General features: G+C 64.6%; 50 protein-coding genes, 1 tRNA gene and 1 rRNA gene (1 of these 52 running past the window's edge). 21 read left to right on the top strand and 31 right to left on the bottom strand.

The window, feature by feature from the left end; translation table 11 throughout:
* The 3 genes in view from HMPREF3097_RS01095 to mgtE are tightly spaced (at most 54 nt apart) and all read left to right on the top strand, a layout consistent with a single transcriptional unit that may run on beyond the window.
* On the top strand, positions 1-126 hold the end of the coding sequence (locus tag HMPREF3097_RS01095; protein WP_070760234.1) for a YceI family protein. It extends 570 nt beyond the left edge of the window; the window shows 126 of its 696 coding nt (coding positions 571-696); the start codon falls outside the window, past its left edge; its stop codon occupies positions 124-126.
* A gap of 54 nt (positions 127-180) precedes the next feature.
* On the top strand, positions 181-360 hold the full coding sequence (locus HMPREF3097_RS01090; protein WP_070760232.1) for a hypothetical protein: 180 nt from the start codon (positions 181-183) through the stop codon (positions 358-360).
* Between the two features lies 1 nt (position 361).
* Entirely contained in the window at positions 362-1,744 is a 1,383-nt protein-coding gene (gene mgtE, locus HMPREF3097_RS01085) for a magnesium transporter (protein WP_070760230.1), read from the top strand.
* Here mgtE and HMPREF3097_RS01080 read toward each other — a convergent pair.
* The 6 genes from HMPREF3097_RS01080 to HMPREF3097_RS01060 all read right to left on the bottom strand — a co-directional run bounded on the left by HMPREF3097_RS01080 (position 1,741) and on the right by HMPREF3097_RS01060 (position 10,405).
* Complete coding sequence (locus HMPREF3097_RS01080; RefSeq protein WP_246821159.1) at positions 1,741-2,430, bottom strand: potassium channel family protein; 690 nt, start codon at positions 2,428-2,430, stop codon at positions 1,741-1,743. The genes mgtE and HMPREF3097_RS01080 overlap by 4 nt on opposite strands.
* A complete protein-coding gene (locus tag HMPREF3097_RS09830) occupies positions 2,423-3,784 on the bottom strand; it encodes a TrkH family potassium uptake protein (RefSeq protein WP_083317913.1) in 1,362 nt (453 codons plus the stop codon). The genes HMPREF3097_RS01080 and HMPREF3097_RS09830 overlap by 8 nt, the downstream gene beginning before the upstream one ends.
* Before the next feature lie 225 nt (positions 3,785-4,009).
* On the bottom strand, positions 4,010-5,428 hold the full coding sequence (locus HMPREF3097_RS01075) for a YkvI family membrane protein (RefSeq protein WP_070760226.1): 1,419 nt from the start codon (positions 5,426-5,428) through the stop codon (positions 4,010-4,012).
* A 122-nt stretch (positions 5,429-5,550) separates the two neighbouring features.
* Entirely contained in the window at positions 5,551-6,933 is a 1,383-nt protein-coding gene (locus HMPREF3097_RS01070) for an amidase family protein (RefSeq protein WP_246821157.1), read from the bottom strand.
* A gap of 113 nt (positions 6,934-7,046) precedes the next feature.
* Positions 7,047-8,753, bottom strand: a complete 1,707-nt coding sequence (locus HMPREF3097_RS01065; RefSeq protein ID WP_070760224.1) for an FAD-binding dehydrogenase — start codon at positions 8,751-8,753, stop codon at positions 7,047-7,049.
* Positions 8,754-8,902: 149 nt separating this feature from the next.
* On the bottom strand, positions 8,903-10,405 hold the full coding sequence (locus HMPREF3097_RS01060) for a class I SAM-dependent methyltransferase (RefSeq protein ID WP_070760222.1): 1,503 nt from the start codon (positions 10,403-10,405) through the stop codon (positions 8,903-8,905).
* A gap of 146 nt (positions 10,406-10,551) precedes the next feature.
* Between HMPREF3097_RS01060 and HMPREF3097_RS01055 the strand changes: the two genes are divergently transcribed.
* Positions 10,552-11,982 (top strand): NAD(P)/FAD-dependent oxidoreductase, encoded by a 1,431-nt coding sequence (locus HMPREF3097_RS01055; RefSeq protein ID WP_012360311.1) that lies wholly within the window; start codon positions 10,552-10,554, stop codon positions 11,980-11,982.
* A gap of 129 nt (positions 11,983-12,111) precedes the next feature.
* On the opposite strand, the gene HMPREF3097_RS01050 is transcribed toward HMPREF3097_RS01055, so the two are convergent.
* Positions 12,112-12,591, bottom strand: a complete 480-nt coding sequence (locus HMPREF3097_RS01050; protein WP_070760220.1) for a PaaI family thioesterase — start codon at positions 12,589-12,591, stop codon at positions 12,112-12,114.
* Positions 12,592-12,634: 43 nt separating this feature from the next.
* On the opposite strand from HMPREF3097_RS01050, the gene gndA reads away from it, so the two are divergent.
* From gndA to HMPREF3097_RS01020, 6 genes are all read left to right on the top strand, one after another.
* Entirely contained in the window at positions 12,635-14,134 is a 1,500-nt protein-coding gene (gene gndA / locus HMPREF3097_RS01045) for an NADP-dependent phosphogluconate dehydrogenase (RefSeq protein ID WP_070760218.1), read from the top strand.
* 126 nt (positions 14,135-14,260) lie between these two features.
* Positions 14,261-15,436, top strand: coding sequence for a DEAD/DEAH box helicase (locus tag HMPREF3097_RS01040; RefSeq protein WP_371260055.1), 1,176 nt, complete (start codon positions 14,261-14,263; stop codon positions 15,434-15,436).
* 78 nt (positions 15,437-15,514) lie between these two features.
* Positions 15,515-16,912 (top strand): hemolysin family protein, encoded by a 1,398-nt coding sequence (locus tag HMPREF3097_RS01035; protein ID WP_070760214.1) that lies wholly within the window; start codon positions 15,515-15,517, stop codon positions 16,910-16,912.
* Positions 16,912-17,946, top strand: a complete 1,035-nt coding sequence (locus HMPREF3097_RS01030) for a hemolysin family protein (RefSeq protein WP_012360316.1) — start codon at positions 16,912-16,914, stop codon at positions 17,944-17,946. The genes HMPREF3097_RS01035 and HMPREF3097_RS01030 overlap by 1 nt, the downstream gene beginning before the upstream one ends.
* Before the next feature lie 46 nt (positions 17,947-17,992).
* The gene (locus HMPREF3097_RS01025) at positions 17,993-18,940 is read left to right on the top strand and encodes a 3-methyladenine DNA glycosylase (protein WP_070760212.1); all 948 of its coding nucleotides are present in this window, start codon (positions 17,993-17,995) and stop codon (positions 18,938-18,940) included.
* 64 nt (positions 18,941-19,004) lie between these two features.
* Positions 19,005-20,240, top strand: coding sequence for a vWA domain-containing protein (locus HMPREF3097_RS01020; RefSeq protein ID WP_070760210.1), 1,236 nt, complete (start codon positions 19,005-19,007; stop codon positions 20,238-20,240).
* A 54-nt stretch (positions 20,241-20,294) separates the two neighbouring features.
* Here HMPREF3097_RS01020 and HMPREF3097_RS01015 read toward each other — a convergent pair whose 3' ends face one another.
* The 4 genes from HMPREF3097_RS01015 to secA2 form a co-directional block, all read right to left on the bottom strand.
* Positions 20,295-20,828, bottom strand: coding sequence for a MerR family transcriptional regulator (locus HMPREF3097_RS01015; protein ID WP_070759129.1), 534 nt, complete (start codon positions 20,826-20,828; stop codon positions 20,295-20,297).
* Between the two features lie 262 nt (positions 20,829-21,090).
* A complete protein-coding gene (locus HMPREF3097_RS01010) occupies positions 21,091-21,834 on the bottom strand; it encodes a transcriptional regulator FtsR (RefSeq protein WP_070760208.1) in 744 nt (247 codons plus the stop codon).
* 5 nt (positions 21,835-21,839) lie between these two features.
* Positions 21,840-22,274, bottom strand: a complete 435-nt coding sequence (gene odhI / locus HMPREF3097_RS01005) for an oxoglutarate dehydrogenase inhibitor Odhl (protein WP_070759131.1) — start codon at positions 22,272-22,274, stop codon at positions 21,840-21,842.
* Positions 22,275-22,370: 96 nt separating this feature from the next.
* Positions 22,371-24,692 carry an accessory Sec system translocase SecA2 gene (gene secA2 / locus HMPREF3097_RS01000; RefSeq protein ID WP_070760206.1) on the bottom strand — a complete coding sequence of 774 codons (2,322 nt, stop codon included), beginning with the start codon at positions 24,690-24,692 and terminating at the stop codon, positions 22,371-22,373.
* Between the two features lie 134 nt (positions 24,693-24,826).
* On the opposite strand from secA2, the gene rraA reads away from it, so the two are divergent.
* Both rraA and HMPREF3097_RS00990 read left to right on the top strand, forming a co-directional pair.
* The gene (gene rraA, locus HMPREF3097_RS00995; RefSeq protein ID WP_070760204.1) at positions 24,827-25,324 is read left to right on the top strand and encodes a ribonuclease E activity regulator RraA; all 498 of its coding nucleotides are present in this window, start codon (positions 24,827-24,829) and stop codon (positions 25,322-25,324) included.
* Positions 25,325-25,386: 62 nt separating this feature from the next.
* Positions 25,387-25,463 (top strand) — tRNA-Pro (locus HMPREF3097_RS00990).
* Positions 25,464-25,635: 172 nt separating this feature from the next.
* Here HMPREF3097_RS00990 and HMPREF3097_RS00985 read toward each other — a convergent pair.
* Genes HMPREF3097_RS00985 through HMPREF3097_RS00975 form a run of 3 tightly spaced genes read right to left on the bottom strand, consistent with a single transcriptional unit; the run spans position 25,636 to position 31,881 of the window.
* Positions 25,636-28,725, bottom strand: a complete 3,090-nt coding sequence (locus HMPREF3097_RS00985; RefSeq protein WP_070760202.1) for a type I restriction endonuclease subunit R — start codon at positions 28,723-28,725, stop codon at positions 25,636-25,638.
* Positions 28,718-29,887, bottom strand: coding sequence for a restriction endonuclease subunit S (locus HMPREF3097_RS00980; protein ID WP_070759135.1), 1,170 nt, complete (start codon positions 29,885-29,887; stop codon positions 28,718-28,720). The genes HMPREF3097_RS00985 and HMPREF3097_RS00980 overlap by 8 nt, the downstream gene beginning before the upstream one ends.
* Positions 29,888-29,946: 59 nt before the next feature.
* On the bottom strand, positions 29,947-31,881 hold the full coding sequence (locus tag HMPREF3097_RS00975) for a type I restriction-modification system subunit M (protein WP_070760200.1): 1,935 nt from the start codon (positions 31,879-31,881) through the stop codon (positions 29,947-29,949).
* A gap of 767 nt (positions 31,882-32,648) precedes the next feature.
* On the opposite strand from HMPREF3097_RS00975, the gene HMPREF3097_RS09630 reads away from it, so the two are divergent.
* The 6 genes from HMPREF3097_RS09630 to HMPREF3097_RS00950 all read left to right on the top strand — a co-directional run bounded on the left by HMPREF3097_RS09630 (position 32,649) and on the right by HMPREF3097_RS00950 (position 37,091).
* Entirely contained in the window at positions 32,649-33,233 is a 585-nt protein-coding gene (locus tag HMPREF3097_RS09630; RefSeq protein ID WP_141759475.1) for a hypothetical protein, read from the top strand.
* 199 nt (positions 33,234-33,432) lie between these two features.
* The gene (locus HMPREF3097_RS09730) at positions 33,433-33,588 is read left to right on the top strand and encodes a hypothetical protein (RefSeq protein ID WP_168167004.1); all 156 of its coding nucleotides are present in this window, start codon (positions 33,433-33,435) and stop codon (positions 33,586-33,588) included.
* A gap of 87 nt (positions 33,589-33,675) precedes the next feature.
* Positions 33,676-34,593 (top strand): ABC transporter ATP-binding protein, encoded by a 918-nt coding sequence (locus HMPREF3097_RS00965; RefSeq protein WP_070760196.1) that lies wholly within the window; start codon positions 33,676-33,678, stop codon positions 34,591-34,593.
* 4 nt (positions 34,594-34,597) lie between these two features.
* The gene (locus HMPREF3097_RS00960) at positions 34,598-35,359 is read left to right on the top strand and encodes an ABC transporter permease (RefSeq protein ID WP_070760194.1); all 762 of its coding nucleotides are present in this window, start codon (positions 34,598-34,600) and stop codon (positions 35,357-35,359) included.
* Positions 35,296-36,489: a sensor histidine kinase gene (locus HMPREF3097_RS00955; RefSeq protein WP_246821156.1), complete on the top strand. Its 1,194-nt coding sequence runs from the start codon at positions 35,296-35,298 to the stop codon at positions 36,487-36,489. Before HMPREF3097_RS00960 ends, HMPREF3097_RS00955 begins: the two co-directional genes overlap by 64 nt.
* On the top strand, positions 36,486-37,091 hold the full coding sequence (locus tag HMPREF3097_RS00950) for a response regulator transcription factor (RefSeq protein WP_070760189.1): 606 nt from the start codon (positions 36,486-36,488) through the stop codon (positions 37,089-37,091). Before HMPREF3097_RS00955 ends, HMPREF3097_RS00950 begins: the two co-directional genes overlap by 4 nt.
* 67 nt (positions 37,092-37,158) lie before the next feature.
* Here the strand turns inward: HMPREF3097_RS00950 and HMPREF3097_RS00945 are convergent, their stop codons facing one another.
* Positions 37,159-37,767: a helix-turn-helix domain-containing protein gene (locus tag HMPREF3097_RS00945; protein ID WP_070760187.1), complete on the bottom strand. Its 609-nt coding sequence runs from the start codon at positions 37,765-37,767 to the stop codon at positions 37,159-37,161.
* A gap of 105 nt (positions 37,768-37,872) precedes the next feature.
* On the opposite strand from HMPREF3097_RS00945, the gene HMPREF3097_RS00940 reads away from it, so the two are divergent.
* Complete coding sequence (locus HMPREF3097_RS00940) at positions 37,873-39,471, top strand: cation:proton antiporter family protein (protein ID WP_070760185.1); 1,599 nt, start codon at positions 37,873-37,875, stop codon at positions 39,469-39,471.
* A 7-nt stretch (positions 39,472-39,478) separates the two neighbouring features.
* Here HMPREF3097_RS00940 and HMPREF3097_RS09625 read toward each other — a convergent pair whose 3' ends face one another.
* Positions 39,479-39,613: a DUF4300 family protein gene (locus tag HMPREF3097_RS09625; RefSeq protein ID WP_246821155.1), complete on the bottom strand. Its 135-nt coding sequence runs from the start codon at positions 39,611-39,613 to the stop codon at positions 39,479-39,481.
* Positions 39,614-39,642: 29 nt separating this feature from the next.
* On the opposite strand from HMPREF3097_RS09625, the gene HMPREF3097_RS00935 reads away from it, so the two are divergent.
* Positions 39,643-41,358, top strand: coding sequence for a formate--tetrahydrofolate ligase (locus HMPREF3097_RS00935; protein WP_070760183.1), 1,716 nt, complete (start codon positions 39,643-39,645; stop codon positions 41,356-41,358).
* 27 nt (positions 41,359-41,385) lie between these two features.
* Complete coding sequence (locus HMPREF3097_RS00930) at positions 41,386-42,111, top strand: PAQR family membrane homeostasis protein TrhA (protein WP_246821154.1); 726 nt, start codon at positions 41,386-41,388, stop codon at positions 42,109-42,111.
* Positions 42,112-42,129: 18 nt separating this feature from the next.
* Here the strand turns inward: HMPREF3097_RS00930 and der are convergent, their stop codons facing one another.
* The 15 genes from der to rrf form a co-directional block, all read right to left on the bottom strand.
* A complete protein-coding gene (gene der / locus HMPREF3097_RS00925) occupies positions 42,130-44,484 on the bottom strand; it encodes a bifunctional cytidylate kinase/GTPase Der (RefSeq protein ID WP_070760181.1) in 2,355 nt (784 codons plus the stop codon).
* An 18-nt stretch (positions 44,485-44,502) separates the two neighbouring features.
* Entirely contained in the window at positions 44,503-45,351 is an 849-nt protein-coding gene (locus HMPREF3097_RS00920; protein WP_231837786.1) for a pseudouridine synthase, read from the bottom strand.
* A 77-nt stretch (positions 45,352-45,428) separates the two neighbouring features.
* Positions 45,429-46,025 (bottom strand): SMC-Scp complex subunit ScpB, encoded by a 597-nt coding sequence (gene scpB / locus HMPREF3097_RS00915; RefSeq protein WP_070760179.1) that lies wholly within the window; start codon positions 46,023-46,025, stop codon positions 45,429-45,431.
* Positions 46,026-46,075: 50 nt separating this feature from the next.
* Complete coding sequence (locus HMPREF3097_RS00910; RefSeq protein WP_070760177.1) at positions 46,076-46,882, bottom strand: segregation and condensation protein A; 807 nt, start codon at positions 46,880-46,882, stop codon at positions 46,076-46,078.
* Positions 46,883-46,928: 46 nt separating this feature from the next.
* Complete coding sequence (locus HMPREF3097_RS00905; RefSeq protein WP_173362353.1) at positions 46,929-47,747, bottom strand: ParA family protein; 819 nt, start codon at positions 47,745-47,747, stop codon at positions 46,929-46,931.
* A gap of 248 nt (positions 47,748-47,995) precedes the next feature.
* Complete coding sequence (gene xerD / locus HMPREF3097_RS00900; RefSeq protein ID WP_070760173.1) at positions 47,996-48,907, bottom strand: site-specific tyrosine recombinase XerD; 912 nt, start codon at positions 48,905-48,907, stop codon at positions 47,996-47,998.
* A 15-nt stretch (positions 48,908-48,922) separates the two neighbouring features.
* Complete coding sequence (locus tag HMPREF3097_RS00895; protein WP_070760171.1) at positions 48,923-49,924, bottom strand: copper transporter; 1,002 nt, start codon at positions 49,922-49,924, stop codon at positions 48,923-48,925.
* Between the two features lie 10 nt (positions 49,925-49,934).
* On the bottom strand, positions 49,935-51,125 hold the full coding sequence (steA, locus tag HMPREF3097_RS00890) for a putative cytokinetic ring protein SteA (RefSeq protein WP_070760169.1): 1,191 nt from the start codon (positions 51,123-51,125) through the stop codon (positions 49,935-49,937).
* Between the two features lie 44 nt (positions 51,126-51,169).
* Positions 51,170-52,846: a DNA repair protein RecN gene (gene recN / locus HMPREF3097_RS00885; protein ID WP_070760167.1), complete on the bottom strand. Its 1,677-nt coding sequence runs from the start codon at positions 52,844-52,846 to the stop codon at positions 51,170-51,172.
* Positions 52,847-52,905: 59 nt separating this feature from the next.
* The gene (locus HMPREF3097_RS00880; protein ID WP_070760165.1) at positions 52,906-53,871 is read right to left on the bottom strand and encodes an NAD kinase; all 966 of its coding nucleotides are present in this window, start codon (positions 53,869-53,871) and stop codon (positions 52,906-52,908) included.
* Entirely contained in the window at positions 53,868-54,701 is an 834-nt protein-coding gene (locus HMPREF3097_RS00875) for a TlyA family RNA methyltransferase (protein WP_083317911.1), read from the bottom strand. The genes HMPREF3097_RS00880 and HMPREF3097_RS00875 overlap by 4 nt, the downstream gene beginning before the upstream one ends.
* Before the next feature lie 85 nt (positions 54,702-54,786).
* A complete protein-coding gene (locus tag HMPREF3097_RS00870) occupies positions 54,787-55,005 on the bottom strand; it encodes a hypothetical protein (protein WP_246821153.1) in 219 nt (72 codons plus the stop codon).
* Positions 55,006-55,016: 11 nt separating this feature from the next.
* The gene (locus tag HMPREF3097_RS00865; RefSeq protein ID WP_070760163.1) at positions 55,017-56,042 is read right to left on the bottom strand and encodes an HAD-IIA family hydrolase; all 1,026 of its coding nucleotides are present in this window, start codon (positions 56,040-56,042) and stop codon (positions 55,017-55,019) included.
* Positions 56,043-56,044: 2 nt separating this feature from the next.
* Positions 56,045-57,193, bottom strand: a complete 1,149-nt coding sequence (locus tag HMPREF3097_RS00860; RefSeq protein ID WP_070760162.1) for a tetratricopeptide repeat protein — start codon at positions 57,191-57,193, stop codon at positions 56,045-56,047.
* A gap of 164 nt (positions 57,194-57,357) precedes the next feature.
* Positions 57,358-57,474 (bottom strand): 5S ribosomal RNA (gene rrf / locus HMPREF3097_RS00855).
* Between the last annotated feature and the right edge of the window lie 197 nt (positions 57,475-57,671).

The following is a 57,671-nucleotide window of genomic DNA, read 5'->3' as shown; positions in this document are numbered from 1 at the left end:
GTCGTCGTCCAGGGGAAGGTGCCGTTCAAGCGTTCGGACTTCAACATCAAGACCCCAGAGTTCGTCGCGGCCAAGATCGCTGACGAAGGAACGATCGACCTGCTTCTCGTGTTCGAGAAGCCTTAAGGCCCACGCGCCCGACGTACGCGAGAATGATCGCGGTCAAATTTAGGAGCACCATTGAATACCCAATTTCTCCTGTGGTCCCGGGTTATCCGGCTTGTGGTGCTGCTCGCGCTCGGCGGGTGGCTCGTGAGTAATGGCACCGGCCTTGACTACTTCTTTGCCGCGGTCTGCGCCGCGCTGATCGCACTGACCTGTTATCAACTGTGGGCGGGCAGCCAGAGGGGTGGCCACTGATATGGCATCGAATGCACGTTTTCTCGAAGATCTGCTGGACGACAAGGACCTCGACGCGGTGAGCCGGTGGCTCGCCGATCGTTCGTCCGTCGTGGTGGCCGAAGAGCTCGGCCGAATCTCCGGGGCGGAGCAGGCGGTGGCCTTCCGGTTGCTGCCCAAGGACCGCGCCCTGGATGTCTTCGAATACCTGGATCCGGTGCACCAGGCTGAGCTGCTGGACGCGCTGCGAGACGACCACGTCACGGAGATCTTCGCGAGTCTAGCCCCGGATGACCAGGCGTCCCTGCTGGATGAGATGCCAGCGAAGGTCGCCTCGCGCCTGCTGCAGGGACTGCCGTATTCCCAGCGGCGTGTGACCAGCGGGCTGCTGGGTTATCCATCGGAGTCCGCGGGCCGTCTGATGGTGCCCACGCCAACCGTGCTGACCCCGGACGCGACCCGGGAGGAGTCCCTCGAGAAGCTGCAGTCGCGCGCTCAGCGCTACGCCTCGGGCCCGCATCACTCGATCGCGCTGGCCACGGTGGCGGTGACCGATGAGTCGCGCAAGCTGCTCGGCATGGTGGAGCTCGCGGATCTGGTCACTGCGCCCGAGGGCACGCTGGTCGGGGAGTTGCTTGAGGAGGAGCAGCACAGTGTCTCAGCCTATGACGACCAGGAGCACGCGGCCCGCCTGATCCAGGAGGCTGACCTTCTGGCGCTGCCCGTCGTCGACGACGAGGACCGCATTCTGGGCGTCATCACGGTCGATGACGCAATGGAGGTCCTCGAGGCCGAGGTGACGGAGGATGCCTACCGTGCCGGTGGTGCCGAGCCGTTGAACGAGCCTTACCTGACGGCGACGGTGATGACGCTCGCGAAAAAGCGCGGCGTCTGGCTGATCGTCCTGATCCTGGCCGCGTTCCTCACGATTAACGTTATGCAGTTCTTCGAGGACGTACTCGAGGCCGTGGTGGTGCTCAGCATCTTCGTGCCGATGCTGATCGGTACGGGCGGTAACGCGGGCTCGCAGGCGGCGTCCTCGGTGGTGCGTGCGCTCGCGGTCAACGAGGTGAGACCCCGGGACGTGTTGCGAGTCATCGGCCGTGAGGTTCGGGTGGGCTTCCTGCTAGGTGTTTTCCTGGGTACGGTGATCTTCCCGATTCTGGCCTTCTTGTACTATCCGCAGGTCGCGTTCACGATTTCCTTGACGATTGTGGCGATCTGTACCTGGGCCTGCATCGTTGGTGGCGTGCTGCCGCTGGTGGCGAAGAAGCTGGGCGTTGACCCGGCAGTCTTCTCGACGCCCGTGGTCTCCACGTTGGTCGACGCCACCGGCCTGATCATTTACTTCAGCATCGCCGGTGTGATCATGGCCGATCAGATTCGCCAGGCGACGGGTGGCTAGCGTCGGCCGAACTTCTCCAGGTCAGCAGGCGCACCGGCGAGAATGACGTTGTCGTCGGGGGAGAGCTGGTGATCGGCGAAGGGTGGGGCCCACTGATTGCCGCTGTGCACGGCGACCAGCTGAACGCGGTGCTTCGCCCACAGGCTGTGCCGGTTGAGGGAGTGGTTCACCAGCTCCTTGGGGGCCCGCAGGGTGATCATCGCATAACCCTGGTCGAAGACGGTGTAGTCCTGAAAACGGCCGCTGAGCAGGTGCGCAACGCGGCGGCCGGTGTCTCGTTCAGGGCGGACGACGTGGTGCACGCCGACGCGAGTGAGAATTCGGGCGTGGGCGTCGGAATCCGCCTTAGCCCAAATGTCCTTGACCCCGAGTTCCACGAGGTTCGACGCGGTCAGGATCGAAGCTTCGAGGCTGCTACCGATGCCGATAACGACCTGCTGAAAGTCCTTCACACCGAGCTGCTTGAGGGCCTCGGGGTCGGTGGCATCGGCGATGAAGGAGTCGGTGAGGTGGGCGTCGCTGTCGTGCAGCAACTTTTCGTCGACGTCGATGCCGAGGACGTCGACGCCGTGGCTGTGGAGCTCTTCAGCCATAGCGGAACCGAACCGGCCGAGCCCGATGATTGCGACCGGCGGCAGGTCGATGGGGCGGGCGCTGGGGAGGAGCTTATCGAGTGGGTTAACCAATGTACGGCCTTTCTGCGGGGTAGGAGTAGTGCTTGCTCGGAGTCGTCGTGGCGAGCGCTGCGACGAGGGTGATGGGTCCGACGCGGCCCATGAACATGAGGACGCAGAGGAGGATCTGCGAGGCACCGCTGAGGTCAGCGGTGACGCCGGTGGAGAGGCCGACGGTGGCGAAGGCGGAGATGACCTCGAAATGGATTTGGTCGGCGCTGAACTGAGGGTTGAAGGTACGGAGGCACGCGATAACGAATGTTATGACACCTACTGCCACAGCACCGACAGTGAGAGCCTGGCGGATCACGGTGTGATCAACGCGACGACCTCCGATGACAGTGTCTTTTTCACCCCTAATTTCTGCCACGATCGCCGCGAGCACCACGAAGAGCGTGGTGATCTTCAAGCCACCTGCGGTACCGCCGGATCCGCCTCCAATGAACATCAGAATGTCGGTACCCATCAGGGCATTGGGCGACATCTCGCCAAAGTCCACGGACTGGAAACCAGCGGTACGGGTCGTAATGGACTGAAACACTGCCGCCAGGGCAGCATCCCCGCTGCTCAGCCCGGCGAATGCATGATTACGCTCGAGCGCCCAGAACATCGCGAAGCCACCGATGAGGAGCACCGCGGTGCCGTTGAGAGTGATCCGAGCGGTCATAGACAGCCGCGGTGGTTTCCTCCGCTGCCTGCGCAGGCGCACCCGCGCGATGAGCTCGTCGAGCACAGGAAAGCCGAGCCCGCCGAAGACAATCGCCAGGCCGATCGGCAGGACGATCCATGCATCGCCGACGTAGGGAATGAGGCTACCGGCGTCGAGCCCGAAACCGGCGTTATTGAAGGCAGAGATGGAGTGGAAAATACCGATCCATGCAGCGGAGCCGAGGCTATCGACATAGCCGCCCATAAACATTCGTATCGTGAGGACGCCCGCAACAAGCAGTTCGCAGATCACTGTGAGAAGGATGGCGCCGATAATGGTGGATTTCACGCTGCCAACGGTGAGCGTGCGCCGCTCCGCGACGGTATAAAGCTTAGTTTTCAGTCCTAGCCTGCCACTGAGGATGAGCCCGGCGAGCGAGGTCAAGGACATGATCCCGAAGCCACCGATTTGAATGAGGACCAGAATGACGACCTGCCCGGCGGCAGTAAAACCCGTGCCGGTGTCACGAACACCCAGCCCGGTCAGCGTCACCGCGGACGTCGCTGTGAAGAAGGCCTCGAGCGGCGAGACTGAGTCGCCGTCGGGCGCGGAGAACGGCATGAGAAGCAATAACGTGCCAAGCGCAATGAGCCCCAAGAACCCGACGGACACGAGGCGCGCCGGATTCTGCGTCAGGGACGCGAATAAGCGATTCACCAGAATAATCCTAGACCTGTAGTGACGCGCACACTAGAGTTTTCTGATCGATCCAGAGGCGCAGGGCTACGGGGATCATCGCCAGCTCCACTAGCAAACAGCCTGGGCGTTATTGTCCGATAATATACATTATGACACTTTAGATTTATGAGGCACCGGCCTGCGCCAAGCCCCTCCGGCCCCGCGGCTAATGCAGCGGGCGCCGTCAGTCCTCCCCTAGGAACTCTAAGAGTCCTTGGACTCCTTCAAGTCGGAATCCTCGCCGGGCTCCCAATCAACCTCAAGCTCATCCATGAGCTCCTGGGTCGAGTTTTCGACCTCCGTCGTCGAGCCCTTCTTATCGTCGGCGGAACTCTCGGAAGCCTCTGACGCCTCGGCGGCATCGTCGTCAGCCGAGTCCTCGGAATCATCCTCCTCAACGTCTGGCTGGGACTCGCGGGTCAACGCCTCGGCGAGCTCGTAGTTGCCCACGTTGGACTTCTCCACGATCTTCTTGAGCTCGCGGCTCTCCGAGTCGCTCAGCTCTTCCTCCCCCTCGTGGAACTTATTCACCAGTTCGGTGGCGCGCTCGCGGTACTTAGCCTCGCGCTGGATGCGCACGCGAGACTTGATCCACCAGGCGACGAGCACTGCGATCGTCAGTAGCCCCACCCAGCCGATGATCGGATAGACATTGGCCATCAGCGCTTCGAAGCCGAAGAAGCTCACGCCGAAGCCCACCAGGCAGACACCCAGGAACACCGGACGGTACTTATCGCGGTGATTGGCCGTCAGGCGGCGCCCCAGCGCGTAGAACATGCCGATGCAGGTGTTGTAGATCATGATGAAGATGATCACGACCATCACATAGGACAGCGGATGGTTGATGTGATCGATCAGGCTGAGCATCGGCACGCTCGAATCCCCGACAACGTCGAAGTTTGCGAGCAGGACGAAGGTCGCCATCATCAGCATCGTCAGGTAGATGAGGCCACCCATGAGGCCACCCACACCCGCTTCGCGTGGCTTCGTGTTGGCGCCACCGATCACCAGGGCCATGGACAGCCCCAGCAGCAGCGCAAGCCCGGTGTAGTTCAGGGCCGAAAGCCACCACGGGCTGATTGGCGATTCGGCCCCCTGAGCCAACTGCCCCATCGCTGCCATGTCATCCGGCAGGTTGAACAGCGTGTAGCCGAACGCGAAAATCACCGCGACGATGATCAGCGGCGTCACCGTCGAAATGATGCTGGAGACCCGGTCGACGTCCATCAGCCCGGTGATCATCACCAGGATCAGCATGATCAGGGAGCCGACCCAGGCGGGCCAGCCGAACTGCTGCTCCAGGTTGGACCCCGCCCCCGCGAGCATCACGAAGCCCACGGCAAACAGCGTGAAGGTCACGCCGAAGTCCAGGAACCTGGAGACGATCGGGTGGGACATGTTCCGGAACACCATGCGGTGCTCCTGCGCCAGGAAGTAGCTGCCGAGCTGCAGGATCACTGCCCCGGCGATGGTCATCAGGACTCCGGCGAGCAGCGCGCCCCACAGCGCGGAAAGCCCAAAGGAGCCGAAATATTGAATGACCTCTTGACCAGTCGCGAAACCCGCGCCAACCAGGAGGCCCACAAAGGATAATGCAATTTTAAAAGTGTTTTTTAACGACACTAACGAGAGCCTCTTTCGTAAATATCACAAATACGAACGCTCTCCAGTATTACTTAATATTCCCTTATTCTCATACTGCGAAACTGTGTTCGCAGACACAAATCTCCCCCGCAGCCCCTGGGTCATGCCAGCTCGCGGGCAAGGTCCAGGAGCTTTTTCTCGGCGCCGACATCTCCCACCATTTGCACGCTGGTCGGAAGCCCGTCGCTACCCTGCCCCATTGGCACGGCTAGCGCCGGCTGACCCGCGACATTCCACATGGCGGTGTAGGCGATCGAAGGCATGCTCAGCAGGGAGGCACGAATGGCCCCCTTCCCCACCAGCAGGTCAGCGCGGCGTGGCCGGTCGGCCACGGTCGGCGTGAGGATCGCATCAATACCCTCGCGGGCCATGATGTCCGAGACCTTGCGCCCAATGGTGGCTGCCCTCCTCTCCGCCCAGGAGACCATCTTCGGCCTCATGAGCGCGCCCACCAGCTTCGTCAGTCGGTGGCGCTTTTCGATGCGCTCGGGCTTTTCCAGCAGTCCGATTTCGCTCCGGATTCCGGCGAACATGAGGATCAGGAACGGCAGCGTGGGATCCGGCAGCCGAGCAGACAGCGGCCGAACCTCCACCCCCTGCGCCTCGAGCTGCGCGGCGGCACGCTTTCGCGCCTCGCGATTGGCCGTGGCCACCGGGATGAACGGCGTGCTCGAGCGGTCCAGCCACGCAACCCGCCAGGACCTCTCCCCTTCGTGTCCACCCGGTCCGAGTGGAGCAGGATCGTCGTCCTGCAAGACGGACATCATCAGCTCGATGTCCTCCACCGTGCGCGCCATCGGGCCGGAGGTCCCCAGGGATTTCCAGAGGTCGGCATAAGGGGCGGTGGGCAGCACTCCCCGACCCGGTTTGAGCCCCACGAGCCCGCACATCGCCGCCGGGATCCGGACCGAGCCACCGCCGTCGCCGCCCATCGCCATCGGCACCATTCCCGCAGCCACCGCTGCTGCAGAGCCGCCGGAGGACCCACCCGGTGTTCGGGACAGGTCGATGGGGTTGCGGGTCACCCCGTAACCCTGCGAGGAGGTCAGCGGGTAGGCGCCGAACTCCGGCATGTGAGTCTTGCCAATGATGATCGCCCCCGCGGCGCGGAGCCGGGCGACGACCGCGGAGTCTGCGGTCTTCGGCGTGTGGTTCGCGCGGGTGCCGAAGCTCGTCACCGCACCCGCGACATCGAGTTCCTCCTTAATAGCAATGGGAACTCCGTGGAGGGCGCCACGCTCCGAGGGATCAAGCTGGTCGAGCGATGCCGCATCCCGCAGGGCAGCTTCCGCGAAGACCTGGCTGAAGGCGTTAATGAAGCCGTCCCGCTCCTTGATGCGGTCGAGGGCGGCGCGCACCCCCTCAACCGCCGAACGCTCCGCTACCCGGCCACGCCACTGGTGCACGTCGAGCTCGTGCCACGGGGTATCCCCCGTGTCTTCGCGCCGGATGCTGGCGTTGTGTCCCTGAGGTGACATCTTCATCAACCGCTTTCTTCCGATCTATCTCCATCGCCGGGCCCCGGGCTACAGCGGGGCACAGCGCTTGCCCGGTCGCCACACCCGCGTGTGAGCCCATATACCCCAAGTGGGTCGCGCTACGCCCCGGCGCCCGCCTTAGGCAGCGTGTACCTCAACTGCTCGCCAACCCGCTTCCCCGAGTGGATGCAGCCACCGAGGAAGGTTCCCTCCAGCGCGTTCTGGCCGTGCATACCGCCACCACCGAAGCCGGCAACCTCGCCCACCGCATAGAGGCCCGGCAGGACCTCCCCGTCGTTGGTGAGGCAACGCCCCGCCAGGTCGGTCTCGATCCCGCCCAGGGTCTTTCGGGTCAGCACACTCAGACGCACAGCGATCAACGGCCCGTGCTTCGGGTCCATCAACTCGTGTGGTGCGGCACAGCGCACCACCTTGTCGCCCAAGTACTGGCGGGCGGTGCGGATGTAGTTGATCTGGTAGTCCTTGGAGAACTTATTCTCGATCTGACTGTCCCGATCTTCGATCTGGCGGCGCAGCTCGGCCTCGTCGACCTGCGGCTTATCCGGGCCGACCAGCTCGTTCATCTTCTTGACCAGGCTGCTGAGGTCGTCCGCGATCACCCAGTCCTCGCCGTGATCCATGAAGGCCTGCACGGCGACCTGCATGCCGGAGCCGAGCTTGGAGAGCAACTTCTTCACGCTCTTATCCGTGAGGTCCGGGTTCTGCTCGGAGCCGGAGAAGATGAACTCCTTGGCGGCGATGGTCTTGTTCAGGATGAACCAGCTGTACCCCATCCCGGTGCGCCCAATATGGCTCAGTGCCGCGAGGTTATCGCCGCCCGGAATGAGGGTGCTGGGCAGCCGCTGTCCTGCCGCGTCCAGCCACATCGCGCTGGGACCTGGGATGATTCGGATGCCGTGGCCTGGCCAGGTGGAGTTCCAGTTGTGCATGCCCTCCGGGTAGTGCCAGGTCCGGTCGGTGTTCACGAGGTTCGCGCCCGCAGTTTCGGAGATGCCGATCATGCGGCCGTCCACGTGGGCCGGCACGCCGGTGACCATGTCCTCCGGGGCGGGTCCCCAGCGGTCCGTCGGCCAACGCTTGCGCACCAGGTCAAGGTTTCCGCCAATTCCGCCCGAGGCGACGACGGTGCCCGCCGCCCGGAACTCGAACTCACCCACCGCCGTTCGGGAGGACGCCTCGCCGCGCGGGAGATCCGTGGCTTCCAGGACCGTGCCGCGCACGCCCTCGATCCGGGTGCGCCCGTCGGCCCCAGCTCTCGTGATCAGCTCGTCGACGCGGTGACGGAACTCGAAGCGGATGCGGCCCTCCTGTTCCAGCTTCTCGACCTGCTCGCGGAAGACGCGAACAACCTCCGGGCCCGTTCCCCAGGTCAGGTGGAAACGCGGCACGCTGTTGCCGTGCCCGGAGGCGTCGCCGGAGCCGCGCTCGGCCCAGCCGACGGTGGGCAGGACGTTGAGCCCCAGGTTCTTGAGGTAGCTGCGCTTCTCATTGGCGGCAAAACGGACGTACTCCCGGCCCCAGGCCTTCGGCCAGCGGTCGTTCGGGGTGTCTTCGAATTGCGCGGAGTTCTCCCAGTCCCGCCAGGCGAGGTCTTCGCTGTCCTTGACCCCCATGAGCCGCTGCTCTGGGCTGTCGACGTAGAACAGGCCACCGAGGGACCAGAACGCCTGTCCGCCGAGGTTATTACGGTTTTCCTGGTCCAGAATGAGGACGTTCAACCCGCTCGTTGCGGCCTCGTATGCGGTGACGAGGCCTGCCAGGCCTGCGCCGACGACGATGACGTCCGGATTCCACTGCGTGCTCAAACTGTCCTCCCCTTGTCTACGGGCATCTGCCTCGGCTCCACGGGATCGTGGGGCGCGAATATAGATGGTTAGTTTAGGCAAAGGACATTGCTGTGTGCGTTAATTGCGAAATTTCCATCAACCCCTCGCACGACCGACCCCGCCTCGCGCTAATGGCGGTGGCGAATAACGAACTGCATGCAGTCGATGTCGCCGGCGTCCACGAGCGCCTCGTGCAGCGCGAGCTGGAAGTCCCAGAGGCGGCGATAGATCGCGTCGAAGCCCGCGGCAGCAGCCTGTCGCTCGCGGGAAGCGAAGTGGGCACGCCACATCGGCAGGGTCGCCGCGAGGTGCGGCCCCAGGTGATTTTCGGCGACGACGTCCAGCCCGGCGGCGAAGATGTGCTGGCGGATCAGTGCCGCCGGCGAGTATTCCAGCGCGGGCCAGATGTAGCCACGCACCACGTCGAGGGATTCCCGCGCGGTATCGCGCATCTGCGGGGTGGCGACCAGGGTCTGCACCACGGCCACGCCCCCGTCCGCGAGGAGCCTATCCACGGCCCGGAAGAAGTGCCCAAGGCCACCTCGCCCCAGGGTTTCCAGCCGCTCGGTGGAGAAGATGGCGTCATATTCGCCGGCCCACTGCCGTGGCGAGGGCACTGGACCGCTGATCAGCTCCACCCGCACGCCACCGGCCACGCCGGCTTGACGCACGCGGGAGCGAACCACCTCGGCGTGCTCCTCATCGGAGGTCAGCACGCTCACCGAGGCGCCACGCTGGGCCGCGAGAATCGCTAGCTGCCCGCCGGAACTAGAGAGCTCGAGGACGCGGTCGCCAGGGCCAACATTCGCCTCGTCCAGCATCAGGTTGATGCGGCGCAGCTGCCCGGAGTTGAGGTCCTGGCGCTGCACGTCGGCGGGCTCGAGGTACCAGGTTTCATCGAGGCTGACGGGCTCCTCCGGCCTGCTGAGGCGGCGGCGCACGCCGCTGGTCAGGCCCGCCACACCGCGGGGGGCGGGTTTCTCCTCATCGTCCACCAGGATCTCTCCGGTCCTGCGGTCAACCTGAACGGTTTCCGTGGTGCGGGCGGCCGAGGCAAACAGCGCGGTGGCGGTGGCACGGGTGGCTCCCGCGTACAGCTCCACGAGACCATCGGGCAGCTCGCCGGCGCGCACCGAACCAAAATCGTGGCGCGGCTTTCGTGGGCTGATCCCAGCCAGCAAGGTATTCATCGGCGCTTCGAGGGGCTGGCGAAGGAGAACTTCCAGCACTTTGGCCAGAGGCGCAGCCCGCCACTCCCCGATCAGGTAGCTTTCCGCAAGCCCCAGCCAGCCTTGGGCAACCACCCGGTCGAGCATGAGCCCGTCGCGCACCTCGAGGTAAGTCTCGGCCTTGGAGTCGAAGGAGACCCCCTCATCGTCCAATAGCTCTTCCAACCGCTCGCGAAAGGCCTCGGATCGCTTGCCGAGGAACCGACCGCGGGGCAGCTCAGCGAGGTGCGGCCACCGCTCGGGGTCGATATAGGGGTCGAGAGAGAAACGTTCCACGGGAACTATCAGACACTCCTCTCCCGGTGCTCGCGGGGCCGACTCGGCCATTCGCGGTGAAGTTATCCCTAAAGTTAGCCGATATTGCGCCCCAAACGGGGTATTAACACTCAGGAAGCAACCCACATCAGGTGGATCCCGGAAGTGCTTTAGATGGCCTTAAGCATTAGGATTGTTGAAGCACGCTTCGTGAGGATCTCACAGGGTCCGTATATCAGCGAGAACTTGAATACAAAAACCAAAAATATTGTGCTGAGGAGCATTAGTTTCTTATGACCACCAACTCCCTTGGTCCAGCAGGTAAGCGCCACCACGTCGTCATCATCGGCGGCGGTTTCGGCGGTCTGTTCGCGGCAAAGAAGTTCAAGGGCAAGGACATCGCGGTCACCATCATCGACCGCACCAACCACCACCTGTTCCAGCCACTGCTGTACCAGGTCGCGACCGGTATCCTGTCTGAAGGTGAGATCGCACCTTCCATCCGCCAGCTGATGGCTGACGACGAGAACATCCGCGTGATCAAGGGCGAGGTCCGCAACATCGACATCGACGGCCAGAACGTCACCGCGGACCTGGGTGGCAAGGAAGCTGTCATCGAGTACGACTCCCTGATCCTCGCTGCGGGCGCTGCACAGTCCTACTTCGGTAATGACCACTTCGCCGAGTTCGCGCCGGGCATGAAGTCCGTCGACGACGCGCTGGAGATCCGTGCCCGCGTCACCGGCGCCTTCGAGCGCGCCGAGATCACCACTGACCCGGAGGAACGCCGCCGCCTGCTGAACTTCGTCGTCGTCGGTGCGGGCCCGACCGGCGTGGAGCTGGCTGGTCAGCTGGCTGAGATGGCCCACCGCACCCTCGCCAAGGAGTTCCGTGAGGTCGACACCAACGACGCCCGCATCATCCTCATCGACGGTGGCCCGCAGGTTCTGCCTCCGTTCGGCAAGCGCCTGGGCCGCAAGGCTCGCCGCAAGCTTGAAGATCTTGGCGTCGAGGTCGTCCTGAACTCTCTGGTCACCAACGTGGACCGTGAAGGCGTGACCTACAAGAACATGAAGACGGGTGAGGAGTCCTCGATCCCGAGCTACGCCAAGATCTGGTCCGCCGGTGTGGCCGCTTCCCCACTGGGCAAGCACGTCGCCGACCAGGCTGGTGTGGAGTCCGACCGCGCGGGTCGCGTCATGGTCAACGAGGACCTGACCCTGGGTGAGCACAAGAACGTCTTCCTCATCGGCGACATGATCAATCTCAATGGCCTGCCGGGCGTCGCCCAGGTCGCTATGCAGGGTGGTCAGTACGCTGCGAAGACCATCATCGACGAGATCGAGAATGGCACCAGCCCGGAGGCTCGCGCTCCGTTCGACTACTTCGACAAGGGCTCCATGGCGATCGTCTCCCGCTTCAACGCTGTGGTGAAGATCAACAAGGCCGAGGTCTCGGGCTTCATCGGTTGGCTGATGTGGCTGGCCCTGCACCTGCTGTACCTGGTTGGCTTCCGCAACCGCGCGATCGCCGCGTTCAGCTGGGGCCTGAACTCCGTGTCCCGTCGCCGCTGGCAGCTGGTTGCTACCCGCCAGCAGCTGCACGCCCGCAACGCGCTGAACAAGCTGCGCAAGCTGGAGGACGAGAAGGGCATCCGCTCCCTCGAGGTGCGCGATAACCTCAAGTTCGGCGAGGGTCGCGACACCCCGGCTGACGCCGACTAGTTCCCGCGCTGGCGCCCGAGGGCGCTAGATACCGCGATCCCCGGCCCCACCTTCGTGGTGGGTGGCCGGGGATTTTTGCTGGGCTCGCTCTGCGTCCGCGCGGCGACGAGTAGCCGTGGAGCAGGGCTACTACCGCTTATTCATCACGGCGGTCTTCAACATGGTCAGTGCCAGCAGCTTGCCGGTCTCCTCATTGCGGTGCTCGACGCGCCACAGGTGGGAGGTCGACCCCAGGTGCTCAGCGGTCGCGGTGGAGACGATGACGTCGCCGGCCTTCGATGGCCGCAGGAAGTCGGTGTTGTTGTTCGTTCCGACGACGATCGGGCCCGCGCCCGCGGCGACGAAGCTGGCCATGCTGGCTGCGGTCTCCCCCAGCGTGGCGTAGATGCCTCCGTTGGTGATTCCCCAAGGCTGCAGGTGAATCGGTTGCACCTCAAGGCGCAGGGTGAGGGAATGAGGTGCTACCTCGGTGTAGCGAACACCCAGCGTCTCCTCCAGCCCGTTGGTTGCGGTCGTAATTTCATTGAGTGTGTCAAGCTCTTCGCCGGTGAGCTTACGCTGCCCGGCAGCGCTGCTGAGCTCCAGCATGGTCTTCACGTGTTCGTTCATGTCAATAGATTAACCACGAAGTGTCGGGGTAAACTGGGAAATCATGAGTAAACCTTCGGCACCGAATCTTTCCTCGAATCAGGCACCCGCAGGCGCACCAGATGGCGAGCTCGCCCAGATCGGCGTGATTGGCCTGGCGGTGATGGGCTCCAACATTGCCCGCAACTTCGCGAATCACGGCCACACCGTGGCGGTTTTCAACCGCACTTTCGCCCGCACCGAGGGCTTCATGGAGAACTTCGGCGAGCAGGGTTCGTTTATCCCCGCCGAGACCTTGGAGGCCTTCGTGGCTTCCCTCGAAAAGCCGCGCCGCGCGCTGATTATGGTGCAGGCCGGCCCCGCCACCGATGCCATGATCGAGCAGCTCGCCGAGCTCATGGACCAGGGCGACATCATCATCGATGGCGGCAACGCCCTGTACACGGACACGATCCGCCGCGAGAAGGAGATCTCCGCGCGCGGCCTGCACTTCGTCGGCACCGGTATCTCCGGTGGCGAGGAGGGCGCCCTGAACGGGCCTGCGATCATGCCGGGCGGAACCGCCGAGGCCTACGAGTCCCTGGGCCCGCTGCTGGAGTCCATTTCCGCGAAGGTTGATGGCGAGCCATGCTGCGCCCACATCGGCCCGGACGGCGCCGGCCACTTCGTCAAGATGGTCCATAACGGTATCGAGTACGCGGATATGCAGGTCATCGGCGAGGCTTATCACCTGCTGCGCTACGGGGCGGGGCTGAGCCCGAAGGAGATCTCCGAGGTCTTCCGCGAGTGGAACACCGGCGAGCTGGAGTCCTACCTCGTGGAGATCACCGCGGAGGTCCTGGCGCAGGTCGATGTCGAAACCGGCAAGCCGCTGGTGGACATCATCGTGGACGCAGCCGGCCAGAAGGGCACGGGGCGCTGGACCGTGAAGTCCGCCTGCGACCTGGGCATCCCGGTCACCGGTATCGGCGAGGCAGTCTTTGCCCGCGCGCTCTCCTCTGATGGCCCTGCCCGCCAGGCCGCCCAGGGCAAGCTCGCTTCCGGTGAGCTGGCTGCCCCGGTGGACGCTGCCCAGCGGGAGGACTTCATCGAAGACGTCCGCCGTGCCCTGTACGCGTCGAAGATGGTCGCCTACGCCCAGGGCTTCGACCAGATCCTCGCCGGTTCACAGGAATACGGTTGGGACGTCGACCCCCGGGACCTGGCTCGCATCTGGCGCGGTGGCTGCATCATCCGCGCCCGCTTCCTCAACCGCATTGTCGATGCCTACGAGGCTGACCCGCAGCTGCCGTCCCTGCTGCTGGACGAGTACTTCCTGGAGCAGATGTCTGGCCTGGTGGATTCGTGGCGCCGCGTCGTCGGGACCGCGACCGCGCAGGGGCACCCGGTTCCAGTGTTTGCCTCCTCGCTTTCCTACTACGACTCCCTGCGTGCCCAGCGCCTGCCGGCCGCGCTGATTCAGGGCCAGCGCGACTTCTTCGGCGCCCACACCTACGGCCGCGTGGACAAGCCTGGCGCCTTCCACACCCTCTGGTCCGGCGATCGCAGCGAGGTCGAGGCTTAAGTGCCGTCGCCTGACCCCGAGCCGCCGTCTTCCCAGCCCGAGTTTCGATCGCTCGGGCTACCAGTAGCGCTCGCACAGTCCCTGCAGCGCACGGGGCTGCGTGAAGCCTTTCCCATCCAGGCCAGCGTGATCCCCTCCGCCGTTGAGGGCAAGGACGTGCTGGCCAGCGCTCCGACTGGTTCGGGAAAAACGCTCGCCTTCGGGCTTCCCATGCTGGCCCGGTTGAGTTCCGGGGATCTGCCGCGCGCGACCCGGCCGGGCAATCCTAGGGGTGTGGTGCTCTGCCCCACCCGCGAGCTCGCTGAGCAGGTCTTCGAGAACCTGGACCCGCATGCCGCAGCTCTGGGCCTGCGTGCGCTGGTCCTGGTGGGCGGGGTGAAGGTGCGAGCCAATCTCACCTCCCTGGCCCGCACGGTGGATCTTGTCGTGGCCACCCCGGGTCGGTTGAACGACCTCATTAAACGCCGTGCGATCTCCCTAGAGCACTGCGCCGTCACGGTCGTGGACGAGGCCGATCACATGGCAGACCTGGGATTCCTTCCCCAGGTGCAGGCAATTCTCGAACGCACTCCGCAAGGCAGCCAGCGGCTGCTCTTCTCCGCGACCTTAGACGGCGAGGTCGCGGCCCTGGCTGAGGGCTGGACTCGCAACCCAGTCCGCATCGAGGCTGCAGGCGCACGCTCCGCCTCGCCAGCTGCTCCGGACCACGCCGCAACCGACGCCGGAAGCGCACATGACCGAGACGGGGCAGGCGCACGAGCCACGGCGGCTCGCCCGGCCCCACGCCCCACCAAGGGCGCGGACTCCCCGGTGGAATTCCTCCTCAGCGAGGTCGCTGATAACGGACAGCGCCAGGCGGCGGTCCGCGCGATCGCACGCAAGGTGCCGCGCGTGATTCTCTTCGTGCGCACCACCCACGCGGTGACGCGCTGGGCGAAGTACCTCTCCGCGGGCGGGGTCAAGGTCTCCGCCCTGCACGGCAATCGCGGCCATCAATCCCGCCAGCGCGCGCTCGCGGACTTCCGGGAGGGTAAGGTGCGCGTGCTTGTCGCCACCGACATCGCCGCCCGGGGAATCGACGTGCCGGGAGTGCGCGCCGTCGTGCACATCGACCCACCCCGCGATCCCAAGGCGCTCGTACACCGCTCGGGCCGTACGGGCCGCGCGGGTGCGTCCGGCACGGTCGCCCTGCTTGCCTTCCCCGACCAGGTTCGCGAAGTTTCGACCATGATGCGGGCCGCTAACCTGGGCTACGAGAAGGTCGAGTCCACCAGGCTCGTCCGCCGGATTCTCCGTGAATAGCCACCACCGTCCCGGTCCGCCGGAGCACGCACAACCCACCACCCACTCACTCCTCGCCAAGGACAACTTCTCAAGAATATGGACATACTGCTGAGCATCCTCGGCCTCGCGGGCTTCATTGCGCTGACCGCGGGTACCGGGCTGTTCGTCGGGATCGAGTTCGCCATCACCGGTCTCGAAAGATCGACCATCGACCAACACGTCAAGGACAAGAACGACGGCCCGGCACGCCTGATCCAAAAGGCTCACGGCGAGCTCTCCCTGATGCTCTCCGGCGCGCAGCTGGGCATCACGATCACGACCCTGGCTACCGGCTTCCTCGCCGAGCCGATCCTGGCGAAGTTCTTCACCCCGATGCTGGATCTATTCGGCATCCCGCACTCCGCCTCGATGGCGATCGCGCTGACCCTCGCCGTCATCCTGGCCACGGCCCTCTCCATGATCTTCGGCGAGCTGGTGCCGAAGAACTTGGCGATCACCGACCCGATCAAGGTTGCGCGCTTCGCGATCCGCCCGGTGTGGGCTTTCAACCAGTTCTTCCGTGGTTTCATCTCTTGGCTGAACAACCTCGCCAACTTTGTACTGCACCGCTTCGGCATCGAACCGGCCGATGAGCTCGCGAGCGCCCGTAGCCCGAAGGAGCTGGCCGCCATCGTGAAGTCCTCCGCCGGCACCGGCGAGTTCACGCAGGCCAAAGCACAGATCCTGGACCGTTCCCTGCGATTCCGGGACATTTCCGCCGACGACATCATGACGCCGCGTTCCACCGTCGAGTCGCTGGATGAGGAGGACACCGCCGACAAGCTGATCCTGCTCGCCATGGAGACCGGCCACTCCCGCTTCCCCGTTACCCGTGGCGATTTGGACGACACGATCGGCGTCGTCCACGTCAAGGACGCGGTCGCACTGCAGCCGGAGCGGCTGGCGACGACCACCGTCAAGCGCCTCGCCCGCCCCGTCCCCACCGTCCCAGAAAGCCTGGGTGGCGAGGCCGTCCTGCAGAGCGTGCGCTCCGCCGGTTCGCAGCTGATTCTCGTCGCGGACGAGTACGGCGGAACCTCCGGCATCATCACCATCGAGGACGTCGTCGAGGAAATCGTCGGCGAGGTCTGGGATGAGTATGACGATAAGGACGAGGACGCCGAGGTCCGCCGCACCGGGCAGATGTGGGAGATGTCCGGCCTGGTCCGTACCGACGAGATCTTCGAGGAAGTCGGCTACACCGCCCCGGACGGCCCCTATGAAACCCTTGGTGGGCTCGTGATGTCTGCCCTGGGCAGGGTGCCGGTGGAGGGTGACCAGGTGGTCCTCCCCCGCTCCGAGCGGGAACTCCGGGACTCCTTCGAGAGCGGGCTGAACAACCGCTGGCTGGCCCGCGTGGTGTCGATGGATAAGCACCGCGTCGATCGGGTGATCCTGAGCCCGATCACCGAGGAGCAGGCCGCAGAGTACATCGACGAGGAGGGTGAAAACTAATGGGTGATTTGTGGGGCATTCTTCTTGCCGCTTTTCTGATCCTGGTCAACGCCTTCTTCGTGGCGGTGGAGTTCGCGCTGATCTCCTCCCGCAAGGACCGCCTGGACTCGATGATCGCCTCGGGTAACCAGCGGGCGAAGAAGGTCCGCTACGCCGTCGAGCATCTGACCATCATGCTGGCGGGCGCGCAGTTCGGTATCACCATCGCCTCCGTCCTGTTGGGCATGATCGGCGAGCCGGCGATCGCCCACCTCATCGAGGCCCCGCTGGCGGCCCTGGGGCTGCCGGAGAGTTTCGTCCACCCGATCGGCTTTACCATTGCGCTGCTGCTGATCACGATGCTGCACATCGTGCTGGGCGAGATGGTGCCGAAGAATATCGCGCTCGCCGGCCCGGAGACGGTCGGTACGTACCTGGTCCTGCCGCACCTGGCGTTCGTCAAGGTTACGCACCCGATCATGGTCGTGCTGAACTGGATGGCCCGCACCGTGCTGCACGCCTTCGGTGTCGAGCAGAAGGATGAGCTGGACTCCACGGTCTCGCCGCACGAGTTGGCGAACATGATCGCGGAGTCCCGCTCCGAGGGCCTGATCGCCGCCGACGAGGCGGACCGCATCTCCAACGCCCTGGCTAGTTCCCGCCGCGCGATGGGCGAGGTGCTCATCCCCCGTGAGGATGTCTACGCCCTGCCCTTCGGGGCGTCCGGACCGACGGTCATGGAGGTGCACCGCGCGGTGGTGGAGACGGGTTTCTCCCGCTTCCCCGTTGCCGATTCGAACGGCACCTGGTTGGGATACGTGCACGTCAAGGACGCCCTGGACGACTTCCTCGCCGACCGCGACGTCGCCGTCCCCATCCGCCCGCTGATCACCGTGACGAGCACCCAGAACTTCGACCTGGCGATGCGCGCGATGCGCGTGAACTCCTCGCACGTGGCCGCGGTCGTGGAAAACGGGCGCACCATCGGCCTGGTGATGCTGGAGGACATCATCGAGGAGCTCGTGGGCACGGTCCGCGACTGGACCCACGACTAGAAGCACTAGATCCACCCGAAGAGAAGAGGAGGCAGCGAAGGCCTGTATGGCTACTGATACGCAGTTATCCCCCACTCGCCCGGCCGAGCGTGTCCTGGGTTGGGCTGAGTGGCAGGCTCGCGAGGTTGCCCACATTCAGCGGGTGGAGTCTCTGACCGCAGCACACCAGGCGCGCCGCAAGCAGGGTCAACGCCACCCGGTGTGGGACTTCCTCTTCAGCTACTACCCGGTGACCCCTGGGAAGCTGAAGAAGTGGCACCCGGGGCTGGGCACGGCACTGGAGATCCGCCCTGACGACTCGGTGGAGGGCTTGCCGCAGGTGAAGGATTTCTACCACCGCGTTGGGGATACCTGGCGGCTGGATCCGGCGGCGTTTCTGGCGCGCCGGGGCGAGACCGCCCGGTTCATCCAGCGGCTACTCGCTGCGACGGCTGCCCGACCCGCGGTCTTAAGCTGCTTTGGGCTGCACGAGTGGGCGATGGTCTACCGGGATGCCCCGCGGCACCCGGAGCCGCTGCGGCTGGGTGCGGCTGGCACCAACGAAGTGGTGGAGTCCCACGAGCTGAAGTGCACGCACTTCGACGCCTTCCGGTTCTTCACTTCTTCCTCTGCACCGATGAATGCGAATCAGCTCACCAGGGAGGGCCAGGAGCTCTTTGAGCAGCCGGGCTGCCTGCACGCGGGCATGGACTTGTACAAGTGGGCGACCAAGTTGGGCCCGGTGGTGCCAGGCGAGCTGTGGGTGGATTGCTTCGAGCTGGCGCGGGACTTCCGGCAGCTGGATATGGAGGCCAGCCCCTATGACCTGCGGGAATGGGGTTTCGACCCGGTGCGCATCGAGACCGCCGAAGGTAAGGCAGAATATGTCCGCCGCCAGCGGGAACTGACCAGCCGCGCTCAGGAGCTGCGCGGCCAGCTGCTGGAGCTCCTGGATCTGCTGCTCAGCCACGAGGATCACCCCCGGCGGGCAGGGCAGGACGCGCCGGGCACGTGATCCAGGGTCGAGGTGCACCGGGCTGCACTAAACTGAAGGTTTGAACACGATTTTTGGAGGGTCGATGGCGCGTCACGCGAGTGGTGAGAATAACTTCAAGGTCGCCGGGTGGGTCTGGGCCGTGTTGATCGCGGTCGTGCTGGTCACCGCACTGATCATCGGTTGGTCAGCGGTGTCGAAGAATAACCAGGAGACCGTGGCCGCCGAGGAGTGCGCAGAGGGCGACTACGAACTGAGCGTCTGGGCTGCACCCAAGGCCAAGGCAGCGGCCGAGGAGCTCGTAAACGCGTATAACGACGCCGACCGGGTCGTCGCCGATCACTGCGTCACCGCCGCCGTCTCCGAGGTCGCGGACCGCGACGGACTGGCCAAGCTGGACGCTGAGGTCCCCGCAGCGTGGGTTCCGGAGGACGCCGCGGCAGTCCTTCCGGCCGCGAAGGATCACGGCGTGCGGGCGGCTGGTAGCAAGGCCCCAACGGTGGGCGAGCCGGAGCGTCCAGTGCTCCGCCTTGAGGCCGGTGACCGGGTGCCGGAGCTTGGCCAGCGTGCGGCCTCGGACTTCACCAGCTTCGCGATTGAGGAGCAGAAGTTGCCGACCACCGAGGTTGCCGCGCTGACCGGCGGCAAGGGCGACGGTGCTAAGAATGCGAAGAGCGGCGAGGACGCAAAGGCGAAGGACTCCAAGAAGGGCAAGGACGAGGCGAAGAAGCCGGCGCTGGCCCGTGGCACGGACGTCACCTTCCTGCTGGATACCTCCGACGCGATGGGTGTCGTCGAGGGCGATGCGCGCCGTCTCGACGTGGTGCGCGGTGCACTGCACTCGGCCTTCCAGAGGGTCGGTGAGAACGAGGGTGCGGTGAGCCTTTGGAACTACTCTTCGCAGCTCTCCCCCGGGGCACGCACTCCATACCGCGTGAACGTCGTCCTCTCGGCCCGCGATGGTGGGGCGGCCGCCGGTGCGGTGCTGGATCAGCTGAATGTGGGCGGCGGCAACCACGCCAACGTTTCCATCTCGGCCGCTCACAAGGCGGCGGTGGATTCCGCTGCGGCGGCGGGCGCGGAGAAGCCAGCCGGCCGCATGGTCGTGGTGCTGGCCGGTAAGAACCAGGACGAGCTCTCCGTCGAGCAGCTGAAGGCCCAGCTGGCGGCGGCCAACCCGCAGGTGCGGGTGGACATCGTGGGTATCGGTGGCGATGTTTCCGCAGACGAGCTCACGCAGATCGCGGAGGCGACGGGCGGAAAGTTCTACCCCGCCCGCGACGCGAAGGCCGTGGACGGGGTACTCAAGGATATTCTTTAAGCCCCGCTGCGGTCAGGGGGCAGCGAGGCTTAAAAGTTTCTCGAAGGCTGTGGCCTAGGCCAGGCGACGGCGGCGGCGACGCTCTGCGAGCTCGTCGATCGCCGGGTCCTGGGAAATCTTCTCCGATGGGAAGCTCGTGATGTCTCCGCTGAGCTCCTTCATCAGGCCCGGAACTGCGATGCCGAACACGCCCTGGCCACCGTTGAGCAGGTCGATGACCTCCTCGGAGGAACGGCACTCGTAGACGGTCGTGCCGTCGGAGACGAGGGTCAGGCCGGCGAGGTCATCCACGCCGAGGTTCTCCAGCTTGCTGACTGCCTTGCGGATGTTCTGCAGGGAGATACCGGTGTCCAGCAAGCCCTTGACGATCTTCAGCACGAGGATGTCGCGGAAGGAGTACAGGCGCTGGGAACCGGAGCCGGAGGCGTTGCGGATGGAGGGCTTCACCAGGTCGGTGCGCGCCCAGTAGTCGAGCTGACGGTAAGTAATACCTGCGACCTGGCATGCGATGGGCACGCGGTAGCCCACCTCATAGTCTGGCCCGTGCACATCGAAGAGTGCATCCTGCTGGCCTTCGTTCGTACCCATTCGCTTCTCCTGACCGTGGCCGCTTATGCGGTCCCTCTTGCTAGTTAAAGAATAGCCGGGTCGGCGGACACGTCAACCGCAAACCCTTAAGTTCAAGTTCAAGGTTAACATTAACATCCACAACAAACGACACATGTGTAACAACACGCGTGTCAGATAACTTTTGCGGACGCCCCCGGGGTCGCCTTCCACCAAAAAAAACTAAGGCCCGCGCCCCTCCCCTTTGTAGGAGGTAGGCGCGGGCCCAAAAGCTCTAGAGAATCTAGTCGAGGTTGCCCTTCACGATGGCGGCGTTGAGGGAGAGCAACAGCGCAGAGACCTCGCGAGCTGCTTCCGCGGAGCGCTGGCGCGCGTTTTCGTCACGGGCGTGCTTCAGCGGATCAGAAACGCGAGAGACCAGGTCGAGCTGACGGTGCGCGATGGTCATCATGGCCTTCAGGTGGCGGCCGTCGAGGCCGAACTCGCTGAGCCGGTCTGCCAGCTGCACGATCGCGATGTCGTCCACGCTGAAGAAACCGGACTGGTCGGCCATGACGAGCCCCAGGCGGATCAGGCTGCCGGTGAAGGAGTCCTCCACACCAGCACGCGCCGTCAGGTCCGCACGCGTCAGGCGGCGTGGCTCCGAGGAACGGAACTGCTCCGCGGACATCGCACCGGCGATCTGGCGCTTGGCGTACACCGGGGTGACCTTCCCGGCGTCCATCGCATCGAGCTGCTCCTTGATGACCTTCAGCGGCAGGTAGTTATCGCGCTGGTGGGTCAGGATGTAGCGCAGGCGCTGGATATCCTCCGGGGAGAAGCGCCGGTAGCCGGACTGGCTACGGCGCGGGGTGATGAGCCCCTCGGACTCCAGGAAGCGGATCTTGGAGACCGTCACGTCCGGGAAGTCCGGCTTCAACTGCTTCAGCACATCGCCGATGGAGGCGGTGGGAAGCACCTTCTCCCCGGTCTGCGCCGGGTTCTGCTCGAGCAGCTTCTTCGCTGCGTTACCTTCTTGTGCCGCCACGGTTTTTAGCTTTCCTTCGCGCCGTTCAGGAACACGAGGCGGAACTTGCCGATCTGGATCTCGTCACCGTTGGACAGGACCGCGGAGTTCTTCGGCTCGCGGTTGACGTAGGTGCCGTTCAGGGATCCGACGTCCACGACCTCGTAGTCCGCACCGTTGCGGCGGAACTCGGCGTGGCGGCGGGAGACAGTGACGTCGTCCAAGAAGATGTCGCTGTCCGGGTGACGGCCAGCGGCGGTGGTCTCCTGATCGAGGAGGAAGCGGGAACCTGCGTTCGGGCCGCGCTTCACCACGAGAAGGGCGGAGCCCTCCGGCAACCCCTCGACACCGGAGGGAGATGCGTCGGCCTGGGCGCCGGACTCCATCTCCTTCAGGAGGTCCGCGCGAAACACCGATGTGGTCTCGACAGATGCCTCCGGCTTACCGGTGTTCTGGCTCATAGTGAGATCCTCTCTGGAACGTATTTGGCTAACGACAACACAATACTACCCCGCAAGCGATGGAGAGTCACCGCGGTTGTGTTCACAAGTTCATAACTATCGGAACATCTGTGCAACGGAGCCGATCAACGAGCCGCCACCGCTGGAGAGCGGATTGTCGTTGACCATATAAGTCCAGGTTGCAGACGGCTTGTGGAGGCCGAGGCCATCCAGATCCACGCCTTCGCTGGTGAACTCCGCCTCAGCAAAGGTGTCCTCCGCCTTGTTCACCGCACGGGCTGCCAAGTCGCCGAACGCGGCGATGGACATGCGGTGAAACTCGTCGATGGGCGATTCCCGGGCGATGGCGCGCAGGTGGATGGACTCCCGGATGTCGTCCAGGTAGGCCAGATGCTCGCTCCACTCCAGGTCCAGGTGGAAGAGCATGATCGCGCGGGTCGATTGCTCCAGCACGGCCTGCTCGATGCCCTGCTCCTGCAGGCTGGCGGCCTTCTTTGGCTGCGCTTCGGCGAGCTCCTGCCAGGCGGCGTCCGTATCCAGCAGCTTCTGACGGCGGGCGTCGATGATGTCCCGCTGATCCTTGATGAGTTTGTTGTACTTCCAGGTCGTGGCGTGGATGTCCAGCATCTGGCCTTCGGTCACGCGCTGGCAGTGGTCGACGAAGTTCGCGACCTTCTTCTGATTCAGGCGACCGCTCGCATCCGGCTGGGCTTCCAGGCTCTCCCCGGCACCACCGGTTTCCACGACGTCGTCCTGCAGGGAGACGAAGAAGACCGAGCTGCCGGGATCACCCTGGCGGCCCGCGCGACCGCGCAGCTGGTTATCCAGGCGCTGGGAGCGGAAGCGCCCAACGCCGACCACGTGCAGTCCCCCGGCCTCGACGGCGGCATCGCGGGCGGATTCATCCTTACCGCCGAGCTTGATGTCCGTACCTCGGCCAGCCATCTGGGTAGAGACGGTGACGTGGCCGGGGCGTCCTGCTTCGGCGACGACGGCGGCCTCGGCCTCGTGGTTCTTCGCGTTCAGGATCGAGCTCTGCACGCCACGAGCCGCAAGCGCCTCGGCGATGCGCTCGGAGGCGGCGACGTCCTGGGTACCGATGAGCTGCGGCTGGCCGGTCTCCTGGACCGCGAGGATGTGCTCGATGACGGCGGCGTCGCGCTCCTCATCGGTGGCGTAGATGCGGTCGGCCTCGTCGAATCGCTTGGTCGGCACATTCGGATCGATGACCGAGACCTGCAGGCCGTAGAACTGGCGCAGCTGGTCCCCTGCTGCCAGGGCGGTGCCCGTCATGCCGCAGACCGTCGGGTACAGGCCGATCAGAGCCTGGATGGTGATCTGGTCGAGGATGCGCCCACCGTCGGTGACGCGCAGCCCCTCCTTGGCCTCCACCGCGGCCTGCAGACCATCGGGCCAGCGCTGCAGGTCGGCGATGCGGCCCCGCGAGCCGTCGATGAGGGCGACGGAGCCGTCCTTGACGATGTAGTGAACGTCCCGAATGAGCAGATGCTCGGCGTGCAGGGCGACGTTGACCTGGACGAGCGTCTGGCCGGCGTCCTCGCCGTCCTTGCCCTCCGAGTACAGGGAGTCGATGCCGAGGGCGTCCTCAACGAACTTCGAGCCCTTATCCGTGAGGAATACGTTGCGGCGGTCCGGTGAGATGGTGAAGTGCTCGTTTTCCTCCATCCGCTGGACCAGCTGGGTGATCTGGCCGGCCGGGGCGGCGCCGGGCTCGCTGCCTGCGAGGACGAGGGGAACGAGGGCTTCGTCGACGAGCACGGAGTCCGCCTCGTCGATGACGGCGACGTCCGCGGGGGTGCGGACAACTTCGGCGCGTTCGGTGGCCAGGTGGTCGCGGAGGACGTCGAAGCCGAGTTCGTTGATCGCGCCGAATACGATGTCCCGCTGGTAGATTTCGCGGCGCTGCTCGGAGGTCAGCTCCTCCTGGATGGCGCCGTGGGTGAGCCCGAAGAAGTCGAACATCGGGCCCATCCATTCGTCGTCACGGGCGGCGAGGAAGCCGTTGACTGTGATGACGTGCACGCGCTTTCCCTGCAGGGCATAGCCGATGGTGGCCATCGCGCCGGTCAGGGTTTTGCCCTCACCGGTGGCCATCTCGGCGACGTCCCCGTTGAGCAGGGCGAGGGTGCCCTGGAGCTGGACGTCGAAGGGGGCGATGCCGAGGGTGCGGCGGGTGACCTCGCGGAGGGCGGCGAGCAACTGCGGGACGTCCTTGATGCGCCCCTTCTCGCCCTCCCCGGCCTTGACGACCGCGTCTGCTGCGGCGGCGCGGAGCTCGTCGTCAGTAGCGCCGGTGTAGCGCTCGGGATTGGCCTGCGCGACGACCGCCCGGGACTTCTTCTGATTCTTCTTCGGCGACGTGCCCATCGCACGCCAGAACCAGTCAAATGCAGCCATGTGCTCTTCTACAACCTCGTGTCGGATCGACGCTTGTTAATGCTCCGTCCACTTTACCGGGCAGCTCGGACAAGCCCGCCCAAAGTGGGGCACCTTGCTGTTCAGGGGCGTCCCAGCACCTATGCTTGGAGGCTATGAGCGAGATCACTTTTATCCCCACGGCAGACTTGGTTGACATCATCGGAGCGGAGTCGCGCTCCTGCGATACGCAGTTCCAGGACCTCGGCGGCAAGGTCGAGTTCTGCGGCCGCATCACCACGGTGTCCTGCTTCCAGGACAATGCGCTGCTGAAGTCCATCCTCAGCGAGCCGAACCCGGGCGGCGTGCTGGTCATCGACGGCCAGGAATCCCTGCACACCGCGCTGGTGGGCGACATCATCGCCGGCCTGGGACAGAAGAACGGCTGGGCGGGCGTGATCGTGAACGCCGCGATCCGTGATAGCAAGGCCATCGGTGAGATGGACTTCGGCTGCAAGGCGCTGGGCACCAACCCCCGCAAGTCCACAAAGACCGGTGCTGGCGAGAAGGATGTTGTGCTGCGCTTCGGTGGCGTGGAGTTCAACCCGGGCGAGTACGTGTACGCGGACTCGGACGGCATCATCATCACGGAATCCCCGGTTGACCCGCAGTAATGCCCACCAGCGGGGCTGATTAGTACGTGCCCTGAGCCATGCTGTACTGTTACAGGGCGTAACGGGCTGTGGCGCAGTTTGGTAGCGCACTACACTGGGGGTGTAGGGGTCGCAGGTTCAAATCCTGTCAGTCCGACCACGTAGAAGAAGCCCTGGCCACAAGGCCAGGGCTTCAGTCGTTTCCGCAGGTCGGGGCAACGGGCAGATCAACCAGCGCCCCCCAAGCCCCATGGCAAAGCTCACATGGTCACGGATGCAGCCACGGATTTGGCACAAATCTGGCACGGACATTGAGTTCAGGGGCCACTTCCCTACTTGTCCAGCTCACCCATCTCCTTAGCCGCGGCCATGATGTCGGCCAGGGCGTTGATCACACCGTTGAGCACGTCCCGGTCACTGGAGAGCAAGGTATCGCGCTTCTTACGCTCCGCGATGCCGTCGAAGATCGCCTGCGTCGCCGCGCCCTGGAACTTCTTGGAGCGTTTGAGCTGTTCCTTGGAGTTCGTCCGACCCAGTTTCACCGCCTCGGGCTGCTCGGAGAGCGTGCCCCAGGCCGCGACGATCATCTGCGAGGTTTCATCGGAGTTCACGTCCACACCGGCCATGGAGAAGATGTCGTTGACCTTGTCCACCGCGTCGTAGAATGCGGCGCGCATAGGGGTGCCTTCCCCACCCACGGTGACGTCGAAGGTAGGCACTTTCAGCGCTTCGGTCCCACCGTCGCTCAGCGAGCGGTCCACCTCGATGTCGCTCTGGGTGATCGCCACTCCGGCCAGTGAGAGCCCGGTGATGAAGTCCTCGTCCTCGTCGTCGTATTCAGAGAGGTGGAGGTTGCGCTCCAGCACGGCGGCAAGCATCGCCCGCTTCGAGACCTCCGCGTCGGCATAGGCGACGATCTGGGAGAGGAACTCATATGCGTGGCGGTATTTCTCTGCGTTGGATTTGAAGTCGCGTGCCGCGTCGCGCCCGTCCTTGCCGGAATCGCGTCGCACCTGCCAGCGCCGGATGATCGGTGCGGCCGCACCGCGGAGTGCCTCCGAGTCGGAGCCAGCCATATAGGCCTGAGCGACCTGTTCCATCTCCTCGGGAGTGTAGAACCCGGAGGTGTCGAGCTCCTCGCCGAGGGTGTGCAGCGCGTTCGGGTCGATGTCTGTGTTGATGGAGGCTCCGGCGTAGTAGCGCTGGAAGTCCTTGACGATCATCTCCGGGTCGTTGACGAAGTCCACCACCATCGGGGTGGGCTTGTTCTCGTGGATGCGGTTGAGCCGCGAGAGTGTCTGAACGGTGGTGACACCGGATAGCTGCTTATCGACGTACATCGCGCACAGCCGGGGCTCGTTGAAGCCGGTTTGGAACTTGTTCGCGACGATGATGACGCGGTATCCCTGTTCATCGTCCTTGAAGGCGCGCTCGACGTCCGGCACGCCGTTGAGATGCACCTCCGTGACCGGTTCGGAGCCCTCGTCGACGCGCACCGCGTCGGAGAAGGCGACCAGGGAGCGGAAGTCGTAGCCCTTGGACTGGATGTAGTGGTTCATCTCCTCCGACCAGCGGACCGCTGCTTTGCGGGAGGAGGTCACGACCATCGCGCGGGCCTGCCCGCCCAGGTGGTGGGCGACGTTGCGGCGGAAGTGTTCGATGACGACCTCCACCTTCTGCGCGATGGAGGTTGGGTGCAGGCGCACGAAGCGCACCATGTCGGTCACGGCCGCAGACTCATCGACTTCCTCGGTCCGGCCCAGCTCGTCACGGACCTCGGCCCACATCTGGTAGGTCGAATAGTTGCCGAGCACATCAAGGATGAAGCCCTCCTCGATGGCCTGGCCCATCGGGTAAGTATCGAAGGCGAGAAAGTGACCATCCGGGGTTTCGGTTCCGAACAGGCGCAGGGTCTTGCCCTTGGGTGTGGCGGTGAGCGCCACGAAGGTCATGTTCTCGGCGACAGCGATGGCCTCCTGCCGCAGTTCCAGCAGGTCGTCGGCGGTGTACTCCTCCCCCTCGTCGAGCTCGACGTCCGTGAGCAGCTCACGCAGCGCTGAAGCGCTGGAACCGGTCTGGGAGGAGTGCGCCTCATCCGCGATCACGCACCAGCGCCGACCCGCGAGGTTTTGTTCGTCCTCGAGGAGCTTCAGCACGTGCGGGAAGGTCTGGAGGGTGCAGGTGATGATATGGTCACCCTCCTCGATTGCCTGGCGCAGCTGCGGGGACTTCGCCCCAGCATTCTCGCCAACGGAAACCACAAGACCCATGGAGGCGTCCATCATGTTCATATCCTGGCGCACGTTGGTGTCCAGCGCAGTGCGGTCGGTGACGACGATGACCGAATCGAAGGTCTTCTGCCCATCCTCCGCCACATGCCGGATCAGGCGGTGGGCTAGCCACGCGATGGTTTTGGTTTTCCCGGAACCCGCGGAGTGCTCGATCAGGTAACGGCCACCGGCCCCGCGCCGGGTGACATCCCTGGTGACCCGCTCCACCGCGCGCAGCTGGTGATAGCGCGGGAAGATCAGTTTTCCTCCCGGGGTGCCGCGCTTCGGTGTGGCGTCCGGTTCCCAGACAGCGAAGTCCCTGAGGATGCGGAGGAACATGTCACGCTCCAGCACGTCCTCCCACAGGTAGGAGGTCTCGGACTTGCCGGGGATAGGCGGGTTGCCAGCCCCGCCGTTGAAACCTCGGTTGAAGGGCAGGAAGAAGGTGTCGGAGCCCTTCAGTGCGGTGGTCATGTAGACCTCGGCATTGGAGACGGCGAAGTGGACCAGCGCGCGCCCCGGCTGCAGGAGGCGCCGGCTGGAGCTGGGCACGCGGTCTTTGCGGTATTGCTTGCGGGCGTGCGCCACCGACTGGGTGTTGTCGGTCTTCAGCTCCATCGTCACGACGGGGATGCCGTTGACAGTGAGCACGAGGTCGATGGTCTCGTTAGTTTTGGGGTCGAAGTGGACTTGGCGGATGACGCGCAGGATGTTTTCTTCTGCGCGTTCGGCGACCTTCTCCAGCAACGGGTTCGCGGGCGGGAAGGCGACCATCGGGCCGAAGGCGGCGGAACGAGCCCCGACCTGGGCGTATTTGAAGCCCTCCCGCAGTGTGCCGAGCAGCCCGCCGAGGGTACGCCCGGATTGTGGGTCCTTCCGGGTTTTGGTTTCCAGCCGGTCGGCGACATATTCAAGCAGTTTGCGCTGTGCGACCTCGCGGGTGGCTTCCGGGGCGTCCGCGGGCACCGCCTTGGCGTACTCATCTGGGTACTGGGTGGAGAGCCACGCCAGCACGTCGGCGGGGTAGAGCGCGAGGCGCCGATCCCACCCCTGGTCGTTCTTGCCTTCCTCGTAAGTCCAGCCGCGCTCGGCGAGGGCCTTGCAGATGGCGGACTCGTGCGCGTATTCGCGGGTGATGTCTGAGCTAGGCATGGGTGGGCTCCTCGGCGGTGGGGATATCGATTTGTCCGGTCACGGCCGCGGCGATGACGGCAGCGCGACGCTCGGCGAGTAGGTCGCGCAGCTCAGTGATGTCGGCGAGCATGGCATCGATTTCGGTGGTTTCGCGGTCAATGTCCTTGACCAGACCGTCTTGCTCCGAACGACTCATGTCAGGTACAGGGAAGGACTGGACAAACTGGGTACTTATTCGCTTTAAGCCCCCTGTTCCTAAAACGGAAACGCCCGCCTCATCTAGGAACGTTTGCGACGTCAGGAAGAACGCTAACCAATCGGGGTTCGTTCTTTCACTAGGTCGCAGGGTGTATATCTCAGAGGTTGCCACACCCAGCTCAGTAGTAACGTTTGCCACCATCGCGCGGCCGTGGGTGACTGTCGGGGTGACCTTTGGGAGCAGGACATCTCCGCTTTCGAAGTGCGTGTATGAAGCAAGTTTGTCCTCCCAAGGAGCAACCTTGAAAACTCCTGGTTTCTGATTTGTCCAGACGTCCTCCAGCGGAATAAACGTCACGTCTTCTCCCTTGTCCAGGTCATAAATTCCCGGTGTGGAAGGCGAAACCTTGGCGAATTTCCAGAGGGGTGCGGTGGTAGAGAATTGGTTGAAGGCCGCGGTCACTGCGGTCCTACGCCGCTCCGTCAGCAGCTTTTCCATCTCGTCCAGGTCGGCGCTCATGGCATCGATTTCGGCAGTCTCGCGGTCGAGATAATCCGCGATGGCCCGCTGTTCATCTGGCGAGGCGTCCGGCAGCGGGTAGGACTCGACAAACTGCGTACTGATTCGCTTCAATCCACCGGTTCCCTGCACGGAGGCCCCCGCGAGTCCAAGAAACTCCGTTCCGACAAGCAGGTACGCGAGCCAGCGAGAGTCTGCCCCTGGACGTGCGCGGACCGTGTAGACCTCGGTGGAGGCAACCCCCAACTCGGTGGCGGTGTCCGTAATCATGGTGCGCCCGTGTGTCACCGTCGGGGTAACTTTCGGCAGGAGGAGATCACCCCGGCGAAACGGGGTGTATCCGTTTAAACGCTTCTCCCAGGGAACCGTTCGAAAGTCGTCGGCTTTGTTAGTCGGCCAGACGTCCTCCAGGGGAATAAACGTCACCTCGTCGGACTCGGTGAGGTCGTTGAACTCCGGCATTGGGGGTGATACCTCGGCGAACTTCCACAACGGCGCCGTGCGGTGCGTAGTCACTGTGCTCACTCCCGCACCTCCGCGAACTTTTCAGCCAGGCGACTCATCACTGCGGCCACGTCGGCGTCGATTTCCTCCAGCGACCGGACTGGCGTTGGTCGGTAGAACACGCGCTTAAACGGGATCTCGTAGCCAACCTTGGCGGCTTCCTCGTCCCAGGTGACGTCCGGCGCGAATGGGAGGACTTCGCGGGTCATGTGCTCGCCAACGTCCTCTGTCAGCGGGATCCGCTCGGTCATGGAGAAGGCTGGGTCGAGGATTGGCTTGCCCTTGCGGTCCACGCTTGGCTCGGCGCTCTCGTCCGGCACCCCCACGGCCTCGAGCGCTGCGTCGATCATGCCGGCGAGCATCTTCACACCACGCTTCTTGGCCGCAGCCTTCAGCGCCTCCGGCAGGTCATTGAACTTCACGTCCGCCACGTCGGCAAGGACCTCCGCGTGCTCGGGCACTGCAGATTTGTGCTCCAGCACCTGCGCCACAGCCTCCGGGGTGACCGCCACGCGCAGGCGCTTCTGCTTGGTGACCTTCACGTCGCGGAAGCCCAGGTCCGCTGGTGTGAGCACCTTCGAGATCTCGGTGTCCCCGAACCCGGCGTACTCCTCGAGCACGCGCTTGCGGTCGGGATCCTTCATCTCCCGGCGCTTCTCCCCCAACCCCTTATCCGGCACCGACCAGCACTCGGAGGCATCGATCAGCTGGACGAAGCCCTTGCGGTGTTCCTCCTTGTTCGTATCCAGGATCCACACATAGGTGGAAATTCCGGTGCCGTAGAACATATTCGTGGGCAACTGGATAATCGCATCCACCAGGTCATTTTCCAGCAGCCACGCGCGGATCTTATCCGGCCCTGATTCCGGCGCACCGGTAAACAACGGCGAGCCATTGGAGACCACCGCACCACGACCGCCCGCACCATTGGGGCCTGCGGGCATGAGCTTCGAAGCGACATGGGCCAGGAAAAGCATCTGGCCATCGTCTTTACTTGGCAAGCCGTGGCTGAACCGGGAGCCCGGCACCTTCGCCTGCTCCTTCACCGACTGCTGCTGCACCTCCCAATCCGTGCCGAATGGCGGGTTGGAGAGGATGTACTCGAACTGCTCGCCCTCATACAAGTCGGTGAGCAACGTATCGCCGTGGCGGATGGCATCCGGCTCGCCACCCTGGATCAGCAGATCGGCCTTACCGATGGCATAACCCGTCGCCATGAGCTCCTGGCCCGCGAGCACCACCTCGATATCCGGGTTGAGCTCCTTGAGGGCACGCGCCGCCACGAGCAGCATGCCGCCAGTGCCCGCGGTCGGGTCGTACACGGTGCGGGAAGCGCCCTCCGCGGTCAGGCCGACGTCGTCGGACGCGAAAAGAATATCCACCATCAGCCGGATCGCATCACGCGGGGTATAAAACGCACCCGCGGCCTTGCCCTTGGTGTCGAAGGCCTTGTACATGACGTGCTCGAAAAGGTCGCCCATCTGGGCATCCGGCAGCGCCTCCATGCTCATGTCGATGGTGGCGAAGTGCTTCACCACCGGCCACAGGCGTGAGGCGTTCTCGAGGGTCTTCATCTTCACCGCGAAGTCGAAGGCATCCCACACATCGCGCACGGAGGACGAGAACGCGCCGACGTAATCCATCAACGCCTCGTAGACGTGGTCGTCTAGCTGGGCGATACGCGTCAGGTCCAGGCGGGAGGAGTTGTAGAAGGACAGGCCAAAGCGAACGCGGACCTCCCAGTCGATCATCTCCTCGCTGTACCCCTCCCCCTGGAGGCTCTCCACCAGGTCGAGGACCTCGTCCTTCGTGGGTTCGAGAATGCATTCCAGACGGCGAAGCACTGTCATGGGCAGGATGTAATCCCCATAATCCTCGGGCTCGACGATGGACCGCAGGAACTTATCTGCGGTATTCCAAACGGCGGACTGGTTCAGCTCCGCTGTGCTCATCCGGGCATGCCTCCTTGGGCCAGAAAACACAATGTGTCCACGGTAAACGGCGCGCTCCGAAAAGTCTGCGAGACACGCTCTCACCGCTCAGTCACCATTGGAGCAGGGGTATCGGACACAGGCTTGGAACACTCGAACACAGGGGCGAGCACCTTGGTGAAATACATCGCCGTTAGGGAAGCAAGTCATGACAAAAGAAAAGACCTCCCCCGAGCCGAAGCTCGAAGGAGGTCAGACGCGCCCGAAGGCCGTCTAATATTAGCCCTTGATCGCAGCAACGATTGCCTGGAAAGCACCGCTGATAGCGCCAACAAGAACGTCAAACAGGGTAGAGATAAGCTCGAACATGATGTTCTCCTTACTAGTGGAAGGTGTCGCACCCAGGGGGTTGATCGGTGCACCCTTGACGCTAACAATTCATTTCGTGTGCACTTATTTTCCCAAAACTACTGACCCCCTAAGCGGGGGCACGGCAACGCCCCCACCTGCAACTTAAGAACAGGTCGCAACCCCACCCTCGGGACGTTTGATGCTGGTGACTTGCAAGCACACAGGCAGCACCACCCCGCCCCGACTCAGCTACCGCGCCACAATCGGGACTTCAGTGCGGACAACCGAACCGCCAGTGCCGACGTCAGCACCCCGACGCCGGAGGAAAAGCCATCACGGCACAAAAGACCCAGCTGAAGCCGAACAGAGAATGGAACCAACGCAGCCATGTCAACCATCAGTTGACATGGCTGTCAACCCATGGTTGACTATATGGCATGGATCCATTGACCACTATCCGGAATTGCATGCAGGCAGTCAGCCTCGCCGAACACGAGTTGGAAGATGCCGTCACGCAGGCAAGGCATGCGGGACACTCATGGGCGGACATTGGGCGAGCACTCAATGTTTCGCGCCAAGCAGCCTTCAAACGATTCGGGTCGGCGCACAACCCCTTCACAGGAGAAACCATGGCCCCACAATCAACCGAAAAACTCCCGGAAATTTCCGAAACATTCATCCGTCATGTAGCTAATGGCGAAGAAACCGACACCATCCAAATGCTCCACCCCCTGGTCCGCGAAGACCTCCCCTGGTCCGTCTTGGTCGACGTGTGGACATCGATCCTGACTGACTTCGGTGAACTCCAGGAGATCACGGACCCGACGGTCGTACCGCTCAAGGGAGACCGCAGCTCCTCCACCGAAACGGCACTGTCAACTAAAGACACCGGCACGGCAGTCGTCGTCTCAACCCTGAAGTACGAAGCCGGAGAACTCATGTCCCGCATCGCAGTTGGAAGGGAAGGCGCCGTCGTCGGCGTGCTTTTCCTGCCACTCGAAGCGACCGACTACCCGTTCTAAACCACCGCGCTAAACACATCACCTCCCCCCCACGGGCCGGGAGGTGATGTTCTATTTTCCACCAGATTTCCGCCAGTGACCTAGATCACTTCTCGGTGTTAATCTTTACCTGAAGGCTCCTCTTCGCCCCCTAGCTCCTCCTCTCCCAAGGCGAAACGGCCGTCAGCGGCGACAACGTCATCGTCGATGCTGACGGCACATGATTCGGGACGTCAACGACTTCCTGACTCTCCTCTGCCGCCTCGTCCTCTACTCCGTGATCTACGGAACACTAACGACGGTGCGCGGCTTCCTGCCCAAGGCTGCCGATGGAGAAACAGAAACCAAAAAGAAAAAGACCAAGACACCCGCCTAGCGTTTGCGGAGCCCATGACAAAAGTCATGGGCGAGTGGTGACAGAAAATATGTCTGCTCCCCACGCTGGATTTCTAGCGTGAAAACCATGAGCACGACACACACCACCCACGCAATAGAAGTCACCGGAGTCGGCAAAACCTTCAACCCGCGCTCCAGCCGCCCCGTCCACGCGCTGAAGAACGCGAACCTCACCGTCCAGCCGGGCGAGATCATCGCCCTCCTCGGCACCAACGGAGCGGGAAAAACCACGCTACTGGACCTCATTCTGGGGCTGACCACCCCAACCTCCGGCACAGTCACCGTCATGGGTCTCTCCCCCACGCAGGCCGTCTACAAACAGCACATCGGCGCGCTGATGCAGACCGGCGGCCTGCTCAACGAGCTCACGGTCAAAGACACCGTGGAGATGATCGCCGCAACCTTCCCGACGCACCTGCCCCTCGACGACGTCATCACACAGGCCAACCTGGAGCCCATCTACTCCCGGCACGTGGGCAAATGCTCCGGCGGTGAACAACAACGCCTCCGCTTCGCCCTAGCCATCCTCGGCAACCCGGAGATCCTCATCCTGGACGAACCGACCGCAGGGATGGACGCCGGCGCACGTCGCCGCTTCTGGGACTCCATGACCCACCAGGCCCAGCAAGGGCGCACGATCATCTTCGCCACCCACTACCTGGAGGAAGCAGAAAACTTCGCCCAGCGCATCGTCCTCATGAACAACGGCGAGATCATCGCCGACGGCACCACCACCGAACTGCGGAACATGAGTGCCGACCGGGTGGTCAGCGCCGAATTCCCGGGCAAGCTCCCAGACCTGACCAGGCTGCCTGGCGTGAAAAGCAGCGACATCAGCGGCAACCGCCTGAGCATGACCACCGAGGATTCCGACGCACTCGCCCGCTATCTGCTGACCCAAACCGCGGCCCGCAACCTCACCATCAGCAGCCACAGCCTGGAAGACACCTTCCTCGCACTAACCCAAGAAAACCAGGAGGCGTAGAACCATGAGCACCACCCTGAGATTCACCGGCCACGAACTCCTCCGCCTACGCCGGGACATGACCACCCTATTCTTCAGCATCGGGCTGCCGATCTTCTTCTACCTCATCTTCGGCGCCCTGCAAGACTACGGAGATCAGGAAATCAACGGCGGCAACCTCGCCGCATTCGTCATGCTGGGGATGGCTTTCTACGCCGGCGTGGTGGGCGCGGTCGGCGCCGCAGGATCCGCCGTCACCGACAATCGCAGCGGATGGGGCCGCCAGCTGGCACTGACACCGCTGCGCCCCTGGCAGCTGGCCTTCGCAAACACGGTGAGCATCGCTGTGCGCGCGGTACTGCCGATCGTGGCCGTGTTCATCGTCGGCGGGATGACGAGGGCGCAGATGCAGCCCGAGCAATGGGCCATGAGCTTCCTCGCGTGCGTGCTGTGTTCCATCCCCTTCGGCTTCTACGGCTTGGCCTGGACGCTGATGGTCCCCAAGGAGAACACGGTCGGCGTGGCCACCGGGTCCATCGTGATCCTCGCCTTCGCAGGCAATGTGTTTATGCCGCTGAGCGGGACGTTGCTGGATATCGGAAGATTCACCCCGATGTATGGGGCGATGATGCTGGTGCGCTGGCCATTGGCCGAAGGCGCCCAAGTGGTTGGCACCGGGCTGATCACCGAACCGATGTGGCACGCCTGGGTTAGCATCGCGGTATGGACGGCGATCTTCGTAGGCTGCTGCCTGATAATGGGCAAGCGAGACAAGAACCGAAGCTGATGCGTACCTTCGAGGGCTTCCAGTTCAACAACGCGATCTTCGCCTCAATATGGCTGGTGTTCCTGGGGCCGGTTCTGCTCCAGGTCTACGCCGGCGAGGAGTTCAGCGCCGGGGATAAAACCTGGATGACGGCCTGCGTGCTGATGTTCAGCGCCGTCTACTTCTACGCCTTCGGCTCGATGGGCACCTTCCCGCGCGGCTGGGGTCTACTACCGCAGGCGCTCCTCCGGTGGGTCGTTCTGCTCGCGATCGCGCTGACCAGCGTTCCGGTGATCCACACGGGTGCCATAAGCTTCGCCCCCTATCTGGCAGCGATGCTGGGTTTCACGATCCCCCTCAAGCGGTCCCTGCCCATCGTGCTCGCCACGGGCGCGGTCGGAGCGGTCGCAGTGTGGCTCCTGGCCCCGGAAAACCTCGGCTGGTCGACCTTCATCCTGTTCTTCATCCCCCTCATGCTCGTCGCGGTGGGCGTTTTCAGCCAGTACGACGAGTCCCGCCACCAGCTCCAGCACGAACTCGAACTCGCCCAGCAGCGGGAGGACATCGCCACGGACGTCCACGACCTGCTGGGCCACTCGCTGACCGTCATCAACCTCAAATCCGAGGTCGCGCGCCGGGCAATGGAGAAGAACCCGGAGCAGGCAAAGCAGGAGCTCAAGGACATCAGCGAGCTTTCCCGCCTGGCGTTGGCCGAGATCCGCTCAACCGTGACCCGGATGCGCACACCCACCTTCGCCGGCGAACTCCAGGGAGCGCGCCGAGCGCTAGAGACGAAGGGAATCACCGCGCATCTGCCCGAACCTCTCACCACACCGGGAGATCATGAGGCCATCTTTTCCTGGGGCCTGCGCGAGCTGACGACCAACGTGGTCCGCCATTCCGGGGCCCGGACCTGCTGGGTCACCGTGAACGCCGACAAGCTGCAGGTCACTGACGACGGCTGCGGGTTCAGCGACGAGGAGGCCCGCAACGGCGACGGCGGCCTGGCTGGGCTTCGCGAGCGCGTCGAGGCGGCCGGTGGTCAGCTCATCGTGCGCCGCGAACGAGGCTTAAGCACCGTGCTGATCGCGATGGGTGCGGATCGCGAGATCATTGACGACGGAGCCACGTGCGAGGAGGAAAACCGATGAACCCGATTCGAGTGCTGCTCGCCGAAGACCAGTCGCTGGTGCGCGGGGCGCTGGTCGCGCTGCTCAGCGCAGAACCGGACATCGAGGTTATTGCGGAGTGCGCCACGGGAACCGATGCCCTGCGCCTGGTGCAGGAACACCCCGTCGACGTGGCCCTCCTGGATATCGAAATGCCAGGGCTCAACGGCCTGGACGTGGCCAAAGAACTGGCTGGGCACCCGTGCCGCTGCCTGATCGTCACGACCTTCGGCAAGGCGGGCTACGTCAAGCGCGCGATGGAGGCGGGCGTGGACGGATTCCTCGTGAAGGACACCCCTCCCGAGGAGCTCGCTGAGGCGATCCGCCGGGTGCACGCCGGGCTGCGCGTCATCGACCCGACGCTGGCCCGGGATAGTCTGCTGGCTCCCGATAATCCCCTCAGCGACCGGGAAACGCAGGTCTGCCAGCAGCTCTTCCAAGGAAAGAGCTCTCCCGCCATTGCCAAGGCCCTGCACCTTTCGCCGGGCACGGTGCGCAATCATATCTCCAGCATCATGTCGAAGACCGGCGCGGGGAACCGCTTCGAGGCCGCGCACCTCGCGAAGGCGAATGGCTGGATCTAGCACGCTGCCCGGAAAACACACACGGCGTGGGCACGCGCCGCCTTAGCTGCTACCCCAGGCCAGGCCCCTAGTTCGCCAGTGGTCTGCCGAACTTGATAAACGAGCTCCTGCCGACGAAAAACTTCCTTCCCGACAGCTGCCCAAAGATCTCGCTGCTCTCTACGGAATCCTTCGTGACGCGGACGAGCAGCCGGCGGCTAGCGTCCTCAACGAGATAGAAGGAGTCACCGCTCAAGGAGTTCTTCACCTCAGACAAGAAATTAGGCACCCCGTCGAAGACAATCTCGGTGAACCACTGGGCAGCCGATTCGCCCTTGGTGTTCTTCTTCTCCCGCAGCAGTGGTGTGATCACGGCGTCCGGGAAGACCCGCCGGACCGCGGTGTGGGCCTTCGTCCCCTTCGCGAGGAACCTGCCCCCAGTCTTCTTGAGGGACTGGACGTCGACGGCCACGCGGTTGGTTCTTGCGCCCAGTACCGCTCCGTCCTTGCCGAGGAGGTCGCTGGTGCTAACCCCGAACAGGGCAGCAAGCTTCGTGAGGACCTCGATATCGGGCGCGCTGTCCCCAGACTCCCAACCTTGCACGGCCTCGCGGTCCACCACGAGCTTGTCCGCGAGCTCCGACTGGGAAAGCCCGGCCTTGCGGCGGAGATCCCTAATGCGCTGTGCCAGTCCCATGCGAAGAATCCTACCCCGCCATTCTGCCCCAATTCTTCACACACCCCTCTGAATAACGCGTTTCATACAGCGCGAAAAACCTGGCCTTGAGGCACACTACAGTCCATGGAACTATTGCTGACTTACCTTGGCGTGGTCTTCGTCTGCGGACTCATCGCCTGGGCCGTGCGGCTACCGCCCTTGATCGGCTTCCTCGCCGCCGGTTTCGCCCTCCATGCCGCGGGTGTGGAGCATGTCGAGTCCCTCGATCTCTTCGCCGATATCGGCGTGACCCTCATGCTCTTTGCCATCGGCCTGCGCCTCGATCTGAAGGCGCTGACCGATAAGGCAGTCTGGCTCACGGCCAGTGCCCACGTGCTGGTGATGACGCTCATCGGCGCGGGCTTCATCACCGCCCTCGGCGCGCTCGGTGCGTTCGGCCCCACCAGTTTCCAGGTGGCGGTGAACGTCGCGCTTGTCTTGAGCTTTTCCAGCACCATCGTGGTCATCAAGATCCTGCAGGATCGAGGCGACGAGCAGGCCCTCTACGGCAATATCTGCATCGGCGTGTTGATTATGCAGGACATCCTCGCGGTGGCCTTCATGAGCATCCTGCGGGGCGAGCCGCCACACCTGGCCTCCCTGCTGCTCGTCGTGATTGTCCCGCTGCTCGCGCTGACCACCCGCCGCTGGTACAAGCTCGGCCATGGCGAGCTCGGGGCGCTGTTCGGCATCGCCATGGCACTGATCCCCGGCTACGCGCTTTTCGAGTGGGTCGGGCTTTCCGGCAGCCTCGGCGCACTGATTATGGGCTTGGTGCTCTCCCGCTCCCCCGGTGCTGAACAGCTCAGCCACTCCCTATTCACCCTCAAGGAGCTGCTGCTGGTCGGCTTCTTCGTCAATATCGGATTCATGGGGCTACCGAATTGGCAGAACGTTGCCGACGCCGCGCTGCTCCTCCTCCTGCTTCCCCTTCAGGCCGTCGCCTACTGGGCAATCCTGTGGTCCCTGGGGCTGCGCAACCGTACCTCTGTGCTCACGGCACTGCTGCTGGCCAACTACTCGGAGTTCGCTCTCATCATCGCCGCCGTTGGCGTTCAGGATGGCTGGCTCAACCAGCGCTGGCTGCTCTCCCTGGTGCTTGCGGTCTCCATCAGCTTCGTCATCTCCGCGATCTTCAACCCGCAGAGCGTGTCCCGGGCCACCCACCTGGCCAAGCGCCTGCCGGTGCGCCCGCCGCACAAGATCCACCCGGACGACCGCCCCATCGAGCTAGGCGACGCCCACGCGCTAGTGCTTGGCGTCGGACGCGTCGGGCTTGCGTGTTACAACGAGCTCAGCGAGGTCTACGGGGCCAAGATCCTGGGCGTGGAGCACGACCCCGCCCGGGTACGCCACCTGCAGGAACGCGGCTACAACGTCGTGGAGGGCGACGCCACGGACATCGACTTCTGGGAGCGTGTGAAGGACAGCCACCAGATCGACATGATCATGCTCGCCATGCCCGCACAGCACGCGAACGTGGACACGGTCAAGGAGATCCACGCCTCCCACGTGGACACCGAAGACTGCACCATCAGCTCGGTGGCGATGTACCGGGAAGACGTCGAAGCCCTCGAAGAGCTCGGCCTCGACGTCGTCGTCCACCTCCAGGACGGTGCCGGAGAATCCCTGGCGGAGCGAACCTTCCTGAACCAGGAGCAACGCCGCTCACAGCTGCAGTAGTGCACGGTCAGGCTAGGGTCGCTTCGCCTAGCGCTGCCCCGTGATGCTTCTGCCACGCGCTGGTCAGCGCCTCGGGGTCGTACTCCGGATCCTGGGCGCCGGGGACCCGAAAACCGCTGGAGATGAGGCCTCCGCTCGGCACGCGCTGCGCTCCTTGCTTATTCTGTAAATATGACTTATTCCAGTGTGATCACCAAGCCCCAGCCCAGCGACGTCGAAATCGCACAAGCTCACACCCTCGAGCCCATCGCGGACATCGCGGAGCGCGCCGGAATCCCCGCCGAAGCACTCATCCCCTACGGCACCACTAAGGCCAAGGTGGACGTCCCCGCCCTGCGCACCACCGACGTATGGGACAAGCCCCTGGGCCGCACCGTCCTCGTGACAGCCATGTCCCCCACCCCCGCGGGCGAAGGCAAGTCCACCACCCTTATCGGCCTGGCTGACGCCCTGCGCACCGCCGGGAAGAACACCATCGTCGCCATCCGCGAACCATCCCAGGGCCCAGTCATGGGCATCAAGGGTGGCGCGGCCGGCGGCGGCTACGCGCAGATCGTCCCGATGGAGGACATCAACCTCCACCTCACCGGCGACATGCACGCCCTCACCGCCGCAAACAACACCCTCGCTGCCCTCATCGACAACCACATCCAGCAAGGCAACGAGCTCGGCATCGACCCGCGCCGGGTCACCTGGCGCCGTTGCATGGACGTCAACGACCGCAGCCTCCGTTCCATCGTCACCGGGCTCGGTGGTCCGGCCCACGGCACCCCGCGAGAAGCGGGCTTCGACATCACCGCTGCCAGCGAGATGATGGCGATCCTCTGCCTCGCCACGGACCTGGCTGATCTGAAGGCTAAGCTCGCCAACATCGTGATCGGCCAGACTTATAGTGGCGGGCCGGTCACCGTAGGCGACCTGCAGGTCGAGGGCGCGCTCACCGCCCTGCTGCGCGACGCGCTGAACCCGAACCTCGTGCAGACCCTCGGCGGCACCCCGGCGCTGATCCACGGTGGCCCCTTCGCCAACATCGCGCACGGCTGCAACAGCCTCATCGCCACCCAGACCGCCCGCCGTCTCGGTGACATTGTCGTCACGGAAGCCGGCTTCGGCTCCGACCTCGGCGCGGAGAAGTTCTTCGACATCAAGGCCCGCGAGGGCGGCATCGACGTGGACGCGGCCGTCGTCGTCGCGACCATCCGCTCCCTGAAGTACAACGGCGGCGTCGCGAAGGAGGACCTGAACAGCGAAAACCTGGCCGCCCTGGACGAGGGACTGAAGAACCTCGAGCGCCACGTGAAGAACATGGAGAAGTTCGGCACCACCCCGGTCGTCGCGCTGAACCTCTTCACCTCCGACACCGACGTCGAGCGCGAACACGTCGCCGAGTGGGCTGAAAAGCTGGGCGTGCGCCTGGCCGAGTCCACCGTCTGGGCCGAGGGTGGCGCCGGCGCCACCGAGCTGGCCCAGCAGGTACTCGAAGTCATCGAGAACGGCGAGACCCCGCAGGCCAGCTCCCAGCAGCTCTACGACCCGGCAAAGGGCCTGGCAGAGTCCATCAAGACCATCGCGACCCGCATCTACGGCGCTAGTGGCGTGGAGTTTTCCACCAAGGCCAAGAAGGACCTGCAGTTCCTCGCCGATCACGGCTGGGACAAACTGCCCGTGTGCATCTCCAAGACGCAGTACAGCTTCTCCGATGACCCGGCGGAGCTGGGCGCGCCGGAAGGACACGTGCTGCACGTCCGCGAACTGCTCCCACGCCTGGGCGCGGGCTTCGTCGTGGCGCTGACCGGACAGGTGATGACGATGCCGGGGCTGCCGAAGCGGCCAGCTGCCGAGCAGATCGATGTCGCCGAGGACGGCACCATCACCGGACTGTTTTAGTAGCAAAATGGGACTACACTGATCTTCGTGCAGAATCAGGTACTCACGAAGAAACGTCCCCGCCCGGTCTTCGACCGCGGCCCCAGGCCCTACATGCGCGGGCGGTTACACACCGCCGCAGCGTGGTACTTCGGCGGGATGGGCACCGCCCTCACGATCGTGGCCCTGGCGAAGTTTGGCTTCTCCTGGATGTCCCTGACCACCGCCCTCTACGCGCTGTGCCTGGCAGGCATGCTGAGCGTGAGCGCCCTCTACCACCGGGTCCCGTGGCGCTCCGCGGCGGCAGTCAACAGCTGGCGACGCGCCGACCACGCCATGATCGCGATCTTCATCGCCGGCACCTATGGGCCGGTGACGGTCGCCGCATTCGGCGCGAGGTGGTTCACCGGCTGGGCCTGGTTCAACACCGGCGGACTGTGGATCCTGGCGGTCTGCTGGCTCGCCGCGCTGGCCGCGGTGGTGCTGAACCTGGTGTGGATCGACCACCCGCGGTGGCTCGACGCCGCCACCTACCTCACGCTCGGCTGGCTGGCCGCTATCGGCGCGGTGGGCTACTACCAGCAGCTCGGGGTCGCCGTGAGCCTGCTGATGCTGCTCGGCGGGCTGGTCTACTCGCTCGGCGCGGTGATCTACGCCAAGCAGTGGCCGAACCCCTCCCCTCGTTGGTTCGGCTTCCACGAGGTCTTCCACGCCGCCACCATCGTGGCAGCGCTTCTGCACCACGTCGCGATCTGGGTGCTCGTGCTCCGCTAGAGCCTGTTGTAGCTTCCGCTAGCGCTTCTTTTTCTTCTCCCGGATGCGGATCGCGATGCGCACCGGGGAGCCTTCGAAGCCGAAGGTCTCGCGCAGCTTGCGCTCCAGGAAGCGGCGGTAGCCGTGCTCCAGGAAGCCCGTGGTGAACAGCACGATCACCGGCGGGCGGGAGGAAGCCTGCGTGGCGAAGAGCACGCGCGGCAGGCGGCCACCACGCATCGGTGGTGGGGTCTCCGCGATCACCGCTCGCAGCCAGGTGTTCAGCTGGCCGGTTGGGATGCGCTGATCCCAGCTCTCCAGAGCCTCGAGCATCGCTGGCTCCAGCTTCTGCAGAGCACGCCCCGTCTTGGCGGAGATGTTCACCCGGCGGGCCCACGGCACGTGCGAAAGTTGCAGGTCGATCTCGCGTTCCAGCAGCTCCCGGCGATCCTCGTCCACCAGGTCCCACTTATTGAACGCCACGACCAGCGCCTTACCGGCGTCCAGGATCATCCGCAGCACGCGCTGATCCTGCTCCGCGATGGGCTCGGAGGCGTCCACCAGGAACACCACGACCTCACTGGCATCAATCGCGGCGCGGGTGCGCAGCGAGGCGTAGTACTCGTGCCCCACCGCGTTCTTCACCTTCTTGCGGATACCGGCGGTATCCACGAAGCGCCAGGTGTGCTCCTCCAGCTCCACGATGGAGTCCACCGGGTCCACCGTGGTGCCCGCGACGTTATCCACCACCGAGCGCTGCTCGCCGGAGATCTTGTTCAGCAGCGAGGACTTACCCACGTTCGGCCGGCCCACCAGCGCCACGCGGCGCGGGCCAGAGACCACCGAGAGCTCGCGCGGCTTCTCCGGGAACACCTCCAGCAGCTTGTCCAGCACGTCCGCCGCGCCGCGCCCATGCAGCGCGGAGACCGGGTACGGGTTGTCCAGGCCGAGCGCCCAGAACTCCGCCATGTCCGCGTACTGCGTATCGGACTCGAACTTATTGGCCACCACGATCACCGGCACGTCGGAGCGCTGCAGCTTGCGAGCGATAACCTCGTCGGTCTCGGTGATCCCGACCTTCGTGTCCACGACGAAGACGATCGCGTCTGCCGTGGCCATCGCGGTCTCCGCCTGGCGGGCGATCGCGGCGTGAATGCCCTTGGCATCCGGGTCCCAGCCGCCGGTGTCCTGCACCCAGAAGCGGCGCCCGCCCCAGTCGCCCAGGTAGGAGATGCGGTCGCGGGTCACACCCGGGAAGTCCTCCACCACGGCCTCGCGGCGCCCGATGAAGCGGTTCACCAGCGTGGACTTACCTACGTTCGGTCGACCAACAATCGCCACCGTGCACAGCGCTTCCTTCTGCGCCTCCAGCTCATCGGCGATGCCGAAGGCTTCCTCGATGGACTCCCAGTCGGTGTCCTCCTCGTCGGACTCCAGCAGGTCGAATTCCTCCGCCTGCAGGTAGTGCTCACCCAGCTGTTCCGGGTCGACTTCCCAGGTCTCGCCGTCCCAGTTCTCGGGGTCCCAGTTCTCCAGGTTCTCCTCGGATTCCTCCGGCACCGTGGTGTCACCTTCAGCAGGGACGACGTCCCCCTCAACCGTGCGGAACACCAAACTACCAGTGCTCTCCGCGCCACCATCTGGGATATCGGAGTCCAGGTCCGATTCCTCGATCAGACCGGCGATCGCCTCGATGACCTCCTCGATGCTCATCTCGCCGGTGTCGAGTATGGTGGCATCCTCTGCCGGGCGCAGCGGGGAGGTCTCGCGGGTGGAGTCTGCCTCGTCGCGGCGCTGGACGTCAGCCAGGACTGCCTCGAAGGTGACCTCGCGGCCAGCGGCGGTGTCCTGGTCGAAGCGGCGCTGCGCGCGCACTTCAGCGCTGGCGGTCATGTACACCTTCACCGGGGCGTCCGGGAGCACGACCGTGCCGATGTCGCGGCCCTCGACGACGCAACGGCCAGCAGCGGCGGCAAGGTCTCGCTGCAGCTGCACCAGGTTGGTGCGGACCTCCGGGATCGCGGCGACGGCGGAGACATGCGCGGTAACCTCCGGGCCACGGATGTCGGCGGAGACGTCCTCTCCGTCCAGCAGAACCTCGGTGGACTGCGGGTCCTCGTTGACCTGCAACGGCAGCTGGGAGGTCGCCTCGATGATGGCCTCGGTCGCAGCCGGGTCGGCCGGATCGATGCCGGCCTTCAGCACGTGCAGGGTCGCCACGCGGTACATCGCACCCGTATCCAGGTAACGCGCGCCCGCGTACTGGGCGATGCGGCGGGAGACGGTGGACTTACCGGTCCCCGACGGGCCGTCGATGGCCAGCAGGAACCCACCCTCCTCGAGGTTGTCGATCAGCGCGAGCTGGGAGAAATCAGCGTTCATATCAGTAGTCATCCTTGAAGTCCTCCCGGCTTACAGGCCCACGGCCTTGTACAGGCTGGTCAGTTCCGAACGGTTGAGCGCGCGCACGCTCCCCGGCTTCTGGTCGCCGAGCTGCACCGTGTGAATCTTGGTGCGCACCAGCGCCTGGACCGGGAAGCCCGCGGCCTTCAGCAGGCGGCGCACGATGTGCTTGCGGCCCTCGTGCAGCTCCAGTTTGATCAGGGACTTGCCCTGCCAAACGTCCACGATCTGGACGTCATCGGCCTTCGCGATGCCGTCGTCCAGCTCGATGCCCTTCTTCAGCTCGTGGACCAAACCCTTCTTCGCCTCGCCCAGCACGGTGGCCATGTAGGTCTTGGAGACCTCGTAGCTGGGGTGCATGAGGCGGTTGGCGAGCTCACCGTCGTTGGTGAGCAGCAGCAGGCCTTCGGTCTGGGCGTCCAGGCGGCCGACGTGGAACAGGCCCTGGCCCTGCTTGAGGCGCTCGTCGATGAAGTTGCCCACCGACGGGCGGCCCATGTCGTCGCTCATCGTGGACTGGACGCCGCGCGGCTTGTTGAAGATGTAGTAGTGCATCTCGTCGTTGACCTGGACGCGCACCCCGTCGACGCGGACGACGTCCTTATTCGGGTCGATGCGCACGCCCATCCGGTCCACGACCTTGCCGTTGACCTCGACGCGGCCCGCGGCGATGAGCTTCTCGCTCATGCGGCGGCTGGCCACGCCGGCGGCTGCCAGGACCTTCTGCAGGCGGACCTTATCCTCCGCAGCTGGGGCGGCCTTCTGCTCTGACTTTGTGACGTGCTGGTGGCGGGCCGGCTTGGCCTTCGGGACGAAGGTCTCGGCGCCGCCGGGCTTCGCAGCGTTCTTTTCCGGTATGCCATCTCGGCGAGCGGGTGTATTCAAATTATGTCCTTATTTGCTCAAAGTCTTTGAGGTACGCAGCCCAGTCTAGATCAGTAATCGGATTCGATCGATTCCACATCCGGCAGCAGCGGGGCCAAGTCCGGCAGCTCGTCGAGCGACTCGATGCCCAGCTGCTCCAGCAGCAGATCGGTGGTCTCGTACAGGTGGGCGCCACCCGGTCCTGCGGCAGCGGTCTCTTCCTCCCCCTCGGCTGCCACCTCAACCTGGCGGATCAGGCCGCGCAGCGCCAACGTCCGCATCACGCCGTCACAATTCACCCCGCGCACCGCTGCGACCTGGGAGCGGGTCACCGGCTGTCGATAAGCCACCACGGCCAGGGTCTCCAAGGCAGCCCGAGACAGGCGCTGTTGGGTGCCTTGAAGGATCTTCGCCTCCACCACATCCGAGTTCTCGGGCCGGGTGTATAGGCGCCACAGCCCCTCGCGCTCCCGCAGGTCGAAACCGGAACCACGGGCGTCGAACTCCTCGGCGATCTGGCGCAGCGCGTCCTCCACCTGGGAGCTATCCACACTGCAGGCCTCGGCGAGCTCCTCGGCAGCCACGGGCTCGTCAGAGACCAGCAGCAGGGACTCCACCCGGCTGCGCAGCTGGGACACCGCGGGCAGGTTCAGGTGTTCTTCACTCATGGTCCAGGGCTCTCCTTCTCAGGTTCATCAGGGGGAATGTGGTGCTGGGGCTAATCCCAGTTCGACGCTGCGACAACCTGCGGATCCACGTCCAGGCCGGTCCAAGCGACGAGCATCTCCTCGAGCGGCATGGGCTGTTCCACCCCAATGGCGCGGGCCTTGTACAGCTCCAGCAGAGCGAGGAAACGGCCCACCACAACGATGGATTCCTCCGCATCACTAATCAGCGAGTCGAAGTTCACCCACTTATTCTCCCCCGCGATCTTCAGCGTGTTGAGGATCTTGCCGGCCTGCTTCGGCACCGAGACCGCAGGCGCGTGGACGTGGCCGGTCTGCACCCCCTCCGGGCGGGGCCGGAAGACATGGGCGGCCAGCTCCGCGAAGCTCTCCTTCGTGTGCTTAATCTCCACCGGTGGCAGCAGGTTGGCGTAGCGGTCCTCCAGAGAGAGCGCCACCGGGTAGCTGCGGGCCGCACCCCGCTGCCACTCGGCGAAGAGGTCCGCGACTTGCTTATAGGCCTTGTACTGCAGCAGGCGGGCAAACAGAAGGTCGCGGGACTCCAGCAGCTCCAGGTCGGCCTCGTCGTCGACCTCGCCGCGAGGAACCAGGCGGGCGGCCTTCAAATCCAGCAATGTGGAAGCGACGAGCAGGAACTCCGTGACCTCATCCAGGTCCTCAGCGGACTGGGGCAGGCCCCGGGTGTAGGCGATGAACTCGTCGGTTACCTCGGCGAGCGCGATCTCCGTGATGTCCAGCTTGTGTGAGTGAATCAGCTGAAGCAGCAGGTCGAAGGGGCCGTCGAAGTTCGCGAGCGCGACCCGGAACCCCGTGAGTTCCGGTTGCTGGGGATCTGTCACGCGAACCTACTTTTCTGCCACCACGCTGACCGGCGCGGGGCGTGGCCTAGTGCTGCTCGGCGACGCGCTGGATGACCTCCGCCGCGAGGTTGCGGTACTGAATCGCACCCGAGGACTTCGGGGCCCAGGTGCTGATCGGCTCGCCAGCCACGGAGGTCTCCGGGAAGCGGACGGTGCGGGTGATGACCGAGTCGAAGACCTTGTCCCCGAAGGCCTCGACGAGGCGCTCCATGACCTCGCGGGCATGCAGGGTGCGGCGATCGAACATGGTCACCAGGATGCCCAGGACTTCGAGCTTGAAGTTGAGGCGGTCGCGCACCTTCTCGACCGTGTCCATCAGCAGCGCGAGGCCACGCAGGGAGAAGTACTCGGACTCCACCGGAATCATCACGGAATCCGCGCAGGAGAGCGCGTTAACGGTGAGCAGGCCGAGCGAAGGCTGGCAGTCGATGATGATGAAGTCGTAGTCCTTCATCACCGGGCGCAGGGCACGCGCGAGCGCCTGCTCGCGGCCGACCTCGTTGACGAGCTGGATCTCCGCGGCGGAGAGGTCGATGTTCGCGGGCACCAGGTCGAGGTTCTCGACGCCGCTGGGCAGGATGGCGTCGAAAATGGAGGAGGAATTGTCGACGAGGAGGTTGTGGACGGTGACGTCCAGCTCCTCGTGGCTGATCCCCAGGCCGGCAGACAACGCGCCCTGCGGGTCGAGGTCGACGAGGAGGACCTTGCGGCCGAACTCCGCGAGTGCAGCACCCATGTTGATCGTCGAGGTGGTCTTGCCGACCCCACCCTTCTGATTACACATGGCGATGATGGTCGCAGGCCCATGAGAGGACAGCGGCTCCGGGTCTGGCAGCGGGCGCATGGGGCGCCCCGTGAGCCCGAGTTCTTGCTCGGGCTTATCGAAAAGCGCGTCGGAGCTCTGCACTGTCAAGCCCTCTCCCTTGTCTAACGGTCATTTCAGAGCGCGGTTGGCGCTCCCACTACAATAGATTACGCGTAGATTACGCCCGTGCAATTCTCTCTCCCCCATTTTTCGCAGGCTTTTCGGGCAGGTCAGTCGAGTTCAAAGCCGAGGTTGATACTAGGCAAGGCTTAAGCCTTGAAAGGTCTCTAGTTCGAGCGCGGGTGGCTCTCCGACCACGCCTCCCGCAGGTGGTCCGGGCTCACCTTCGTATAGATCTGGGTGGTCACCACATTGCTGTGGCCGAGCAGCTCCTGCACCACGCGGATATCCGCCCCGCCCTCCAACAGGTGCGTGGCGAAGGAGTGCCGGAAGCTGTGCGGGCTGACCCCGGCCACCCCGGCCTTCTCGCTGACCGAGGAGACCATGTTGAACGCCGACTGCCGCCCCATCCGACCGCCATTGCGATTCAGAAACAGCGCCGCCGAGCCCTTCTTGTTGAACGCTGGGCGGACCCGCACCAGGTAGTGCTGCAACGCATCCAGCGCCGGATCCCCCACCGGAACGACCCGTTCCTTCGAACCCTTGCCCCGGACGATGACGAGCTTCTCGGTCGGGTCCACGTCATCCACGTCCAGCCCCAGCAGCTCGCTGACGCGCGCGCCGGTGGAGTACAGCATCTCCAGCAACGCGCGGTCGCGGATCTGGATAAGCGACGCGGCGTCGTCGTTCGGGCAGGATTCCAGGATCGCGGTCACCTCGGCAATGCTGAGCGCCTTCGGGATGCTCGCCGCCTGACCGGGGCGCGCGACGTCGTCCGCGACGTCCCCTTCGGTGACCCCCTCACCGGTTAGGAAGCGGTGGAAGTTCCGCACCGCCGCAAGAATTCGTGCACGCGTGGAGGCCGCCAGCCCCTCCCCTTTGGCCAGCGAGGCCATGAAGGACTCCACGTCCCCCGTATTCAGCTCGGTCACGCTGCGCGCGCCCAGCCACGCCAGGTAACGGTCCGTGTCCCGACGGTAGCTATCCAGCGTGTTGCGGGAGAGGTTCCGCTCCAGTCGGAGGTGCCGCAGCCACCGTTCCCGGTGCTGCAGGTTCGACTCCTGCGCGTCCGCCGTCACCGACGCCGCCTGCGCCTAGTTCTTACCGACGGTGGCGGCCTTGGCGTTGGTCGCCGCGCCGTAGTGGCCAGCGTCTCCGCCAACCTGTTCCTTCAGCGCGCGTACCGCGGTGATGCGGCCCGCGCTGCGCTGGACGTTGTCCACCGTGGACAGCTTCTCGGCATAAGCCCGCTCGTTGCGCACGATACCCAGCGCGGCCTTCTTGTCCGCACTGCCGGACTCGCCCACCAGCACCGCGCCCGGCATCTGGCTATCAAGGCCGGCGGCGAAATCAGCGATGAACTGCGCGCCGTAACCCGACTCATCGGCGGTCACACCCTTGTTGGTCACGATCAGGGCCAGGTCCACGCCCTCGTCGCCGAGGTCTGCGGGCTTCTTCAGCACCCCGTTTTTCTCCAGCGCACCGAAGACGACGGCCCGGTCCGAGGCGCTCGCGGTTGCCCCTCCGCGGTGGCCCTCGCGCGCACCCTCGCGCCCCTCACCGCGATCGCGGTTCTGCTCGCCCTCCGCGGGCTTCTCAGCCTTCGGCAGCGTCGCGCTCAACGCAGCACCCAGCAGCTGGCCGGTGTGCATGCCCGGGCTCAGCACCTCCTCGCTGAGCTGGGCGCCCGCGGGCAGGCTGTTGGCCGCCACGGACTTCAGCTTGTCGCCCTTCTCCGGGTTCAGCATCTCCTCGGTCACCGGCAGTGGGGTGACCTCCGCCCCCGCCTTGTCCACCAGCCAGCGCAGTCGATCAACGGTCTCGCGGTCGGCGTCCGGGAAAGAGATCAGCGCGACCGTCTTCCCCTCCAGCTCACCGGCAACAGCCTTCGCTGCCAGCCCAGCGACGACGTCATCCGAAGCCTGGGCATCACGATCCGCGGCGTCGGCGTCCTCGCGGGCAGCGGTGAGCTCCTGGGCGCTCGTCCCCGCACCACCGGCAGCCCCCGGAACGTTCGGGGCCAGCACGTAAACCCCGCCCAGCACGCCAAGGGCAATGCCGAAGCCGAGGCCGGCAATCGTTCCAGACTTACTCACGAGCGACTCCCTAGTTCTTAAACAGGCCCTGCACGCTGAGTGCCAGGTTATTCCACGAATCGATCAGGTTATCCACGAACCCAGCATCGCCAGAGAAGCCGGCGATGAGGATGATCACCAAGATCGCGGCCAGCACACCGATCAGCGCCCACAGCCACCCGGAGCCCGACTTCGAGACGCGGTAAAGCTCGGCGATGGAGCTGGCGTGCACGAACTTCGGACCAACGCGCAGGCGGGACAGCAGAGCAGACGGGGTGTCCTCAGATTCCGTCTCAGAAAAGACGCGATCCAGGTCCCACTTCTCGCCGAGGTGAACCACCATCGACGCGCCGTGGTAGTCGGCCAGCAGCAGCGCCAGGTCGGTCGGGTTCTTCGTCGCCGCCGGGAAGGTCATCGCGCCGACGCCGAGGTCCTGGATACGCTCCAGGCCCTGCGCGTAGCCGTCCGCCTCCGCGGGAAGGACGACGGTCGCGCCGGAACGCAGCGATTCGGAACCGATGTTTTCCGGGTTACCGACGATGACGGCCGGGCGGTAGCCCAGCTCCAGCAGTTCGTCAGCGGCGGACTCGATCGCGACGATGATCGGGTCGTACTCGCGCAGGAAGAAGCGCAAGTCGCGCAGCTGGTCCTTCAAATCCGGCAGCGGGCTGATCACCATGACCTTGCGGTCCACCATGTCCACGTCGACGTCCGGGATGCCCAGGCCGTCGATCAGCAGTGGGGACTCGGAGCGGGCGAGCTCCGCGGTATTGCCAGCCAGGGCGTCGAGGTGATCGCCGAGGGCCGAGCGGGCGTCATCGAAGCGCTGCATCGAGGCGTCCAGATCGAGGATCGCGCCACTGCCGAGGGAACGATCGCCGTAGTAGAGGTGCCCGCCCTCCAGGCGGCCCTTCTTGCCGTTCTTGACCTTCTCGGTGATCTCCGGATCCACATTCTCCACGAGCTCGATGCCTGCGTCGAGCAGCATCTGCGGACCAAAGTTTGGCACCTGACCAGTGGTGAACTGGGCGGTATTGACCACCCCGGCCACGCCGGCGTCGATGAAACGCTGCGCGGTGGCGCGGTTAATATCCGGAGCAGAAATGACGACGATATCCCCCTCGGAGATCTTCGTCTTAGACCAAGCTTTGGGGCCGGTGAGGTTCCGGGTAGCCCCGGTAATGCCAGGTTTTTCTGATCGGGAAAACATCATGCGTACCATTTTGCTGCTTAACCGCTGGATTCTCGGTTAGGCGCGCCGATGTTTTAGTGCTTCTTCGCCTCCACGGCCATCGCCATGAGCTCCTCGGCGTGAGCCCGGCCCGTATCGGACTCCAGGCCCGCGAGCATGCGGGCGAGCTCCGCCACCCGCTCCTCCTCGCTCAGTGTGCGCACACTCGAGGAGACGGTCGTGGAGCTGGCGGTCTTATCCACGTAGATATGAGCATCCGCGAAGGCGGCGACCTGTGGCAGGTGCGTCACCACGATCACCTGGTTCTCGCGGGCAAGCGCAGCCAGGCGGCGCCCGATCTCCACCGCGGCCTTCCCGCCCACGCCCGCGTCAACCTCGTCGAAGACCATCGTGCGCCCGCTGCTGGCTAGGATCACCTCGATGGCGAGCATGATGCGGGAAAGTTCACCGCCGGACGCACTGGAGCCCAGCGCAGTGCGGTGCCCGCCCTGGACCAGCTGGAACTCGCACTCGTCGAGGCCCTGCGGGTTCGGGTCCACCCGCTTGAGGTCCACCTCGACGCTGGCGTGCATGTGCAGCCCCGAGATCTCCTCGGTGACCGCCTTGCCGAAATCCTTGGCTGCTTTTTCACGCGCGGCGGAGAGCTTACGGCCGACCTTGAGCATCGCAGCCTCCTTCTCCGCGACCTGCTTGCCGAGCTCCGCCAGCGCATCGTCGGAGACATCGAGCGTGGCCAGCTTCTCGCGAGCCTCGTCGCGCCAGGCGATCGCGCCGTCCACATCCACCGCGAAACGGCGCAGCTGGCGGAGTTCCTGCTGGCGCTCCAGCAGCTCCTCCAGCTCCTCGGGATCGGGAATATCCACCAGCTCTTGGCCCAGGTCCAGTGCGATATCCGAGAGCAGGGAGCTGACCTCTCCGATGCGCTCGGCAAGCTCCGCCAACTTCGCGTCGCCGCCCTGCAGCTCGGACTGTGCCTGGCCGAGCAGATCATTGGCTCCGCTGGACAACTCCCCCTCGCCCAGCTCCTCGCCGCCATCGATGAAGGAGATGGCGCGCTGCAGGGCGGAGCGGACGTCGCTGGCGTCCTGCAGGCGAGAGATCCGGGACTTGAGGAACTCGTCCTCCCCCGACTCCGGGTCGATCTCGTCGATGACCTCCAGGGCCCGTTGCAGGGTCTCGGCCTCCAGGGCCAACTCCCGGCGATCCTTCGTGCGAGTTTCCAGCTCCTTCGCCGCAGCCAGCCACTCGCGTCGCAGCGCGGCGAACTCGGCAGCCTGGCCCGTCAGCCCCGCGAACTCATCAATCGCGGCCAGCTGCTTCGTGGAATCCTTCAGGCGCAGCTGGTCATTCTGCCCGTGGATGGTGATGACCTCCGCGGCGAACTGCCCCAGCACGCCCGCGGCGACCGTTTTTCCAGCGAGGTGCGCCCGGGAACGCCCGGACGCGGACACCGTCCGGGAGGCGATGTACTCCCCCTCGTCAGAGTAGCCCCCGAACTCAGAGACGATCTCCTCGACGCGTTCCTGAACTGCCGGGTCATCGTGGGAAAAGACCCCCTCCACGCTGGCACGCTCCGAACCAGCTCGCACCTTCGAGGCATCCGCCCGGTGCCCCGAGAGCAAACGCAGGCTGCTGACCACCATCGTTTTGCCGGCACCCGTTTCACCGGTGACGACAGTCAGTCCGCTGGCGAACTCGGCGGTGGCTTCTTCGATCACACCGAGGTTGGTGATGTGTAGGTCGTGGAGCATTCCAGAAAAGTCGCTTCTTGAGGTCTTGGGGACTCCCGGTCGTCGGGGTGAGTGAACTACTAGTGGCGTGGGCCGCGCCAGCCGGTGATCGGCAGGCGGAACTTGTGCACCAGGCGGTCCGTGAACGGCGCCTGATCCAGGCGCACCCAGCGCACGGACTGCGGGCCGCGGCGGATCTCCACGCGTGCCCCCGGCGGCATGTGAATCTGACGGAAGCCATCCATCACCGCGGTAGCCGGCGAGGTCTCCGGGTTCGTCTCCACGGCGACGGAGGAATTCGGGGACACGACCAGCGGGCGGGAGAACAGCGTATGGGCATTAGACGGGACCACCAGGATGGCGTCCAGCTCGGGCCACAGCACCGGGCCACCGGCGGAGAATGCGTAAGCAGTCGAGCCCGTCGGCGTCGATACCAGGACACCGTCGCAGCCGAAGGAAGACACCGGGCGTTCGTCGACCTCGAGAATCGAGTCGAGCACGCCCTGGCGGTTCAGGTTCTCCACCGAGCACTCGTTGAGCGCCCAGCCGGTGCCGAGCACGCGGCCATCCATATCGCGGACGGTAATCGACAGGGTCATGCGGTCTTCCACGCGGTAGTCGTGGGCGATGACACGCTCGATGGCCTCGGCGAGGGACTCCTGCTCCCACTCGGCGAGGAAGCCAATGTGGCCCATGTTGATGCCCAGCACGGGCACGTCCGCGGAGTGCGCGATATCGGCTGCGCGCAGGAAGGTGCCGTCGCCGCCGAGGACGAGCACCATCTCCACGCCCTGCGCGGCCTCGCGGGTGTGTCCGAAACGCGGGAAGCGCCCCAGGATCTCGTGGCGGGCCACGGGAGCTGGATCGGCGGTTGCCATCACGCGGACGTTGATTCCGCCCTCGTGGAGTTGGGATGCCGCTTCGGCGGCCATGCCCAGGTTCTCGTGTACCCCGGTGTGGGCGACGAGCAGCACCTCGCGCTGCTTCTCCTCACCAGGCGACGGGTTCTCGGCCTCCTGCTTGGGGGCCTCGTTGGCAGCCGTCACTGTGGTCCCTCCTTCACCGCCGTGGACACCATGGCCTCAAGTGTATCCATCGTTGGCGCCTGCTTTCCCCCATCTTTGGAAAGCCAGAGGAAATACTCCACGTTCCCGCTAGGTCCGGGAAGCGGAGAGGCAACGACGGCCTTCGTTGATAGACCATACTTCAAAGCCTCCCGCGCCACGTCGAGGGTCACCTCCGCGCGCAGCTCCGGGGAGCGCACGACCCCGCCGGAGCCCAGCCGATCCTTTCCTACCTCGAACTGTGGCTTGACCATCGGCAACAGATCCGCACCCTCGGCCATGCACTCGGCGATGGCGGGGAGGACCAGCTTGATGGAGATGAAGGAGAGGTCCCCGACCATGACGTCCGCGGGGCCACCGATCGCTTCCGGGGTCAGCGTGCGGACGTTGGTGCGGTCCATCACGGTGACGCGGGGGTCGTTCTGCAGCCGCCAGATCAGCTGCCCGTAACCGACGTCCACCGCAAGCACTTCGCTAGCACCGCGGTCGAGGGCGACGTCCGTAAAACCACCGGTCGAGGCGCCGGCGTCGAGGACGCGTTTGCCTTCCAGGCTCAGCCCCTGCGGTTCGAAGGCGGCCAGTGCGCCGAGGAGCTTATGCGCCCCGCGGGAGGCCCAGTGATCCTCCTCAGACTCCGCGACCCGGATGGACACATCAGCGTTCACGCCGGTCGCGGGCTTCTGGGCGAGCATGCCGTTGACCTGCACGCGGCCTTCCTTGATCATCTTCTGCGCCTGTTCGCGGGAGCGCGCGATCTTGCGGCGCACGAGTTCTGCATCGAGGCGTTGAAGCCGCTGACCTTTTTTCGCCACCTGTGTGCTTTCCTTCTTCTTCCGCTGCTGGGTTCGACGGTGCTGGTTGTTTTCCGCGTCCTTTTAGGACGCCGACATCGGGGGTTTAGCCCTGCCCGAGAGCCTTGCTGATCAGGCTGTGGGCTTGTTCCAGCATCTCGGCTTCCTCGGTGCCCTCCAGCCGCTGGCTGAGCAGCTCGTCGATATTCTCGGCGAGGTGATCGGCCTGTGCCTCCGGCGAGTTCGGGGTCGGCCCGCCCGCCTGGGCGGGCATGTGGCTGCCTGGTGTCGGTGCCGGGCCTGGTATGGGCTGGGGGTGCTGCATAGTGCTCTAGTTTAGTCCCGCCATGCTGCGATGGCGTCGGTGGCCAGTGGATCGTTTCCGATAATCCGGAGCTGATCTCGGGTGGTGCCGCCGTCCAGCAGCTCCCAGGCGAGCGGGGCGGCTGCCGCGAGTGCTGCCGCAGCGGTGAGCTGCTCGGGGGTGGCGAAGCTAGTGTCTGTTCCCTGTCCGTCGGCGGGGTTTTCGCCGGCGGTGACGGTGACCGTGTGCGGCTCGGTGACCTCGGCCGTCCAACCGCCGAGCTCCTCGCTGAGATTGGCGCGGATGTGGGTCGGCCGGTGCTCGGTGTGGATCACGTCCCAATGGGTGGAGACCCCGGTGAGCACCATCAGGGTGTCCATCTCGGCGGCACGCCCACCGGCGATGTCAGTGTCCAGACGATCGCCGACGACCAGTGGCGCACTAGCCCCCGCCTTGCGTGCTGCAACGTGGAACATCGCGGGCTGCGGCTTGCCTGCGCTCAAGGGCCGCACCCCGGTGGCGCTGACGACAGCGGCCACCATAGACCCGTTACCGACCAGGAAACCACGGGACGAGGGCAGCGTCGTATCCAGGTTGCTGGCGATATAGCGAGCGCCGCGGGTGATCGCGAGCGTGGCCTCGGAAAGCCGAGCCCAGTTGTTCTCCGGGCTGTGGCCCTGCAGCACCACGTCGGGCGAGTCGTCGGCGGAGTTCGTGAGTTCGAACCCTGCCTCCTGGGTGAGATCGCGGAGGCTCTGGCTGCCCACGACGAGCGCCTTAAGCGGGCCTGCACCGGGGCGTTCCTGCGCCATTGTTTCGGCTGCCAGCGTTGCTGCGGCCTGCGCGGAGGTCAGGACCTCGGAGGGGATTGCACTAATGCCGAGGCTGCCCAGGTGTTCCACGACCTCCTCAGGACTGCGCGAGGCGTTATTAGTCACGAAGACTCTGCCCCGGTCAGCAATGCCCTCGACCGCGCCGGGGATCAGCTTATCCCCCGCGAAAATGGTCCCGTCGAGGTCGAGCAGGAGGGTGTCGTAGCGGTTGAGCAGCTCAAGCATGGCTACTTCTCCTCGCTGCTCTCCGCGCCAGCATCGTTGCCATTGCTCTCGCCGGTACCCTCATTGAGCTCCGCGATGCGCTTCTCGGCGTCGAGCACCTCTTCAGTATCGAGTTCGTTGGCCTTGGTAAACCATTGGATGGCATCGGCCGTGCGTCCAGCCCGTGCGAGTGCATCGGCGTACGCGTAGGTCACGCGCAGCTTGGTGACGTCTGGAGCGTCGGCGGCGCCCAGTTCCTCCTCGAGGGCGACGATGGCCTCCTCGTGACGGTCAAGGTCCTGGTAAGCACCGGCCACGACCATGGCGAGCTCAACGCGGGTCTCCGGGTCGAGTTCCTCGGGACGGTACTCGCCGGCCACTCCCAGCGCCTTCTCCGGTCGTCCGAGCGCACGCTCAGCGTCGGCAAGGACTGCAATCAGACCTGGACCACCCTGCATGCGACGAGCAGCGCGCAGCTCAGAGATGGCTTCCTTCCACTCTCCAGCATGGTAGGCAGCGATGCCGTTGGTTTCGCGGGCTACTGCCACGCGGCCAGCACGGTCCTTGGCGGCACGGGCGTGTTCGAGGGCCTTTTCGGTGTTCTCGTCCAGAAGGGTGGCGGCCATGATGAGGTGCTTGGCGACCATATCCGCGTTATCGCGAGACAGGCTGCGCAGCTCCTGGCGCACCTGTGGATCGAGGTCCTTCGGATCCACACCCTCCGGAATGCGGGGTTCCTTCATGCGGGCGTTGATGCGCTCCTCGCGGTAGCCAGAGCGCTGGGGCCCGGACTGACGTGCTCGATTGGCCTGGCCACCACGGTTCCTGAAGTTCCCGCCGCGCCGGTCGCCACCCTTGCGACGATCCCGGTCGAACTTCTTGCCCCCGCCGTACGGACGCCCACCGCCCCGACGGCCGCGTGGCTGGTCGCCATCACGGTCGTTGTACCGCCCGTCGCGACGGTCATCGCGGTCACGGTAGCGGTTGTCTCGCCGATCGTCGCGGTCCCGGTAACGGTTACCTCCGCGGTGCTCCCCGCGGTCAAAGTCACGGTCACGGTTGTTTCCGCGACGGTTGTCGTCGGAGTTACGGTGCCTGCGGGGTTTGAAGTTTCCGTCTCGCTGGTTGCGGGGACGGTGACCTCGATCGCCGCGGCTTTGGTATTCCGACATTGAACCCTTCTTTCACAGACTCTGTGGACTGCTCACACGATATCACCCCGGGTGGACGGGGTTTTTAGGCAATAAAAAAGTGGTGGTGCGACGAGGTGCTGATCATCACCCGTACAAAACGGGAACAACCAACAACACGTCGCACCACCACTATGAAAGTTTAATGCCGGCGGCGTCTTACTCTCCCACACCCTCCCAGGTGCAGTACCATCAGCGCAGGTAGGCTTAGCTTCCGGGTTCGGAAAGGGACCGGGCGTGACCCCACCGCAAAAACCACCGACAAACACAACAGAACAACACACACCCAACCACCACACAACAGGCGTTTGGTGTGCCGTGTCATTCCAGACACTGCATAACAGACGCGAGCACTTCATCCTCATAGAAGTTCACATTGTGTGCGCTTCACACAACCAACCCTAAAAGTCATTGTGTGGTTTGTTACACGTCGGCCAATTAGTACCAGTCACCTCCACAC

This window comes from Corynebacterium sp. HMSC27B11, assembly GCF_001815985.1.
Classification (GTDB): Bacteria; Actinomycetota; Actinomycetes; order Mycobacteriales; family Mycobacteriaceae; genus Corynebacterium.
The sequence above is the reverse complement of the archived record's forward strand: the minus strand, read 5'-3'. Positions and strand labels throughout refer to the sequence as shown.

Bases quoted from the DNA above. Each gene is read 5' to 3' on its own strand.
- mgtE (WP_070760230.1), top strand. From the start codon at position 362: ATGGCATCGAATGCACGTTTTCTCGAAGATCTGCTGGACGACAAGGAC.
- HMPREF3097_RS01070 (WP_246821157.1), bottom strand. From the start codon at position 6,933: ATGAAGATGTCACCTCAGGGACACAACGCCAGCATCCGGCGCGAAGAC.
- HMPREF3097_RS01055 (WP_012360311.1), top strand. From the start codon at position 10,552: ATGACCACCAACTCCCTTGGTCCAGCAGGTAAGCGCCACCACGTCGTC.
- HMPREF3097_RS01050 (WP_070760220.1), bottom strand. From the start codon at position 12,591: ATGAACGAACACGTGAAGACCATGCTGGAGCTCAGCAGCGCTGCCGGG.
- gndA (WP_070760218.1), top strand. From the start codon at position 12,635: ATGAGTAAACCTTCGGCACCGAATCTTTCCTCGAATCAGGCACCCGCA.
- HMPREF3097_RS01035 (WP_070760214.1), top strand. From the start codon at position 15,515: ATGGACATACTGCTGAGCATCCTCGGCCTCGCGGGCTTCATTGCGCTG.
- HMPREF3097_RS01030 (WP_012360316.1), top strand. From the start codon at position 16,912: ATGGGTGATTTGTGGGGCATTCTTCTTGCCGCTTTTCTGATCCTGGTC.
- HMPREF3097_RS01025 (WP_070760212.1), top strand. From the start codon at position 17,993: ATGGCTACTGATACGCAGTTATCCCCCACTCGCCCGGCCGAGCGTGTC.
- HMPREF3097_RS01020 (WP_070760210.1), top strand. From the start codon at position 19,005: ATGGCGCGTCACGCGAGTGGTGAGAATAACTTCAAGGTCGCCGGGTGG.
- HMPREF3097_RS01015 (WP_070759129.1), bottom strand. From the start codon at position 20,828: ATGGGTACGAACGAAGGCCAGCAGGATGCACTCTTCGATGTGCACGGG.
- odhI (WP_070759131.1), bottom strand. From the start codon at position 22,274: ATGAGCCAGAACACCGGTAAGCCGGAGGCATCTGTCGAGACCACATCG.
- secA2 (WP_070760206.1), bottom strand. From the start codon at position 24,692: ATGGCTGCATTTGACTGGTTCTGGCGTGCGATGGGCACGTCGCCGAAG.
- rraA (WP_070760204.1), top strand. From the start codon at position 24,827: ATGAGCGAGATCACTTTTATCCCCACGGCAGACTTGGTTGACATCATC.
- HMPREF3097_RS00985 (WP_070760202.1), bottom strand. From the start codon at position 28,725: ATGCCTAGCTCAGACATCACCCGCGAATACGCGCACGAGTCCGCCATC.
- HMPREF3097_RS00980 (WP_070759135.1), bottom strand. From the start codon at position 29,887: ATGCCGGAGTTCAACGACCTCACCGAGTCCGACGAGGTGACGTTTATT.
- HMPREF3097_RS00975 (WP_070760200.1), bottom strand. From the start codon at position 31,881: ATGAGCACAGCGGAGCTGAACCAGTCCGCCGTTTGGAATACCGCAGAT.
- HMPREF3097_RS09630 (WP_141759475.1), top strand. From the start codon at position 32,649: ATGGATCCATTGACCACTATCCGGAATTGCATGCAGGCAGTCAGCCTC.
- HMPREF3097_RS09730 (WP_168167004.1), top strand. From the start codon at position 33,433: ATGATTCGGGACGTCAACGACTTCCTGACTCTCCTCTGCCGCCTCGTC.
- HMPREF3097_RS00965 (WP_070760196.1), top strand. From the start codon at position 33,676: ATGAGCACGACACACACCACCCACGCAATAGAAGTCACCGGAGTCGGC.
- HMPREF3097_RS00960 (WP_070760194.1), top strand. From the start codon at position 34,598: ATGAGCACCACCCTGAGATTCACCGGCCACGAACTCCTCCGCCTACGC.
- HMPREF3097_RS00955 (WP_246821156.1), top strand. From the start codon at position 35,296: ATGGACGGCGATCTTCGTAGGCTGCTGCCTGATAATGGGCAAGCGAGA.
- HMPREF3097_RS00950 (WP_070760189.1), top strand. From the start codon at position 36,486: ATGAACCCGATTCGAGTGCTGCTCGCCGAAGACCAGTCGCTGGTGCGC.
- HMPREF3097_RS00945 (WP_070760187.1), bottom strand. From the start codon at position 37,767: ATGGGACTGGCACAGCGCATTAGGGATCTCCGCCGCAAGGCCGGGCTT.
- HMPREF3097_RS00940 (WP_070760185.1), top strand. From the start codon at position 37,873: ATGGAACTATTGCTGACTTACCTTGGCGTGGTCTTCGTCTGCGGACTC.
- HMPREF3097_RS00935 (WP_070760183.1), top strand. From the start codon at position 39,643: ATGACTTATTCCAGTGTGATCACCAAGCCCCAGCCCAGCGACGTCGAA.
- der (WP_070760181.1), bottom strand. From the start codon at position 44,484: ATGACTACTGATATGAACGCTGATTTCTCCCAGCTCGCGCTGATCGAC.
- scpB (WP_070760179.1), bottom strand. From the start codon at position 46,025: ATGAGTGAAGAACACCTGAACCTGCCCGCGGTGTCCCAGCTGCGCAGC.
- HMPREF3097_RS00905 (WP_173362353.1), bottom strand. From the start codon at position 47,747: ATGCGCCCGCTGCCAGACCCGGAGCCGCTGTCCTCTCATGGGCCTGCG.
- steA (WP_070760169.1), bottom strand. From the start codon at position 51,125: ATGGTACGCATGATGTTTTCCCGATCAGAAAAACCTGGCATTACCGGG.
- recN (WP_070760167.1), bottom strand. From the start codon at position 52,846: ATGCTCCACGACCTACACATCACCAACCTCGGTGTGATCGAAGAAGCC.
- HMPREF3097_RS00870 (WP_246821153.1), bottom strand. From the start codon at position 55,005: ATGCAGCACCCCCAGCCCATACCAGGCCCGGCACCGACACCAGGCAGC.
- HMPREF3097_RS00865 (WP_070760163.1), bottom strand. From the start codon at position 56,042: ATGCTTGAGCTGCTCAACCGCTACGACACCCTCCTGCTCGACCTCGAC.
- HMPREF3097_RS00860 (WP_070760162.1), bottom strand. From the start codon at position 57,193: ATGTCGGAATACCAAAGCCGCGGCGATCGAGGTCACCGTCCCCGCAAC.